Here is a 57,671-nt window from a genome sequence, read left to right on the forward strand (position 1 = left end):
CATATGATTACGCCTCAAAAAGATATAAGTCAGACGCAAATTAAATTTCAACTGCCCAATACTTCGGCATTCGAATTGCTGGTAGCTGCTCACGCATTTGGTTTTAAACCTGCGGATCCAGCCTCCGGTCGTCAGTTGCAGTCAGAGTTTGCCCATTCCGGTGAAACAGGCTTTCAATGGGTTTATTCTGTTCAGGATCCGCTATCACTGTTCGAAAAAGAGGGCACCATTGTTGGTGGTCGTACACTGGCAATACCTAATGGTGAAGAGGTTGATTACTATAAGTTCCATCGGGTCGGAGAGTGCATGTCTACTTTGGCAGAAGAAGGCATTATGCATAAATTTATTGCCAAAAGTGACCGCTTTAAAAGCCAGAAACCCCGTTTTGGCCAGTATCTTGCTGTACTGGAAAAGGATCTCCCTGAGAAGACACGAGGTTTCACTGACCGCTTGCAAGTCATCAATGTTGATGGTGAAAGAGCCGTACTGGTCTATCACTTCAAAGCGACAAACGACTATGGTGTATACGCTTACACTCCTGATGAAAAAAACACTCCTTATGTGACTGCTGAGCGAGGTCTATTGAATGGCATTCATGATATTGGCTTACTGAATGGCCAGTTTGGCATTATGCCTTCGTCAACGATACCCTCATTTCACGATACCGGACGTCGTTGGGTGTTTCTGAGTCCGTTGTTGGGGAACTCGAAATATTTTGCCCTCCCATTACCCGGAAAATTTGAAAGCTGGATCGAAGCTATTGAACGTCCTGATTTTGGCTGGGCTGGTCTGCGGGATTGGGGTGATGTGGAGTTTTATGGCTCTATGAAAAGTGGCCTGGCCGCCGCAGACTCTAAATCGGCGGGTTATACTCCAGAAGTTATGCAACGATTAAGCTTCGCCAATGCCCTGTGCGAAAACCTGCTGGCGGCTGTGTTATTAAGATCACGCTTGCGTCGGAACTCCCCGGATTATCATTATCAAAAACAATCGGCATTGAAAGAGACAGAAAACTTTATTGAACAGCTACTGAACGAATACCTGTCGGGCCTGTTTGCAAAAGAAAAAGAATTACAGCCCAAGGCAAGATTGCAAGAGTTCATGCAGTTAAACGATACCAAATACCGTTCATGGCTGACTCGGACAGCTCAGGAGATCCTGTACTGGACGGCCCTGCAACCTCATGAGGTCAAAGACCCCTGTGCATTTCACAATTCTGATGAGTGTTACTCGGAACACTTAAAGAAAAATGGACATCTTGATGAAATGTTGTACTCGAAATTGCATCCTGTGGACGCGCAGAAAAAATTCCCCGGAGACTTTTACAAAGCTGATGGTCAGCCCAATCTCGGAGCCGTTAACGGTGTTTTTCCTCTGGTCAGTCTGACCAAGGGGCTCACGCTGTTGGCCGCCAATATTTTTGCATTCTCAGATCAATACTCCGAGGATGATAATTTGGCCTAGTGCAGCCAAGCCTTGATATCCATACAGCCCACTCGTTCCGATACTCTGTGGTCGTCATTCCCGCGAAGGCGGGAATCCAGCGCCAACAGCGGGTCTCTGCCTTCACGCGGATGAAAAGGCCAGGGGGGCACCGGGCAGTATGGTTCTGGTGATGAGTCTGTGTGGATTCCCGCCTTCGCGGGAATGACGGGAGTGAGGCCGGAAATGACGGGAGGTGAACCAGGGTTTTGCGACACCCTTTGTTGCGTGGGAACGAGGGGTGTATGGATATCAGAGCTTAGCTGCACTAGTCTAAGTTGTAGATAAGCAAATGGTGATTTACCAGGACCTTTCTACAGCAGTCCAGACAAAGAAATACGACTGGATACCCTGAAGAATGTTTCCCGTGCCGAGCAACTGATTGATGATTTCAAAGAGGGTGATCAGTCCACCAATGATAAGCTAACCATAGCGATCACGGTGGATATGCTGGATACCGGAATTGATGTACCGGAAATAGTGAACCCGGTCTTTGCCAAACCCATCAAATCCAAAGTGAAATTCTGGCAGATGATTGGGCGGGGAACCCGGCTCTGTGAAAACCTGTATGGTCAGGGCAAGCATAAAGAAAAGTTCCGGATCTTCGACCACTGGGGCAACTTTGAATACTTTGAAGAAGACCCCGGGGAAGGCGAAGTCAGCCAAAGCAAATCATTGGCCCAAAAACGTCTTGAAGCCTGGATTGAACTGGGCAAAGCCGCTCAGAAAAAGTTTGAACAGGGCAGCCTGAAAACCATCGCCAGGCAATTAGTTCGCACCACAAACCCGGCAGCAACTTCAGGATGAAACAGGCCCTCTAATGCAATGGCTGGATATCCGGGGGCAGGGCATCATTCGAAACAAGGCTCAGTATTACTCACGATTACAAGCATTGAGAGAGCAAAAGGAGACTGGGAAAGCTGGTTACTGTTCATACTTGAAGCAGTGTTAGAAACGTCGCAAGAAGCCACAGCCCTGATGGGTGAAATAAAAGTCCAGATGCAGGTTATACTAGCCGAATTTCCAGCTTTTTACCCAGGGCAGCAGCAAAGCGCTCAAGTGTGGAGAGTTTTACATCCTCAGAATTGTTTTCGATACGGGATATCGCGCTTTTATGGGTTTGAAGCTTTTGTGCCAGCTGGAGCTGGGTCAACCCTGCTTCTTTTCTGGCCTCCTTGAGCAATACTCCAAACTTGAACGACTCATAGTCCTCATCATAACCGTCGGAAAATTCCGGGTCTCGGGCTTTCCTATCTTGAATGTATTGATCCAGATCACTCATGGTATCCTCCTGTTCAGATAATCCCTGCGACGCTTTTCTGCCAGCCTGATGGCTTTTGACGGTGTCTTCTGTGTCTTTTTTTGAAAAGCGTGATTTAATACGATCAGGCTGCTTCCGTCAAAGAAACCCAGCAGACGAAATATATCACTTCCAGATTGAACCCTAACCTCCCAGATTTCCTCAGTGCTAACCAAATTTTTAAAATAACTGCTTGGTACTTTCTCCTGCTCCTGAACCAGCTTCAGAACCCAGGTAACTTTTCGAGCCTGCTGGCTGCTCAGGGTATTCAGAAAATCAGCAACAGGCGTTTTGCCGTCTTCCGTTGTATAGAAACTGATTACACGAATGGTCACAGGTTAACACAGGTGTAAACTTTTTCCAGCAGGGTTCTGGTAGAAAATTCGGGTTCTGCCAGCCAGTAAAGGATATAATCAGCGATATTTTTTTGACTCGTTCCCACGGTCCAGTGGGTGTCGCAAAACTCTCTCCGGCGTGGGAACGCGTTGACTCCCGTCATTGCCGGCTTCATTCTCGTCATTCCCGGCTTCATTCTCGTCATTCCCGCGAAGGCGGGAATCCACACTGACTCTCCACCAGAACCATACTGCCCGGTGTCCCTCTGGCCTTGTCATCCCCGAGAAGGCAGAGATCCACCGTTGGCGCTGGATTCCCGCCTTCGCGGGAATGACGACTTCAGAGCGTGAGAACGAGCTGTTGAAGTTTTGCGACACCCTCTCCACCGTGGGAATGCACACCTCCCCAACATGTCAGGCACAGTAACTGAAAAGAGCCCATGGGTTCCAACGCAGGAACATGGGAACCAGACTGATGCTGAATCCAGAGCTCGTGCCCAAAGTGCATCCTTTGAAACTGATGCTCTGTTCAATGCCCTCAGCCAAAAGCCTTCGCCGTAGAACTGTTAACCGAACTGAATATTCATCCGATGGTGGCATGGTAACCGTGCCACCATGCAATCTATCATCGCTTCTTTCAAAGACAAGGCTACAGCAGATATTTTTAACGGTAAGGCTTCCCGCCTGGCCCGCAAAGTCTGTCCACAGTCGTTTTGGCAAATCGCCGCAAGAAAGCTGGATCAGCTGGATTCTGTGCTAATCCTGGATGAACCACCGGGTAACTGTCGTGAAGCCTTGACCCGAGACCGGAAAGGGCGTGAAATTCGTATGATTTTTTGCCGGAATCAAAAATATTGACTAGGCTCTTGCACTGATAGCGGTCACCATGAGTTGTTGATGCCTGTTTCAATGGTAAAAACAATAAAGACCATTATTTGTTTTCGTGCGTTCATCAATGATTGGATTTAAACAATCTCATGAGAAGATACGCATTATTTTTTATTTTTACCCTGCAGTTGTCCTGGGCAAGCATCAGCAATTCAGATACGGATAATCACGGTTATCGTGAAGCTGAAAGCGGGTTAAATGCACTTTCACCTTTTGATTTTGAGTTTCACAGTGTGTCGCCATTGGGCTTCTTTTTCCGTCTTGGAGATGATTTTACTTATCGACGTTATGGCGATTATTTATCACTGAACGGTTTGCGCACACTGCCCACGCTGGCGTTTAACGCCATGATTTACTGGATGGTGAGTAAAACTACAGCCTCCGTACTGAGCCGCTGGACAGAAAACCCTTTGATGCTGCACACCGCTCAAGTCTTGTCCATGGCCATTTTGCCCGGTGTAAAAAGTGCCTTGTACACTTGGTATACCGGGACTCGTTTGGGATCAGAACAAATTCAGGTGGACCCTCCTCACATTCGCAAGCGATTTTACCTGGAGCTGATTTACCAGCAGCAAAGTCACCAGCAGACTTTGCGAATAACGCCATTCCCGTTGAACCCATCCATCAGCCCCTGGTTGGCCGAGACTCCATTAGCTGAGGGTTACTCCCCCTGGCTGGAGCTGTACGAGGCCAGTTCGCAACACGGTGTCGTTCATATTGATCTCTCATGGGTTTCACCCATGGCGGCAAATGCCATTCGCATTGATATTGACTATTCAGACAAAAGCAGGGAGTCAACTTTAGTCACACTGACCAACACTGGTAACTCAGAAAGTTTACCGGTGAGTATTGAGTCGTTGTTGCATAATGAGGCGAAAGATTTTGCCAATGGTTTTTCCATTGCCAGCCTGCTAAGCGATGCGGTCATTAAAAACACCATAGCTTTGATCCAAAATCCGGATTCGGCCTCAACCAACCTCCCTGTGTCACAGGTCGCTGGCAACGTTGAATTTGAGGCGGATGGTCATAGCGGTCAGCTCTCACTTTGTGGCGAGCAGCAACCCGAATGCAACAGCCATCTGCAATTGACCTATAAACTGTTTCCATACCCGCATTTTGGTATGACTTTGCAGGGGCAGCAGGACATCAAAACCAGCGTTGACGCGACCATTAAACAGCTGGCGAATGCCAACCGCGCTGAGCTGATTCTGCAACTGCTGGAAAAGGCGGTTCTACACTTTTTCATAGCCTCTTTTCAGCAAAACAATCAGGAGCCAGAGAATGCTGGCAAGCCTTATTTTCAGGCCTCCTCTCAACATAACGAAAGAAGCCTTAAAACGATCATAACCCCCCCTCACGATAAGCTTGCTAAAGCGTTGCAGCCAGTGGTTAAAACGTTGATGCCGGAAGGTGGTATCTGGAAATCAGGAAAGCTCTCCGACGTTCCACCGGTGCTGTGGGTACTGCATCCTGCGTTATTTAGAAGTTTTATGGTAAAGCCCGAAGTCTCATCATCCGGACCTTTAAAAAGGTTTAAGGTTAGTCCGGGTGTGAACACCGCTCTTCTTACCGGGAAACAAGTCGAGTTGATTCAAAAGGTCCTTGATGGCAAAGCCAGTGAAATCACAGAAGATGAGTTCGTGAACGTTATCGACTATTTTTCAATAATAAATTCCAGGCAATATGTGCCTGATGCTTATCTAGAATCACCCAGCCTTATGAAAGACTTTGTGAGGAATGGTGTTTTATGCGCTGACGAAATACCAGTAGATAAACTAACTAAAGATATACTTTTAGCTCAGAGCGATGGTATTCGTACCCTTACCCGCTATGATAAATTACCTGATGAATTGAAAAAAGATCTTGATTTTCTTATTGAATTTTCAGGGCGTTATGGCATTCCCTACAGCACACCAGCAAAATTGGCAATTTTTATTTATTGTCACTTGGACACCGTGGAAAAAATAGGGTCCTTGCATCGTCTTCCAGCCAGTTTTAAAAGTGACTACTTATACGACGAGCTCATTCGTTCAGGAATGATCGAGCTTGATTACCTTCCAGAACGCATTAAAAATAAAAACAAAGCCTTCTGCCTTTCACAATTGGCAAATGGCTTTTGTGAATTATCAGACGTTCCGATTCATTTTATGACAAAAGAATCCATCCTGAGTTCGATTAATAATGGTAAACATTTGCTTCGTAATTTTCGTAGAATTTGTTCCGATGAATACAAAATGTTCACCAGTGATCCTGTTTTTTATGAAGAACTACTGGTCAAGTTCGTCACAGTCGAATTGGGGATGTTGGATAAGTTCGATTCTGTATTATACTCTGATTTAAACGATTCCTGCTTGTGTGAGGTGCATAATTCTGCATTAAAAAGATATGAGGCAGATGGGGAAAAATTTGGTTTATTATTAAAAAAACTGACAAAAGCAAATCCTTTTATTTTGCTTTACACTGTAAATCTGGATGCTGCCTTGCTTCAGGAATTAATCGGCATAGCAAAGGAGTCATTATTAGACATATTAAGCAGGAGACCTAAAGTAAGTCATGGCTTATACCCTGGACTAATTGATGGTTTCTTTGACAAAGTGAATGCAGATGAAAGTTTTAAAGTCCGTGTCCTGAATATTGTTTCTCCTTATGTTCTTGCTCATATTGGGGAGTCTTTCAAACCCCGTATTCGTTTTCCAGAGCAAATCCTCAAGGAGCAAGATAAAATGGTGCTCAAATCCAGGCCCTTTCACAAGGGAAAAGAGCATCTTCTGTTCAGAAAGTTACGGCCTGTCGATCGTAGCATTGTAGTAGAATACATTGAACGACACAGGGAGTTTGTGTACTTTTTTAAAGACAAAGAATATCTCGAAAGTTGCTGCACTGACCCGATACTCCGGCAAAGACTCATATATACATTTGCACAAAGGCTTGTTGCCAATAAACATGATTTATTGCATGATTATAAGGATAATCTGCCCCGACAATTGCTGGATGATACTCTTGATTTTCTCAAAGATCCGGCACTTTTTTTCAAACTGGATTCTTCTGAAAAACTCACAGAACCCGTTAATCCTCTGGAATTTCAACTGCCCAATACTTCGGCATTCGAATTACTGGTGGCTCTTCACGCATTTGGTGTTCATTTTGCGGATCAAGATTCCACTCGACAATTAAAGTCAGAGTTCGTTCGTGCCGCTGAAACAGAGTTTCAACCGGTTTATCCTGGTCAACATCCGATAACACTGTTTGAGAAAGAAGGTACCATCGTTGGTGGACGTACACTGGCAATAGCCAATGGTGAAGAGGTTGATTACTATAAATTCCATCGGGTCGGAGAGTTGAAGACGGCCCTGGCGAAAGAAGGCATTATGCATCAATTTGCTGCCAAAAGTGACCGCTTTAAAAGTCAGAAACCCCGTTTTGGACAGTACCTTCTGGTGCTGGAAAAGGATCTTCCCAAGGGTACCCAAGGTTTCACTGATTGCTTACAAGCGAGCGATTTTGATGGTAAAAGAGCCAGTCTGGTTTATCACTTCAAGGCGACAAACAACTTTGCTAAATACGCTCACACTCCTGATGTAACCGGAACCCCTTATGCGACAGCTGAGCAGGGTCTACTGAAGGGCATTCATGATATTGGCGTACTTAATGGCCAGTTTGGCATTATGCCTAAGTCCAGGTTACCGTCCTATCACGCTAGCCAACGTCCCTGGGTGTTCCTGAGTCCGTTGTTGGACGAGTCACTTTATTCTGTCTTCCCCTTACCCAGAGAGTTTACGGGCTGGATCGAAGCTATTGAACGTCCTGAATTCGGCTGGAATGGTTTAAGGGATTGGGGCAATATGGAGTCTTATGGCGCTGTGAAAAGTGGCCTGACTAAGAGAGACTTAAAAACTACGGATTATTCTCCGGAGGTTTTGCAACGGCTAAGCTTTGCCAATGCTATTTGCGAAAAATTGCTGTCAGCCGTGTTGTTGAGATCGCGCCTGCGTCGCAACTCCCCGGATTATCATTATCAAAATCTACAGGCAGTGAAAGAGACAGAAAACTTTATTGAACAGCTACTGAACGAATACCTTTCGGGTTTGTTTGCAAAAGAAAAAGAATTACAGCCCAAGTCAAGATTGCAGAAATTGATGCGACTTGACGATGCTAAATATCGTTCATGGTTGACTCGTACAGCCCAGGAGATTCTATACTGGACTGCCCTGCAACCTGATGAGGTCACAGACCCTTGTGCTTTTACCCCTTCTGGCGAGTGCTATTCAGAACATCTGAAACGCAGTGGACGCCTGGATAAAACACTGTACCCGAAACATTTACACCCCCTGGATGAGCATAAAAAATTTCCCAGAGATTTCCGCCTGGCTACTGGTCAGTCCATTCTTGGGGCCAGGCGCTCTGTTTTTCCCCTGATCAGTCTGGTTAAGGGGCTTACCCTGTTTGTCAGTAATATTTTTGCCTACGAAGACCAATATACCGAGGGTGCTGATTGGGAATAGCGTGGATATCCGCCATTGCATCCTGCATCCAGGGTTATTTAGATTATTTTGTGCCGTCCTGGCCCGGGCTGGGGTCTTTTTCCGACTCTGTGTTTTTTTGGAACTTCTGACAGAGCTAAAGCCGATGTTCCAGAAAATGCTAGAGAAAATCAGGGCAATATCTCCGGCAGAGTCGTCAGACCTGTCAGCGATGGAACGTTGGGCTTCAATCGAGAAGATTTCGAATCAGAACCCACAAAAGATCAAAAAGAGACCGGAATGTCCTCCAGAGTGGTTGTTTTAGATATAGATACCTGTGAAGCCAGTGTACGCAAAACAAAGCTGAACTTTAACGATGCTGTAGATATTGGTCTTTCGATAAAGTCCGAAGCATCAACACCCGGAACTTTAAAAAAGCTTAAAGCGAGCCCGGGCACGAGCAATGCTATCTTTACGGAAGAACAAGTCGAGCTGATTCAAAAGCTTATTGATGGTCGAGGCCATGAACTCACAGAAGGTCAATTCACTAAAATTATCAGCTTTATAAGACGACAAGACCTTAGCCGATTTTTGCCTCGAGCTTATCATCAATCGCCAATTCTTATGAAAGAGTTTGTAAGACATGGTATTTTTGCGATTCAAGAACTACCAAAAAATAAGCTAACCAAGGGTATACTATTGGCCCAGCCTATGTATATACCTTTCCGATGTGGCCTCGATGATCTAACCGATGAATTGAAATGTGATATTAATTTTCTTATTGAGTATTCGAATCTGTATGGTATTCCCCAAGATACACCATTCAGTCTGGCCGTTTTTATTTATAGCCACTTGAATACCACAGCGAAAATGAAATCGCTGGAAAATCTTCCAGTCAGTTTCAAAGATGATGATTTTTATGATGAACTTATTCGCTCAGGAATGATAAGGCTTAAAGACCTTCCAGAATATATTAAAAGTAAAAACGAAGCTTATTGTCTGTCACAACTATCAAAGGGTTTGTGTGATTTGCCAGAGGTTCCGGCTCAGTTTTTGACAAAAGAAGTTATTTTGGATTCGCTCAGTAGCTGTAATTGGTATCATAATTTTGAGAGTATTTACTACCAGAAATGCAACCTGTTCACCAAGGATTCTGTCTTTTTTGAAGAAATCATGCTCAAGGTGGTAACTGCTGAATTGGAAACAAATAATCTTGTCGATGATGCCTATCGAAGGTCCCTGTTCAGGGTATATTCTCTTGCTTCGAAACTGTATGAAAATGACAAAAAAAAATTTGGTCTTTTATTAAAAAAACTGGTGAAAGTTAATCCTTTTGTATTGAATTCTATTGGGGGTTTTAAGGGTGAGCAGTTTCAGGAGTTAATCGATATAGCAAAGTATTCATTATTGGACATATTAAGTAGTAGGCCTGAAGTAAGCCAAGGTTTTAGTATTTTGGCTCTTTATGGTTTCTTTGAAATAGTTAATGCAGACAGCGCTTTTAAAACCCATGTTTTGAATGTTGTTTATCCTTATTTTCCTGATCATGGGATCGAGTATCTTCCAGATGAAATTCAGAATGAGCTGGATCGAATAGTGCTCAAATCTGAAGCCTTTGATATGGGATGTCATCACATTCTGAACAGAAAGTTATTGCCCGCTGACCCTCGCACTGTAATTGACTATATTGAACGGAATCGGGAATTTTTGAGGCTTTTTAACAATAAAGAATATTTGGAGAAGTCTTGCAATGATCCAATAGTCCGGAAAAGGCTCATTCCAATACTTGCAGAAAGGTTAGTTACTAATAAAGAAGATGTATTGTATGTTTGGCAATTTTGTCTCCCCCGACAATTATTGGATGATACTCTGGATTTTCTCAAAGACCCGGCACTTTTCTCGAAACTGGATGCTTCTGACAAATTGTCAGAACCCGTTAATCCTCTTAACTTTCAGCTGCGCAATACTTCGGCACTCGAATTAATAGACGATTCCAAATACCGTTCATGGTTGACTCGCACAGCTCAGGAGATCCTTTACTGGACTGCCTTGCAACCCTGTGAGGTGACGGACCCTTGTGCCTCTCCCCTCTCTGGTGAGTGTTACTCGGAACACTTAAAGCAGAAGGGCTGTCTTGATGAAACATTGTACCCGAAACCTCTGCATCCCCTGGAAATACAGAAAAAATTTCCCAGAGACTTCTGCAGAGCGAATGGTCAGCTCAACCTTGGAGCCATTAACGCTGTTTTTCCACTGGTCGCTCTGACCAGGGGGCTTACGCGGTTGGTCAGCAATATTTTTGCCTACGCAGGTCAATACGCTGAAGATGAAAGTATGGAATGACCTGGATATCCACAGTTCATCCTGTACCTCAGGCTATTCACATTGTTTTTTGCGACACTGGCCCGGCCAGAGGTCTTTTTTCAGCTCTATGATCTTTCTTTTTTTGGAACTTTTGTTAAATAAACGGGTCTAGAATACGTATGCATTCTTTAGATGGGCTCTCCCTCGACAAGATTAAAGACAATTAAAGTAAGGAATAAAACAATGGATCGATTACTACAACCCTCATTTGATTATGGGGTAACTCCCTCTGCTTCTACTGTTGGAACAGATGATAAAGTAGAAAATGCTCCAGCGAATCAGGGCAAACTCTCCGGCAGAACCGTCAGCCCTGTCAGCAGTGAGCCAGTGGGAGCCAATTGCCCCGATTTGACAGCAGATCACATAACCGGACCAAAAGATCAAAAAGAGATCGGAATTTCCTCCAGAGTCGTAGCTTTGACTGTAGACACTGTCGCTACAAACAAACCAGAATTTGATCCTGCCAGGCCTACAGAACCCGCACACCCTAAATTCGTTGCACCTTTGCAGCCAGTGGATGAAACATTGATGCCAGTAACCCGGCTTCCTGTTTCCCGGGAGCATCCGGAGCAATCGCCGGATGAGCATCAAATGACTGCGCCAGTACCCGGTGTTGTAAAAACAGGTGCTGAAAAATCACCGGCAAAGTTTCAGGAAAATGACATAATACTGCTCTACCCACAAAATTCTGTCAGCCCCTCCGGTTTTGATTTGCATGTCAATCCGGGAAAACTTAAAGATGCTCTTACATCGCATGTCCATAATAGATTGGTTTTTCTTTATGATCATAACCGTAGAGACGATTGGCCTGCCAAGGATGAAGTGAAGTCACTGGCAGATTCAATATTAACGAGGTTGCCGACAGCGTTATATGAGTTTCTGAATAAAGACTGGTCTGGTAGAGACAGTTTTGCCCCCGAGGAGTATCAAGCTTTGGTGAAGTTCCACGGTGCATTTATTTTTTTTGGTAAATACGATTATTTGAAAGGGGTTTTTTATGAAGAAAAAGGTACGGAATACCCGACGTTCAATCCGGACGAAAAGTACAGTGAATTAAAAAAACTCTTGCTCAAGGACTGCCTACCTCTGCGTAATGGCTGGAGTGAGGACGAACGGGTGATTATTGAAGAGTGGTTGAACATCGAACTGACAAATTGCCAAGACTATCCTGACTGGGAGGAAATCGTTACCTATATAGATTATTGTCATTATGGCCCGTTAAAAGCCGATTGTGTTTCTGTTTGCAATGACCCATGTTACTGCGTGCTTGAAAATCGGGCTGCATATAATCGCATTAAAAATCTTGAGAGCCAATTGGAAGAATTGCAATAACACAACCACTCTTTCAGGCGGATTAATATTTGAATTTTATATGCTTTTATATGGCACAGGCTTGGTCAGTGGCTCTTTTTTCAACTACTGCGATTCTTATTTATTGCAACCGCAGTAGGACAGTCTTAAGTCCGACAGGCTGCTAGGCATTCTTTGGGAAGTCTCATCCTCGTCAAGATTAAGGACAATTAAAGGCAGGGAAAAAAACGATGGAACGATTATTTCAACTCCCACATAATGAAGGACCAGCTACTTCTACTTACATTGCTGCAGCCGATGTTCCGAAAAAGAATAAAGCAAATGATGGCAATGCTTTCGGCAGAAGCGTCAGCCCTGTCAGCGTTGAGCTGGTGGGAATCAAACACGCAGATTTCACGGCAGTAACAGGACAAAAAGATCAAAAAGAGATCGGAATTTATTCCAGAGCCGTTGCTTTAGATGGAGATAACCGTGAAGCCACTAAACGCACATCAAAAATGGACTTTACCGATGCCAGAGATATAAAGTCCGAAGCACAATTACCCGGACCTTCAGAAAAGCCTAAAGTCATTCAGGATGCAAACACTGCTCTCATAAGCGACCAACAAATCAAGCTGATTAAAAGTCTCATGAATGGTGAAGAAGGTAGATTTACAGTCGATGAATTTATAGCTGTTATCGACTTTCTTGATTTTTGTCCTGAAAAAAAATTACCTGAAGATTATTACAAATCACCCACTCTTTTGTCAGGGATAATAAGAAGTCATCTTTGGGATGTTTTCAAACTGGACAGAAGTGATAAAATGAGGGAAGTATTACAATCAACACCCGAAAGGAAAAAACAGATATTATTGACTGATGTCAGGAAAACGGGGTTAAGGTTTCGCTACATAAGCCTTCCTGAAGAACTAAAAAACGATATGGACTTTCTGACTGAATACTCAAGTTTGCAGGGTATTCCTCCTGATACACCGCCGAAACTGGCTGTGTCGATCTATGAGCACCTGGACATAGGAGCTAAAATAAATTCTATCAATGTTCTGCCGCCCAGTTTTACAGATGAAGGCTTTTATGATGAGCTTATCCGTTCAGGAAGAATCGAACTTAAATATCTGCCATTCTACATCAGAGACAAAAACAAAGAGTACTGCCTTTTGCAATTATCAAAAGGTCTCTGCAGGTTATCAGAGGTTCCGGATCAGTTTATAACAAAGAAGGCTATTTTGGATTCGATCAATAGTGACAGTTTGCATGTTGATTTTATCAATATTTTTAAAGATGACACCAGGTATAAGATGCTGAGCAATGATTCTGACTTCTTTGAAGAAGTCGTTCTCAAGTTTGCTTTAACAGCGTTGGAAAGAGAAATGAAATTCGAAGATTCAAGAGCCTATCCATTGTCTTCTGTTTATCAATGTTGTACAGATAGGTTCAGGGATGACAGGGGGAAACTTGCTTTATTGTTAAGAAAACTGGTAAAGGCTAATCCTTTTTTTGTTATAAACGTTGAAAGTCAGGATGACAGGTTGCTAGAGGGATTGATTAAAATAGGAAAAGAATCACTGTTAGAGATGTTAAGCATTAGACCTGTAATAAGTCAGGATTTTGATACGGAAGTTCTATCTTTGTTCTTTAAGAAAGTTAAAGCAGACGATAATTTTAAAAGCGATGTTATGAATATTGTTTTTCCGTATTTTCCTGAAGATTATTCCCGTAGTTTTCCGGAAGATATATTACTAAAGCAAGATGCTATGGTTCTGGCTTCTGAACCTTTTGATGCTGGAAAAACGCATATTTTAGATAGACGTATAAAACCTGATAAAGCCGAACTCATAATAGATTACATTGAGTATTATCAATCTTTTTTACGTCGTTTTAATAGCAAAAAATATTTGGAGAAGTGTTGTACGGATGCAACAATCCGGCAAAAACTTATTCATGTTCTGGCTAACAGAATCATTGCAGACAAGCAGCTGTTCATGTCGGAGTGGAGAGGTTGTGTACCCCGAAAATTAATTGACGATACTCTGGCTTATCTCAATAATCCTGCCCTTTTCTCAGAACTGGATGTCTCAGGCACATTAACAGAGCCGGTGAATCCACTCAAATTTCAACAACCCAATACGTCGGCATTTAAGCTGCTGGTGTCTCTCCACGCATATAGCTTTGAGTTTGACGAAAAAGACGCCAGTCGTCAGTTGCAATCAGAATTTGACCGTGCAGATCGCACTTATTTTGAACCGGTTTATTGCAGTCTGCATCCATTGTATTTTCCGATGAAAAGGCTTGGGCTGTGGGTTGATAGTATTGAACATCCATTATCACTATTTGAAGGCGAGGGAGCCATCGTGGGTGGTCGTACACTGGCAGTAGAGAATGGTGAGGACGTTGATTACTATAAATTCCAGAGACTTGGAGAGTCCGTAGCCACCCTGGCACAAGAAGGTATTATGCATCAATTTATTGCCAGGGTGACCAATAACCGCTTTAAAAGCCAGCTACCCCGTTTTGGTCAGTACCTTATCGTAATGGAAAAGGATCTCCCCAAGAGTATTCGAGGTTTCAGTGACCGTTTACAGGTGATCAATATTAATGGGAGAAGAGCCTTCCGGGTCTACCACTTCAAAGCGACAAAAAACTACGCTAAATACGCTCATACTCCCGATACAACCAGCAGCCCATACGCAAACGCCGAGCGAGGCCTGTTTGCCGCCATTCACGACATTGGCGTACTTAATGGCAAGTTCGGCGTTATGCCTACTTCAACGATCCCGGCATTTCATGATACCGGACGACGTTGGGTGTTCCTTACTCCATTGTTGGGTAACTCCATTTGTTTTGCCTTGCCATTACCCGGAACCTTTGGAGGCTGGGTTAAAGCCATTGAACGCCCTGACTTTGGTTGGGATGGTTTACGGGACTGGGGCGATGTTGAGTTTTTTGGCTCCATGAGCAGCGGCCTCTCTGCCAGAGACTCAAAAACTTCGGGATATACTCCCGAGGTTCTGCAGCGGTTAAGTTTTGTCAATTCCCTCTGTGAAAACCTGCTGGCAGCCGTGTTGTTAAGAGCACGCCTGCGCCGCGATTCGCCGGATTATCATTATCAAAATCAACTGGCAGTGGAAGAGACAGAAAACTTTATTGAGCAACTACTGGACGAATACCTGTCAGGCTTGTTGGCAAAAGAAAAAGAGTGTCCGCCCAAGCCAAGACTGCAAGAATTTATTGGTCTTGACAATAACACATACCGTTCATGGCTGAAGCGGACAGCCGAGGAAATCCTGTACTGGACGGCAAAGCAGCCCAGTGAGGCCAAAGACCGTAGTCCACTTGATCCTTCTGTCGAGTGTTTCTCAAAACATATAAAGGCTACTGGAAATCTGGATGCCACATTGTACCCAGAAGGTTTGCGTCCCTTCGATAAGCATTTAAAATTCCCCAAAGACTTCCATAATGTGAATGACGAACTCAACCTGGGAGCCAATAACGCCGTCTTTCCTCTGGTCAGTCTGGTCAAGGGGCTTACGTTGTTAGTCGGCAATATTTTTGCGTTCGCCAATCAGTACACTGAAGATGAAAATAGGGAATGACATGGGTATTCCCCCGCTGACTCCGATATCTCAGGCTATTTAGAGGTTTGGCACTGGCTGAGCCAGCGGCCTTTTCTTCAATTCTGCGATCATTCTTTTTTGGAACTTTCGTCTAATTTAAGAGTCAAAATATATAAGTACTCCTTGATCGGGCTGAATTCCGTCAAGATTAAGGACAATCAGAGAAAGGATAAAAATGATGGATCAATTAAATCAACCCTCATGTAATTCAAGGCTAAACCCTTCTACCTGCATTGCTACAGCTGATGATAAAAAAAATGCAGCCAGGGTCTTCGGCAGATCCGTCAGCCTTGCCGGTGATGATCTATTTGGTGTCAATCCCACAGATTTCAGGCCAGATCCCATTACAAGAAAAAAACGAAAAGACGTGGGGATTGCCTCCAGAGTCGCTGCTTTAGAGATAGATAGTCTTGTAGCCGCTAAAAAAAAACCAAAATTTAAAAAGTTTAAAGCTATTCCGGGGACATCTACTGCTATCATCAGCGACAAACAATTCCAGCTGATACAAAGACTCCTGGATGAAGAAAAAGGTAGATTCACAATAGAAGAGTTTATAGAGGTTATCGACTTTCTTGATTATTACGCTGAAGAAAAATTGCCTGAAGATTTTTTCAAATCACCCACCCTTGTGTCAGGGATTATAAGAAATCAGCTTTGGAAGCGTTTCGCAATGGAGGGGAGTGATGAATTTTGGGAGGTATTAGCATCAACACCTGAAAGGGAAAAAGAGTTGTGTTTGACCCGTATCAGGAAAGAAGGCATCAGGCCTGACTACAGCAGCTTTCCTGAAGAATTAAAAAAGGATATAGATTTTCTGACTGAATGCTCAAGTTTTCACGGTATTCCCTGTTTTACACCGCCGCAACTGGCTGTGCAGATTTATGAGCGACTGGATATCGCAGCCAAAATAAAGTCTATAAATATTCTGCCTGAAAGCTTTAAAGATGATGATTTTTATGATGAGCTTATCCGTTCAGGAAGAATAGAGATAAGTAAGCTGCCATTCAAAATCCGGGACAAAAACAGAGAGTACTGCCTTTTGCAGTTATCAAAAGGTCTGTGCCGGTTATCACAGGTTCCGGCTCAGTTTATAACAAAAAAGGTTGTTCTGGATTCGCTTAATAGTGACAGTTTGCATGCTGATTTTATCAATATCCTCAGAAGTGATAGTGAATTTGAGACGCTGAAGAATGATCCTGACTTCTTTGAAGAATTCCTGCTAAAAATGACTTCATCGGTGTTGGAAGCAAGATATAATTTCTACACTGCACAAATCAATACCTTGTCCAAGGTTTATCAATGTTGTATTGAAAAATACAGTGATGATAGAGAAAAACTTGCTTTGTTGCTGAAAAGATTGATAAGAACTAATCCTTTTTTTATTTTACTTGTTAAAGATGTCGGTGATCAGCTGTTTCAGGAGTTGATTGAGGAAGCAAAAGAATCATTGTTGGAAATATTGGATAGTATGCCTGAAGTAAGTCACCTTTTTTTTATGCCTATGATTACTCGTTTCTTCAATAAAGTTAATGCAAGTAATGATTTTAAAAACCAAGTTATAAATGTTGTTTATCCGTATTTTCCTGTCACTTGCTCAGAACCTTTTTCAGAAGACATAAAGCGTAAGCAAGACGCTCTGGTTCTGGGTTCTGAGCCCTTTAAAGCTGGAGCGATTCACATTATCTCCAGAAAATTACGGCCCGCCAAAGCCGACATCATAATAGACTACATTGAATCCTATCCACTTTTTTTGAGCCACTTCAATGACAAAGGATATTTTGAGGAGCGTTGCGCCGACCCGGCAATCCGGCAAAGGCTTATTCATGTCCTGGCTAACAAGGTCATTGCCAACAAGCAGCAGTTAGTGACGGAGTGGCCACGTTATCTCCCCCGGCATTTGATTGATGGTACTCTGGCTTATCTCAATAATCCTGCCCTTTTATCCGAACTGGATGTCTCCAGAGCATTAACAAAACCGGTGAATCCTCTCAAACTCCAACAACCCAACACTTTGGCACTCAGGCAGGTGGCGTCTCTTAAGGGAAATAGCCTTCAGATTGCCGATAAAGACGCAAGTTGTCAGTTGCAATCAGAATTTGACCGTGCGGATCACACAAACTTTAAACTGGTTTATCCTGGTCAACATCAACATTCATTGTCGCTATTTGAAAGAGAGGGAACCATCGTCGGTGGCCGTACATTGGCAGTACAGAATGGTGAGCAAGTTGATTTCTATAAATTCCAGCGAATTGGAGAGTCCGAAGCCACTCTGGCACAGGAAGGCATTATGCATCAATTTATTGCCAAAAGTGGCCGCTTTAAAAGCCAGAAACCCCGTTTTGGAGAGTACATCATGGTACTGGAAAAGGATCTTCCCGAAAGTATCCCGGGTTTCACTGATCGTTTACAAGTGAGCGAAATTAATGGTGAAAGAGCCTTCCGGGTCTACCATTTCAAAGCGACAGAAAATTACGCTAAATACGCCCATACTCCGGATGCAACCGACAACCCTTACGCGATCGCCGAGCGAGGCTTGTTGAATGGCATTCACGACATTGGCGTACTTAATGGCAGCGTTGGCGTTATGCCCACGTCAACGATCCCGGCGTTTCATGCTACCGGCCGTCGTTGGGTGTTCCTTAGCGCATTGTTGGGTAACTCTGATTTTTATGCTTGGCCATTACCGGGAACCTTTGGGGGCTGGGTTAAAGCCATTGAACGCCCTGATTTTGGTTGGGATGGTTTGCGGGATTGGGGCGATGTTGAGTTTTATGGCTCTATGAAAAGCGGCCTCACTGCCAGAGACTCAAAAACGTCGGGTTATACTCCCGAGCTTCTTCAGCGATTAAGTTTTGTCAACTCCCTCTGCGAAAACCTGCTGGCAGCAGTGTTGTTAAGAGCTCGCCTGCGCCGGGACTCTTCGGATTATCACTATCAAAATCAACAGGCAGTGGAAGAGACAGAAAACTTTATTGAGCAACTACTGGATGAATACCTGTCTGGCCTGTTGGCAAAAGAAAAAGAATCGCCGCCCAGACCAAGACTGCAAGAATTGATGGGGCTTGACGATACCACATACCGCTCCTGGCTGAAGCGAACAGCCGAGGAAATTTTGTACTGGACAGCCAAACAACCCTATGAGGCGAAAGGTGACAGTGCACTTGATCCTTCTATTGAGTGTTTCTCAAAACATATAAAGGAAACAGGAAACCTGGATGCCACATTGTACCCGGAAGGTTTGCAAACCTTCGACATGCATAAAAAATTCCCCAAAGACTTCCATAATGTCAATGATGAGCTCAATCTGGGAGCCAATAACGCCGTCTTTCCCCTGGTCGCCCTGGTCAAGGGGCTTACGTTGTTAGCTGGCAATATTTTTGCGTACGCAGGCCAATACACCGAGGAAGAAAATAAGGAATGAGGTTCGTATTCCCCCAGCGCAGCCAGTATTTAAGACTATTTACATTGTTTGGTGTGGCACTGGCTTGGCCATTGGCCTTTTTTGCAGCTCTACGATCCTTCTTTATTGCCTCTGCACAGGCTCTTTTTTGGTGAGTGAAGGCATGTTTTATAATTGTCAAGAGGTCACGGATTGTAACGGTTCACTGGTAATGGTCATTGTTCATTGGTACATACTGCATTGTTTCACAAGGGGTTTAACAATGAGTGATTTATACGATACCGACTTCTACAGTTGGTCTTTTCATCAAGCCGAGCTGATTAGGCAAGGTCGTTATAGCGAGCTGGATTTGGACAACCTGATCGAGGAAGTTGAGGACATGGGCAAAGCTCGTTATCGTACAGTAAAAAGTTGTCTAAAAGGGCTTTTTTTACATGCGCTTAAATGGCAGATGCAGTCTAAAAAAGATGATATGCACGACTTTAAAGAATGGCACACAAGCTGGTTGATCAGTATTGGAAAACAGAGGGACGCTGTACAAGAAGAATTGGAAGAAAACCCTTCTCTCAACAATAAATTGGACGAGATTTTACCAAAAGCTTATCAATCAGCTCGAAATCAAGTAGCTAGAGAAATGATGTGTAAACCCAGTGATTTCCCCAGGGAATGCCCATGGACATATGAGGAAGTGATGACTGAAGGTTGGCTGCCGGATGTTGAGTAAAAGCCCGTCCCCACCCGATTTTGGAACTTTTCTTTATTTCATGGGTCAAAATTTTTAATCATTTTTTGGCTTGACCCTCGTCAAGATTAAGGACAGTTAAAGGCAGAAATAAACAATGGATCGATTATCTCAACAATCATTTAATCCCTCTACCTGCGGTGCAACAGCGGATATTAAAGAGACAGCGAATCATGGCAAGGTCTCCGGCAGAACCTTCAGCTCTGTTAGCGGTGAGCCATTTGGAGTCAATCGCACAGTTTTCATACCAGATCCCGCAACAGGGCAACAAGATCAGAAAGAGATCGGAATTTCCTCCAGAGCTGTTGCTTTAGAGGTAGATACTCGTGAAGCCACTATAAGCAAACGAAAACTGGACTTTACTGATGACAGAGTTGTGAAGCCCGAAGCATTATCACCCAGACCTTTAAGAAAGCTTAAAGCCATTCAGAGTGCGAATAGTGCGATCATCAGCGACAGACAAGTCGAGCTTATTCAAGGACTCATTGATGGTAGAAGCGATCGGCTCACAAAAGATGAGTTTATCGATGTTGCCGACTTTCTTCCTTATGCGCCTGAAAAATATTTGCCTGAAGATTATTTCAAATCGGAAACCCTTCTTGAAGAGATAGTAAGGAACCGTCTTTGGTGTGCTTTTTCAATGACGGAAGGTGATAAAATCAGAGATGTATTGTTATCAACAGCTGATCGAACAAAAAAAATATTTTTAAATGATATCAGGAACCTGGCCCTAACCGCTCACTACAAAGACTTTTCTGAAGAATTAAAATCTGATATTGATTTTTTGATAGAGTACTCAAACGTGAATGGTCTTCCGAAGGGAACACCACCGAAACAGGCACAACTGATTTATGGTTATCTGGACATCGCAGCAAAAATAAGATCTCTGAGCGTTCTTCCACACAGCTTTAAAGATGATGAATTGTATGATGAGCTTATCAATTCAGGAAGGATAGAACTTAAAGATCTGCCACAACACATTATTAACAGAAAAAAAGACTACTGCCTTTTACAATTATCGAAGGGACGGTGTCAATTATCAGAGGTTCCGGATCGGTTCATAACAAAAAAGTCGATTTTGGACTCCCTTGACGGTGAAAATTTGTGTGATAATTTTAGCGAAATTTTCAACGGCAATCATGAATATAAGGTGCTGATAAATGATGATGATTTCTTTGAAGAAGTCCTTTTCAAAACTGCTTCAGCCATTCTGGGTAACAGAGATTTCGCTCGTTCGTATACCACGCCCTTACCTGATATTTATCATCTTTGTATAGAAAGATATAAGACTGATCGAGATAAACTTGCTTTGTTGTTAAATAAGCTGGTAATTGCCAATCCTTTTATTGTTGTATCAATTAAAAATACAGATGATAGGTTGCTTCAGGGATTAATCGAAAAAGCAAAATGGTCTTTATTGAAAATATTAATCAACAGACCTGAGAAAAGTGAAAATTTTTCCCTTAGTCTTCTTGATGAGTTTTTTGAAAAAATTAATGCAGATGATGATTATAAAAACCAGGTGATGGGTACTGTCTGTCAGTATTTCCCTATAAAATATTTCGATTCGTTTTCCGATGAATTACTGACGAAACAAGACGATATCGTTTTAAACTCTGAACCCTTTTGGTCTGGAGCGACTCATATTATTAAGAGAGGTTTACGGCCCGACAAAGGCGACCTTATAGTAAGCTACATTGAACTCCATCTGGATTTTTTGCATAAGTTTAATGATGCAGGGTATCTGGAGCAGTGTTGCAATGACCCGGCACTCCAGCAAAGGCTTGTTCATGTTCTGGCTGCCAGGATCCTTGCTAACAAACCGCTGTTGTTGAGGTTCTGGAAGGATCGCTTACCCAGAAAGTTACTGGATGATACTCTGGCTTATCTCAATGATCCTGGGCTTTTCTCCAGACTGGACTCCTCTGTTGCATTAACAGAGCCGGTTAACCCGCTCAAATTTCAACAGCCAAATACTGTGGCATTCAAGTTGCTGGCGTCTCTCCACGCATATAGTTTTGAGTTTGCGAATAAAGACGCCAGTCGTCAGTTACAGTCAGAATTTGCTCGTGCTGGTGAAACAGAATTTCCATCGGTTTATCCTGGTCAGCACCGGCTGTCACTGTTTGAAAAAGAAGGAACCATTGTTGGTGGCCGTACACTGGCAATAACCAACGGTGAAGAGGTTGATTACTATAAGTTCCAGCGGGTCGGGGAGCCCGTGACTACCCTGGCGCAAGAAGGCGTTATGCATCAACTTATAGCCAAAAGTGACCGCTTCAAAAGCCAGAAACCCCTTTTTGGCCAATACCTTACGGTGCTGGAAAAGGATCTTCCCGAGAGTACCCGAGGTTTCACTGATCGCTTACAAGTGATTAATGTTGATGGTGAAAGAGCTGTCAGGGTCTACTTCTTCAAGGCCACAAAACACTATGGTCAATACGCTCACACTCCTGATCTAACCAATGCCCCCTTCGCGGTCGCCGAGAGAGGTCTATTGAAAGGCATCCATGATATTGGAGTACTTAATGGCAACTTTGGTGTTATGCCCACGTCAACTATCCCGGCGTTTCACGATACCGGACGTCGCTGGGTGTTCCTCACCCCTTTGTTGGGATCCATGCTTTATGCCTTGCCATTACCCGGAACATTTGGAGGTTGGATCAAAGCCATTGAACGCCCTGATTTTGGCTGGGATGGTCTACGGGATTGGGGCGATGTTGAGTTCTATGGCAGCATGAAAAGCGGCCTCACTGCCAGAGACTCAAAAACTTCGGGCTATACGCCAGAAGTTATGCAGCGGTTAAGTTTTGCCAATGCCCTCTGCGAAAACCTGCTGGCAGCCGTGTTGTTGAGATCACGTCTGCGCCGCGACTCGCCGGATTATCATTATCAAAATCAACAGGCAGTGGAAGACACAGAAAACTTTATTGAGCAACTACTGAACGAATACCTGTCAGGCCTGTTAGCAAAAGAAAAAGAGTCGCCGTCCAAGTCAAGACTGCAAGAACTTATGGGGCTAGTCGAAGACACATACCGTTCATGGCTGAATCGAACAGCCCGTGAAATTATTTACTGGACGGCCAGGCAACCTGATGAGGCCACATTTGATCGTTATGTTGAGTGTTTCTCGAAACATATAAAGGAGACTGGAAATCTGGATAGCACACTGTATCCAGAAGGTTTGAGTATCTTCGACATGCAAAAAAAATTCCCCAGAGATTTCCATAATGTCAATGACGAACTCAATCTGGGAGCCAACAACGCTGTCTTTCCTCTGGTCAGTCTGGTCAAGGGACTTACACTGCTTGTCGGCAATATTTTTGCGTTCGCACACCAAGTACACGGATGATGATGTGTAATGAACAAGTGCAAGGCTATTTACATTGTTTTGTGTTGCACTGACCCGGCCAGCGTCCCTCTTTTTTCAGGCGGACTTTGGTCATCCAGTCGTAGGTCCATTTCAGGAACTGTTTCAGACCGGGCAGACTCATGAGCCAACCCAGCCAGGCCCAACCGGGTAGCTGATTGAGCAAGAGAGCGTAGCTGTCAATACTGGTATAAACCTGTCCATCATTGGTCATGGTGTGCAATTCAAGCAGAGCCTTACCGGGATCAACCCCCCAGGTTTCCAGTACTTTTTCCTGACCGGTGATATCAAACCACTCTACTTCACAGCGAAAACGGGCATTTTGCCAGCGTGCGACCTCTTTCGTACAAAGAGGACAGAGACCATCATACAAAACTCTTATTTGCATCGCCTTCATCTCTTTTAAGGACATCAGCAACCCAGTTAAGTGTTCTCAGGGCTTGCTCTTTGTCTATTGTCCGATCAGTAAACCAGGGATGCTGCAAAGCTTTCTCTGGCGTTAATCTCTCCAGGGGCTCCGGGTGCAGCAAACTGTTAATCATGTCAGTCAGCTGACTTTTACTTTTCTTCATCTCTTCTGCAGACTCTATCAGTTTTCCCAGATCGGCTACCGTCTCTCTTTCAGGTGTCGTTAACTTGCCGTAGAGCAGTCGTTTGATGGCCTGGATATCATCCAATGAAAGTGGTCCATCCAGCAGTGCCTGAGCGGTATCACTGTCTCGGGCATTCAATTTTCCATGCAGCATTTTTTTGATTTTTTCTATGTCTCTGGCGTTCAACTCTCCATCCAGCATCTTTGTGATGACACCAATTTCACTACTGGAGGTCAGCAAGCTGTCCAGATTAAATTCTTGCAGCTTCATACGCTCAGACTCAGCTTCCAGATCATCCGCTGTTAATTCAGGACTTACTGGCTTCATTGCCTTTTTGTAACTGCCATCAGGATTGGGCTTCTGATACTCAAGAAATGCCTTGAGCACCTCATAAGCTGCTTCAGATCGTTGGTCGGGGGTATATTTACCCCATGGCTCTGCGCCATTGGTAAAAGAGCGAATATGGAGCTGACCCGGACTGTTCAAAAAACGATACAGATGTTGCCCCTGAGCAAAAGCATCCGTCGCATAACTGGCTCTGACCAACCCATTTTCATACTCGGATTGGTATAGTTCCGGAGAAGCGTAGTCTTCATGACTATAACTGGCTCTGCTGCCTTCTTCTCTGGCACAACCAAAGTCAATCAGTTTCAAGCGGCCGCTTTTAAGATCAATCATGATGTTATTGGGTTTCAGATCATTATGGACAACGCCTTTTTTATGCAGGTGATCAAGCGCCTTGAACTTCTCGTACTCCATAAACGCCAGAACATTGAAAAACGCCGGACTGCTGATCCTGCCATTGCCGTAGAGCTCAATCAGATGCATCATTACGCTATCCTGGGAGGGGCCTTCAATCAACTCCGTCAGGAGCCCCCTGACACCGTCGACTTCGGCCATTCCATAACTTCTGACAATATTTGGGTGCTCTCCCAACTTCTTTAATAACCTGGCTTCCCGTTCTCCCTTGTCACCCAAATGAGTATGTTTTAATGCAAAATGTTCTTTAACGCCTTTACTTTTTTCCTGGATAACACGATGTACCGATGCAAAGCGTCCTCTACCCAATTGCTTCTTAGCCAGGTGGGCCGATTCATTCAATGGTGAGGAATGCGTGAAAACATCATCTTCAGGAAATACTTCGCTATCACTGACGACTCCGGGGCTTGACGGGTAAGAAGAAATCGAAGAAGTGGAGATACCACTGAAATCAGAGCCTGAGCCCGAAGAGTGTTGCTCTAAATTTTTCACCGGCGCTTCGAGCTGAACTTTCTTACTCTGCCATTTCCCCTGCTTCTCCGGTTCCGGCTGCGCCTGCTCAGCGGGGAGCGATGCAGCATTGGCTGGCCCTGACTTCTTTCCTGGAATATCCACAGATTTTTCCCGGTTACTTTATCTATTAATGAGTGCATCGGCAGGAATGAGAGGCAATTAACGGGAGTCTATTATCCGGGACAAGAGATTGAGGGGTTTTAAAGGCGCTCCGAGGTGGGCTCAGACACTCACACAAAACGCTTATCTGCAGCACCTTCATCTCCTCTCAGGGCATCAGCAGCCATTTGAAGTGTTCTTAAAGCCTGCTCTTTGTCTATCGTACGCTCAGTAAACCAGGGGTGCTGCAAAGCTTGCTCTGGTGTCATTCTTTGCTCGGGCAAGGGGTGCAGCAGGTGGTTAATCATATTTATCAGCTGACTTTTACTTCTCTTCATCTCTTCCGCAGAGGCTATCAGGTGTCCGAGATCGGCCACCGTCTCTCTTTCAGGCGTCGTTAACTTGCTATAGAGCAATCGTTTGATTGCCTGGATATCATGAAATAAGAGCGGCCCATCCAGCAGTGTTTGCGCTGTTTCACTGTCTTTGGCGTTTAATTTTCCATGCAGCATTTTTTTGATTCTTTCTACGTCACTGGCGCTCAAATCCCCATCCAGCAACTTTATAATGCTGCTAATTTCATCACTGGAGGTCAGCAGACTATCCAGATTAAATTCTTGCAGCTTCATACGCTTAGACTCAGTCTCCAGATCGTCCTCTGTTAATTCAGGACTTATTGGCTTCATTGCCTGTTTGTAACTGCCATCAAAATTGGGCTTCTGATACTCAAGAAATGCCTTAAGTACCTCAAAAGCCGCTTCAGATCGTTGATTGGGCGTGTACTTGCCCCATGGATCTGCGCCATTGGTAAAGGAATGAATATGGGGTTGATCCGGACTGTTCAAAAAACGGTAGAGATGTTGCCCCTGAGCAAAGGCATCCGTCGCATAGCTGGCTTTAACTTCTTCTTTCTTGATTAACTCCGATCTGTACAATTCCGGAGAAGCGTAGTCTTCATGACTATAACTGGCTTTTTGACCCTCTTCTTTGGCACCACCAAAATCAATCAGTTTCAAGCGGCCGCTTTTAAGATCAATCATGACGTTATTGGGTTTCAGATCGTTGTGGACGACGCCTTTCTTGTGCAGGTGATCAAGTGCCCGGAACTTCTCGTACTCCATAAACGCCAGAACATTGAAAAACGCCTCGCTGCTGAGCCTGCCATTTCCATAAAGCTCAACAAGAAGCATCATCACGCTATCCTGAGAGGGGCCTTCAATCAACTCTGTCAGGAGTCCTCTGACCCCGTCGACTTCGACCAGACCATAACTGCTGACAATATTTGGATGCTCTCCCAACTTCTTTAATATCCTGTCTTCACCTGCTCCCTGGTCACCCAAATGCGTCTGTTTTAATGCAAAATGTTCTTGCTTGCCTCCGCTTTTTTCCTGAATAACCCGGTGTACCGTTGCAAAGCGCCCTCTACCCAACTGTTTTTTTGCCAGATGGGCCGTTTCATTCAAAGGAGAGGGATAAGTAAAAACATCATCTTCAGGAAAGAGTTCAGTTTCACTGAATTCTCCCGGGCTTGGGGGGTGGGAAGAAACCGAAAAGTCAGACAAGTCAGATATTTCAGCAAAAGCTGAGTCTGAGCCTGAGCTTGAAGAGCTGTGCCTCAGATCGTCGACCGGCACATCATTTGACTGAACTTTCTTACCCTGCCAATTACCCTGTTCCTTCTGTTCTGGCTGCGCCTGCTCAGGGACATTAGAGACATTAATGGCAGGCCCTCGCTTCTTTCCTGGAATATCCACGGATTTTTCCCTGGCTACTTTGACTATTAAGGAGTGCATCGGCAGGGAAAAATAATAGGACACCCTTATATTTGACAAACAAGCCAGCTCGTCTAATTTTTCCCTGTTGCTGATATTTAGTTCCGGCAGGAGAGATTATGACCCGTGCACGAAGTTCTCTGATCGACCCAGGCTCCACGCCATATTATCACTGTATAGCTCGATGCGTACGCAGAGCATATTTGTGTGGAGAGGATCATTTAACGGGCAAAAACTACGAGCACCGTCGGCAGTGGATTGTTGACAAGCTCAGGGAAATGGTTTCAATCTTTTCTATAGAGGTCTGCGCCTATGCTGTCATGTCGAATCACTATCATGTGGTTTTGCATATTAATCAAAAACCTGCCAGAGAGTGGACAAGAGACGAAGTTTTGAGTCGATGGACAAGGCTTTTCACAGGGCCGCTTCTGGTTCAGAAGTATCTTGCTGCTGACCGGCTGAGTCATTCGGAACTGGCTCGCGTGGACGAATTTGTTGAAGAGTATCGAAATCGTCTAACGAGTATCAGCTGGTTCATGCGTTGCCTCAACGAATATCTTGCCCGTGAGGCTAACCAGGAAGATGGCTGCAAAGGTCGCTTCTGGGAAGGGCGGTTTAAAAGTCAGGCGTTGTTGGATGAGGCAGCGTTGTTGACCTGCATGGCCTATGTTGACCTGAATCCGCTCCGTGCCGAAATGGCGGAAACTCCAGAAGGATCAGACTACACGTCGATCCAGGAACGAATTGAAAATTTGGCAGGTTCTGATACCCGAAAGCAGCCAGCCACCCTTATGCCTTTTCGATCACAGGGGCAAAATCCGGATAAGGCGTTGCCTTATATTCTTCATGATTATCTTGAGTTGGTTGACTGGAGTGGGCGTACAGTGCGATCTGATAAGAAAGGTTCAAACCCTTCAGATATTCCACCCATTCTGACCCGACTGGAAATTGATTCAAATGAATGGCTCAAAACCATGAGATGGAATAACCGCTTCTATCGTGCAGTGGGCAAGCTGGAAGCCATGAAAACTTTTGCTCGGGAAGTGGGACAGCATTGGGTGAAGGGATTGTTTATCTGTAGTCGTTTATTTCATGGCTTAAGCTGATTGCCCGACTTTTTCGTTGTTATTTGTTGCTCCTGTCATATGGGGCGTCAAGCTATTTCTGACTTTTTCCTTTTTTGAGTGATCCGCTTGTCGTTTGTTATGATAAGCGATGATTTTGAGTGGCTGTCAGGGTTTGATGGGTTGTCAGGCTCCCAGTTTGTGGGCTGTATTTTATATTTGATGTGGATATCTTGTTTTTTCTTTAATTTTTTTCTTTTAATTGGATGTCTTTTTTTTCCTGCTTTAATTGGATGTCCTTTTTTTTCGTTCCCTTTTTTTCCGTTCCTTAATTGGATGCCTTTTTTTCCGGATGTCCTTTTTTTCCTTTCTTTTTTCCCTTTCTTTTTTTCCTCTTACCGCCGTTACTTGAAAGACGCCTAGGTGACTTATCTCAGACATGAGCTTGAGAGCCTTGCCAGTGCATCTGATGAGTTTGTCACAGCGGTTGTGAATGCTGTTGGCTATCAAAACACAGAGGCTGGATATCAGGCTGAGGATCAGTTGGTGCGCATACTCAAAGCCCGCTATCAGGGTTGTTTCAGTGAAGCCTGAGCAGTGGGCTGAAAGCGAAAGAGCTGCAGGATGAGTCTGGTTGTTGGCATGGTGCCAGTGAGGGTGAAAAGCGAAATGGTTTGAACGACCTACCGGTTTTCGAGCAGCTTGCGTTTCCTGCTTCAGCTGCTATCAATTGAGTCACAGGCCTGCAACGGTGCCCATTCTAATATGTAGCGAGTGGCCAGGGTTGCAGGTTCTTTGTATTCAGAGGGTTCGAATATACACATCGGGACTGATGGCTATGTCAGGATATGTTTTCAGCAGCTTTTTATCGTAAGTCACCAGGGGGATACTCTGGCCTTTCGCCACAGCAATGAAAAGGGTGTCATAAGCAGGGTGCTTGTCTTCACAGGCCAGAATCAAGGCCTCCCGCCAGTAATGTTCGGTCGGATGAACACGGCTGAACAGGGTGCTGGCATCCTGAAGCACATCCAGGCCGGTTTGCACGGAAATGCTTTTTTGGGTAATCCACTGCCATAGCACATTGGTCAGCTCGGCCCTGATGGAGTCGGGTACGTGAATAGTTTCTGTACGAGCGATGGTTGTGAGTGAATCTTCTGCAAAGTCCGTTTCGTTAAGAAGGCCATAGGCAAATACCATGGTATCGATGACAGCTGCTTTTATGCCCTTATTTGCCATCATGGACGCCCTTCGTTGCGCCACTCGTCCATTTCTTCATGATGGGTTTCCGGGAGCTGGTTCCAGCGGCTTCTGATACGGTCAATTGTATCCTGCTTCCTGGGGTAGCTGGCTTCCAGCAGTTCCCGCAACTCCTGCTCCATGGAACGATTGGCTGCTTTGGCTTTCAGTTTAAGGCGCTCAACCAGTTCATCAGGTAGATTTCTAATGGTCAGTGTTGCCATAGGGGGCCTCCATTTTGCTAAGTCATTGCGCTACCATTTTATATGCTAGCATATTGAAAGCATGCTGGCGTTAATGGCGTGTAAGCAATATGATCAGCTATTAATTATGTATCAGGCACTCTTGTGATTCAGCGTTATTCATCCCGCCAGCAGCCGCCGGGTCAATCGTTTATCTGTAGTGGTCAAGTAAAAACGGACACCTGATTAAGCTGCTTTTTTCAATTTTTGCTTCTCGAAGTCTACTGGACTCACATAGTCCAGATAGGAATGTAATCTGTTATTGTTGTAGAACAAAATGTAATCAATAACATGTGCCTCTACTTCTGCCCGAGTATCATAAATATAATGATCCGTTCTTTCCCTTTTCAGGCTGTCAAAGAACCGCTCCATCACAGAGTTATCCCAGCAATTACCCTTGCGGCTCATACTACAGACCATCCCATACTCCCTGAGTTGATTCTGATACTCCAGAGACGCGTACTGGCTGCCACGATCTGAATGGTGCATCACACCATCTCCAGGCTTTCTGCCCCAGTAAGCCATTCTCAAAGCTTCCAGGGGCAGCTCTGTCGTCATACGGTTACTCATCGACCAACCGACGACTTTCCGCGAAAACAGATCAACGACAGCCGCCAGATAAACCCAGCCTTCACGAGTCCAGAGGTAGCTGATATCAGCTACGTATACTCTGTCGGGTGCTGAAACTGAAAACTCACGATTCAAAAGGTTTGCCGCCACTGGCAGTTTGTGTTTGCTGTTGGTTGTCACCTTGAATTTTTTGACCACCCGAACCCGCAGGCCAAGCCGTTGCATCAGGGTTTTGGCCTGATAACGCCCTATGCTGTAACCTTTTGAACGCAGGGCTTTCGCCATTCGACGACTTCCATAAGAGTCACCTGATTGAGCAAAAATCTCTCGGGCATCTGCCTCCAGGCGAAACATCTCCGGGTCAATCTGTTGATTTTTTGCCTGTTGTTTATTCCATTAGTAGAAGCTGCTGCGACTAACTTTTAGTGCTTTGCATAGCGTTACGACAGGATAGGCCTTCCTCTCCCGCTGTATGAAGGCGTATCTTACAGCTGGTCTTTCGCAAAGAAGGCCATGGCTTTTTTTAAGATTTCCTGTTCCATTTTCAGCTGTTTGTTTTCAGCTTCAAGCTCTTTGATTCTCTGCTGTTCAGTCGTCAGGGCCTGATGGCCTTTGCCGGGGAAAGCCAGCTCTTTCTTCTCTTCACTGAGTCGAACCCAACGACGGAGGTTAGTCGCACAAATTCCTAGACTTCTGGCGACTGCTGTAGGCGACTGAGCTTGTTCAGTAACCAGTTTTACAGCTTTGAGTTTGAATTCCTGAGAATAATGTTTTCGCGTTGCCATTATGAACCTCGTTACTGGTTGCACTATTGTGCTTAACGAGGTGTCCGGTGTCATTAGACCACTTCATTTATATTCTTTAAAGGCATAAAGAAAAACACCGTCTGACATTTATATGCCAGACAGTGAAGGTCAAAAATTAAGCCTGTTTGCTAACTTAAATGTTAGAATTTCCAACAAATTGTGCTGATTTCCAACTTAATTGTGTATCTATCAAATCAGAATCTTAACCATCGTAATTAGCCGCAGCAAAGTCCCAGTTAACCAGTGCCCAGAAATGTTTCAGATACTCTGGACGCACATTGCGATAGTCGATGTAGTAGGCATGCTCCCACAGGTCGCAGGTCAACAGTGGTTTCTGATTGGTCGTCAAAGGAGTGCCTGCATTGCTGGTGTTTACGATTTCTACAGAACCATCGCTGTTTTTAACCAGCCAGGTCCAGGAAGAGCCAAAGTTGTTAACCGCTTTGTCGTTGAATGCAGCAACGAAATCGTCAAAAGAACCGAAAGCATTATTGATAGCTTCAGCCAGTTCACCGGCAGGAGCACCACCACCATTAGGGCTCAGGCAGTTCCAGTAGAACGTGTGGTTCCAGATTTGAGCAGCGTTGTTGAAGATGCCGCCTTCAGAAGTCTTGATGATTTCTTCCAGGCTCTTGCTCTCCAGCTCGGTACCCGCAACCAGACCGTTCAGTTTGTCAACGTAGGTCTTGTGATGCTTGCCGTAGTGGTAATCCAGAGTTTCTTCAGAAATGTGAGGAGCCAGTGCATCGCGTGCGTAGGGCAGTGCAGGAAGTTCAAAAGCCATGTTGTCGTTCTCCACTTGGGGGGTTGATCTTGTTTGACCTGAATTCGTCTCGCGCGACGATATTAACATCGGTTTGATTACGAATCTATGTGGTGGATAGTTTGGGGGCGCGCGATATCTCTTCAACCCCCGGGTGACAGAAAAAACCTGAAACAGTGTCATGAACCGGATATTTCCAGACTGTGATAGGCAATTCCGCTGATTTTCTCTGTTACAGCGGTGATCATAAAGTCTGTTGCCCTTATTCCAGTCTCTATTTCATAGTAGTATTGCCCCTCAACTGCCCATGGCGGAACAGATGCCCGTAGCGGATTAAGAGACAGATGAGAAACCCATGAGAGAAGAGAAAAAGGCGATCAATGATATACCGGATTTCTCAATTGCAGCGGACGAGCGTCCGGGGCGCAGGAAAGCTGTGGCTTCCGGAGGAACGCCTCCTCTCAAGAAAGGGGGCTCGGGGCGGACTGCTTCGGCTAAAGGTGGAAATGGCCTGACCTGGCTCATACTGGTCATGATTGTTGTGCTTGGGGCGGGTGGCGTCTGGCAATTCAAATTGATACAAAAGGAGTTGGCTGATACCCGCCAGGCCTTGAAGGTCACCCAGGAAAAGCTGAGTACCGTGACCGGAGAGATCACTGCTACTGGTGAAAACCTTGATCAGAGCGGCTCAGCGCTGCGATCTGAGCTGGAGGTAGTGAATTCTGAAATTCGCAAGCTCTGGGATGTTTCGAACAAGCGAAACCGTCAGTGGATCCTGATCAATAAGGATAATGTTGCCAAAGCTCTCAAGGAAGCAGATAAAGCAGGCAAAACAGTGGACAAAGCATCTGGCCAGCTGAGTGCTTTGCAGAAGCGTATTCGTGAAATGGATCAGTTGATGAAGGCCATTAGCACTGAGCAGGTGGCTGCCCAGGGTATGATGACGGAGAGCCTTGCGAAGTTTGACAAACAGGTTGCTGAAATGAAAAAGCTGGTGGCTGATCAGAAAAAACTTCAGGCTGAGCTCACCAGGAAAGTGGAAGATCAGCAGCAGGCAGTTAAAGCGGTTGATTCATTCCGGGTGCAGGTTAACCGCAAACTTCAGCAACTGGAAGATACTGTCAGGGAACTGACGCAACCCCCCAGGGAAGGTCTGGGGCTGGAATAATCCAATCCCCATAGCGTAATTGGTTTCAGGCGCTGCCGGGTGCTAAACAAGATCTCGACAGCTTCTGAAAACCACCTTTCATTTAATGAAAAGCGAGATTCCGTTTTAAACTGGCTACATTTAAATTAATAACTTTTTCCGGAGATGTGGGTCGATGATGGGCTTTTTTCCCATAACAGTGCGCATATGTCTGGTGGTTGCGATGGCAGTCATGACTTCTTCCTGCTCGCTATTTGACTGGTTTGAGACTAAAGCAGACACTTCCCAATCCGCAAATACAGTTCTAAAAAAGCCATCAGGCTGGACTTTCAATCATCAATGGCAGGTCAAGAATACTCATCCCTCCCTTGAATCTCTGGTACCTGACGAATACATGACCCTGACAGGACAGTGCTCATTTTCTGCAGATATGCTGACTCTGCTGGAATCAAAACCAAAAGGTTTGTTGGTACCTGTTATCAAGGTGGCCAGTGATCTGACATTGTCGCCAGATTTTGAAAACAGCGTGAGACTTTACCAGATACTCAGATCTCAATTCCCGTTGGCTGGGGTAGGTGACAGCCTGGAATTTTATCAGACCCTGTTATCCAGCGTTGAACATACCTGTCCTGCCAACATGACCCGGGAGATCGACAGCTGCCAGTTTAAAAAATGGATGTCTTTTACCGGATTAGGGGAAGAAAACACTGTTTATGATGAAGATCGTCTCAAGCGCTGGTACCAATCTCATTCGTCTGTTAAATACCTGATCATGGGCTCCAGTGAACTGTTTAATTCTGACGCTCTCCTGAGTGCTCGTTATTCTGCCAATTCCAGATTGATTTCCGAACAGCCCATTTCTGTGAGAGAAAAAAGCATCAGACCCTACCTTGGCAAGGTACGTTTTGACTGGGCCGTTCCGGGTAATGGCGAGCAAAGACCTTTTATTAGCCTGGGTTCCTGCACATTGAACTGGCAAGAGCTTGAGAAACAGAGAGGTTTACATGGCCCGGGCTGGATAGAAACGACGTCACTGGTTGAGGTCAATCAGGTTCTGCTTCCCTATTTTATTGAGTTTATGAGCGACGCGACCAAAGCCATCTCAAGGCCGTCCAGATGAGTACTCTGGCGTTTTGACGAGCTGTGCTTTCAAGCCACCGGAATGCAAAACTCCTCGGCAACCCACTGCTAATCTTAAATTGTGAATTCATCCGACAGGTATGAATTTAGCGTCTTAGGTGCCGGAATGTAAGCTGTTTCTTGGCAGTTGTGTAGTTTTTCAACGGATGTTGTAGACCGCATGGACCATAGAAGCAGTGGCATTGGCATACCCCATAGCCAACACCTGAACAGTACATCAGTGAATGGTTCCCAGACTTCTGAGGAACAGACAAGTCATGGTGTGGGTTCAGTTCAACTGCCAAATAAGCTTCTACAAGGCGATCGTCCAATTACAACCCCCATTGGAGACAGGGATATCTCCCATGTCGATGTGGGCACGCCCTCAATTCCAAAACCTCACAATATGATTTGCAGGGCTTATGCCCGTCCTGTCAGTCAGGTTGCTGATCATACTCTTTTCAGACTCAGAGAAAGCATAAGGTCTGAGACAGTAAAAACTGCTGACAGGAAAACCAGACTACAGATGGCTGAACGGCTGGGCAGGGTCCATGATGTGTTGGGCTGGCGCTTTAAAATGCCAGCTAACCGCCAACAGCTGGAAACTGGCCTCAATGGCAACAACGGGCCTTTGATGACATTGGCCATGGCCCAATCCATGCTTCATCAGATAGAGGTTCTGCAGACCGGTGTTGCTGATGCAATCACAGCCAGTGGTCAATCGAAGGAAGCATGGGCATGGGGACTGCTGAAACGGTATGAGCTGGATAAAATGAATCGCGAGGTTCTGGCGCTCGCTGAGTTCTATTGTCGGCATTCCCCCGAGCTAACAAACCCTGAAGAGATTTCCAGCCCTTCAGAGAATGATCCGTTTCTTGGTCACATCTTTGCAGAGAATAGTCTCGGCACGCCACCGTTGGTGCCTACACTTGCAACTCCCAGACCGCCTGATGGTCCTGTTCTTTCCACCCGGAGTTTTGAACTATCCAGGGCGCAACAGGAACTGAGATGTCTCAGAGAAGAGAAAGAAGAATTAGGCAACGAGCTGCAACAGACCCGCAATCAGTTGACTGAACTGAAGGAAGCAGTAGAAGTCCTCAAGCAGAAAGAAAAGAGAGTGCCTGAAGGTTTTTCAGAAAGGCTGAGTGAGCTTGAGAAAGAACAATCCGAACTAAAAGACGAACTCAGCGAGAGGGATCGTCAGTTACGTGAGGAGCAGTATCGGATAGTCAGTACCCATGGATCTCCCATTGGCAGCAGCGAATTATTGAGTGCAGAAACCTTCGATTCTGACGACAGGCTGGATGAGCTGGAAGCATTGAACAGTCAGCTTCAAGCTCGAATGAAAGAGCAAACCCGAATGCTGGCTGACAATGGCGTTACTCTGTCAGAACTCCAGAAACAGGTGGTTGACTCTGGTCAAAAAATAGACGCGCTGCAAAGTCAACTTCAGGCAGCCCATCTGAACCATCAGCAGATGGGTCAGGAGGCTGTTTCAGCTCTGGAACAAAAGGATCAGCTGGTACTGCGACTGCGGCAGGAGTACCTGGAGAGCTATCAATCCGTTGAAAATGAGCTGAATCAGGAAAGAGCCAGGCTGGCAGAGCTTCAGCAGAGTTATCAAAATGCTCAAGAGCGAGTGGCTGATTTATTCAGGCAAAATGGGTTACTGCAGCTTGATATCAAGGCACTCAATAAGGACCTTGAAGCACAAAAGCAAGCGGATTCTGCAGGAGTGGCGCAGCTTGAATCCCAGGTGAAAGAGCTTACCAAGTATCGTGATCGTTGGGTTCTGGACCATGTCGATATCACTGGCAAGAAAAGGCAAGTTGAAGAAAAGGCGAAGCAACTGGAAGAGCAGCTGAATCTTATTGAAGAAAACCATAAGCAAAAGCTGGATCAGCTGCAAAGAAAATTTGAAGAAGCAGACAGCAGGGCTCATTCAGCAGAGCAATCACTTTTTGTCCTTGAAGGTGATCATAAAGGGGTGCTTGCCCGTGAAGAAGATCTCAAAAAAGCATTAACGGATACCAAAAGAGAACTGCGAGAAAAGGTCGAAGAACTCGAGCAGCAGCAGTCTGAGTTTGAGGAAAAAGCCCGATCATTAAAAGAGATTCATCTGGAACGACAGAAATACGACGATGAAATCAAAGACCTGCAACAAACCCTTGTTGAGCATAAGGATCAGGCTCAGGAAGAAAAAGCGAAGCTTGAAGCGTCGCTATTGACTAAACAGGCCGAACTGGAAGACTTGCAAGTCAAATATGAGCAGGACTTAAAAGGTCTGGAAGCGCTGAATGAGCAGCTGGATATAGCCAGAGCTGAGATCACCTCCCTGAAAGAGCAGCTGCAGAGTCTCCGGCTTGAACAGAGTAACGGTTCGCAGGAGAGTCAATCTCACGAGGCTGAGATGGCTCAGATTGCAGAGCAGTTAAGAGTTGCTGAACAAAAGCATCAAAAAGAAAAAGCTGATTTAGAGTCAGAGGTCGAAAGCGCCAGAATATCTGAACAGCAGGTACAGATTCAGCTCACAGACAAAGAGAGAGAGCTGAATGAGTTGCAGTCAAGGTTGCAGAGCACTGAGCGTGAACTCAGGGAAAAAATAGTCAGTCTTGAGAATGATCTTCGCTCAAAAGAGGAGGATCTTTCACAGAGAGATCAGGCGTTAGTGATTGAGAGGAGAAAAGTTCAGGAGCTAACGGTTAAGAGCGATGGGCTTGAGGAAGAGAAAGATAAACTCGAGTCATCGCTGGCAGCCCTTCGCGGAGAACTTGAGACGGCTCAAAGGGCTACCCGGTCCTCGAAAGAGGAGGTCACCGAATATATAAGACAGCTTCAAGCTGCTGAAAACAAAGCAGAAAAGCTGCAAAGCAAACTTGATGAAGCAAAAAGCAAGGAAAGAGAGGCGAGAGAGCGCTCTGCAATAGCTGACGAGTCTATCCCTAAATTGCAGGAGACGTCAGAGCGTTATCACAGAGAGCTTCAGTTAAGCCAGCAGGAAGTGAATCGACTAAAAGATCTGCTAACCGGCAAAGAAGATGAACTTGCCGAAGCCAAAATCAGGGAAAACTCGCTGTCATCTTCGATCCTGGCAAAGGACGACAGGATTCGGGAACTTGAAGAAGCTGAGGTTGAATTCAGGAGCGAGATTGAAAAAGCCAATCAAAGAACGCAGGAAAAGCAACAGAAAGTGGTTGCGCTTAGCCAGAATGTCGATGATCAAGTTCGTGCTATTGAAAAGCTCACGCACAGAGTTCAACAACTGCTCCCTGAGAAAGAATTGAGTGACAATAAAGTCATTGAGTTGGAAGAGAGAGTTCAGTTAATTGCCCGGGAGCGAGATGAAGCAAAGCAAATGCTTCTGAAAGCTGAGAAAAATTTACGAAGCGGTAGTGATGCCGCAGAGATTGAGAAAGCTCAATGGGAAAACCAGCTCAGGGATTCAAGATCCAGAGTGTCTGATCTGGAAAGTCGTCTTAAAGAGACCGAAAAGAAAAGAGACCACTTTCAATCAGAGTCAGATGCTCTTGCTCATGATAGAGATCAGGTGAAGAAGCAGCTTCAGGAGCTTCAGCTCAATGCAGAAAGTCTGAAAAGTCAGCATTCCCTTGAGATGGAAAGGCTCATCCGGGAGCGAGATGAGTTTAAGCTAAAGGTCGAGGCGCTGGAGCAAAAGGCAGAAGTTGCTTCAGCTGACTGGGATAAAGAAAAAGTCAGAATTGAGGAGGCCAGGAAAAAACTGTTTGCTGATTTGAAAAACCAGCATGACCAGCTGGTTGAAACAAAAAAACGACTTGATCAGCAACTTCTTGCGTCTCAGGAGGAGGTCAGGAAGACAAAGCTTGAGCTATCCCATAAAGACGCCACTCTCGAACAGAAAGAACAAAGCATTGAGCGTGTAAATAACCAGTTGATTACGTTGAAAAACAGTCTTGAGGAAAGTCAAACCAGGGTGTTGTCTCTGGAGGGTGAGGCTACCGAACTGGGCACACAATATGGAAGGTTGGAGCTGGAAGTAAAAAGATTGACGCAAGAGAGGGATCAGGCTCATAGCGCTTCCTTAAAGCAGAATGAGGAGCTGTGCCTTCTGCGAGGCAGTCTTGAAGAGGCAGAAACCACCCTGGAGTCTCTGAAAAAGCAGCTTAACGATGAGCAAAGTGAGAAGTCACTGGAGTTTGCTGATCTTAAAAGAGAGATTCGTCTGGCTAAAGAAAACAGGGACCACTTTAAATCGCTTTCCGAGACAGCGGAAGAACAAAGAAAAATAAAGGATACAAGGGTTAGCGAACTGGAAGCCCTGTTGAGGGATAGCCAAAAAGAGGCTCACAGCTTAAAGGGTATGGTTGATGATCTGGGTGTCAAACAGGAAAGGGCGTTGAAAGAGGCTCAAGTTTACAGCAGTCAGCTTGAAAAAGATCTGGCTTTTCAGGAAAGCAGGCATAAGCATGAAGCTTCGGGTTGGGAAGAAGAAAGGCAGCGTCTTACCAGCTCGCACAAAGAGATCGTCGTTGATCTTAAAGAGCAGTTGCAAAAACTCCAGCATCTGAAAAATGATGTTGATAACCGGGTTTCAAAGCTTGAACTGGAAGGTAAGACGAAAGATCTTGAGTTGCAGCAAAAATCTCTGGGCCTTGAGGAGAGAAAAGAAGAAGTCAGTCGTCTTCAGAGCGAGGCTGAAAGCCTGAAAACTGAATTAAGGAGCCTGAGTGGTCAATCCAGAGAAGCAGCGTCAAATCATACGCTTGCATTGAAAGAGAAAGAACTTGCTCATCAAAAATTAGCCGAGAGTCTTGAGCAGGAAAAGCGCCAGCGAGATCAGGAAAAGATAAAGCTGGAAAAGGCTGTCAGTGACCTGGAGCAGGAGCGAAAGGGTTTGCAATCGAAACTGACTGAGTTTCAGGCTGTGGGTATTGAAAACCAGACGCTTGCCACTGAAGTTATTCATTTAAAAGACCAACTGCATATAACTCAGGAAGAGTTGAACAAGATTAGAGAGAAAAAGAGAGAAGTCGAGCAGCAATCAGAAGAAGCTCTTAAGGCCAAGGCCTCTCTACAAAGCCAGTTAGAAGATGAGCGGGAACGGGTTGAAACACTCTCTGAAACGAAAAGTAATCTGGAAGCTCAAGTTCTTGAGAAAGAGAGCGCCCTGATATTAAAAAACCAAGAATTAGTTGAAGCTAAGGAAAGCCTTGAGCGCGAATCTGAGCGGTTCAATCAATTAACGCTTCAGGCTGACAGTCATCAGGTTGACAGTCATCAGGTTGACTCCGGTTATGAGTCAGATTCTCTTTCCGAGGACGGCTTTTCCGAGGCGGAGTCTTATACTTCAAAGGCTTCTTCTGATCCGTTACCTGATCGGTTCGATTCATCTGCTGATGAAGGTTTGGATCTCACTCAGGAATCTCCATTGCCCCAGTGGACAGATTTGGGGACAGTCGTTTCAGAGATCAAAAGCAAAGAGTTTGCTTCTCTTGGCCCAGGAACTTTTGTTATTTCGGGCCTGATTCAAAAAATGAGTTCAGCCTGGTCTGAGCTGGCTTCCAGACTGGAAGTGATAGAAAAAGAACGGGAAATTTATCATTTCACCGATCCGGATGATTTTCCGGGTAGGAGCGGCTCCCGAAAACAAGTGATGTCGCTCCATGAGCAATTCCTGATGGAGCTGGAGTCTATCCATCAGACCTATCAAAAAGCCCTGAGTGCGAACCCGGATCGCCCTTCAGTAGATGAGTTTACCCGTCAGATTGACCGGACTGTATCCCTGACCCGGGGCAATATACAAGTAATGGCCAGGGAGCAGGATGATTTTCAGACTCAGCTCGACAGATTCGAAGCGACTCTTGAAGCCTTAAAGCCTGATGCTCTGGCTGGCCCGGAAGATCCTGAAGCCATAGTCGATTTGGAACTGACCAATATGAGTACACTGTTGGCAAAAAGTTCGGGGGATCGGGACAGGGAGTTCTATACACATGCCTTGTGCGCCCTTGCCAGATCAGCTTCAAAGCGTCTGAATGAATCCTGGAAGAAAAAAATTGCAACGATTGAGGGGCCAGACGAAGGGCATCGGCTTTTAAAACAGTATGAATACTCGCTTCAGCGATTGGCTTCAGAGCATCTGCCACCCCGGTTGAGACGCAGTGTGCCCGAACATGGACGGGTATTTTTATCGAAGCTGGTTGAATATCAAAAGGCGGAGTTTGAAGCCAGACTGGATCAACAGCTGGGAGTCGCTCTCAAGCCGCAGGCGGGCCATTCTCTGGAAGAGCAAATGGTCAGGGATCCGCAGATCTGTGACAGACTCTTAACTCTGCTGTCCAGTTTACAGGAGCAGCATGAAGGGATTGTTAAACAACCCGGGTCCGCAAATTTAGCAGCAGGGGCAACGCAATGGGTTGACTTCAGCTATGCCGATGCCTCCTTGGTGGGGCTCAGTCAGATCAGGGATGAATTTGGATTACCCGCGACTCCGACCATGACAAAGGTGCTCAGAACCCTTCAAAAGGAGCTGAAAAGACCCGGCTCACTGGTTCTCACCATGGCTGTCAGGCAGCACAAAGAGAATTACGAAACCAAAAAAGAGCGAGAGACGCGCAGGCTCAAGTTGGAAAGGCAGTGCACAGAGTTGCTGGCTCAGGAAACCAGACTCGAGCCGGAGCAGAAGTTCAGGGGCCTTACTCATGATGATGACTTTACCCAAGCTGTTGAACATCCTCATCAAGCCGAAATTGCCTGCTTTCAGCCAGATTCACCGGTACCTCTGGCAGAAGCTTCAGGTCATGTTCAGAATCAGGCCGGTTTCAGGGTCAGTGCTCTTACCCAGAACCCTGACTGTCTGATAAACAGTTTCATGAATGGTTTTAATAAGATTGCTCTCCATAAAACCAGCCTTGTTACCGGTGACCGATACATTGAATTGTCTGAAGGTGCCCAATGCCGACCTTCACTGGTGTTTCACTCCAAAGAGGGTCAGCACTGGCAGATTCAGCTGGATGGACGAACCTGGTCTCTGGATCCTGCTTTTCTTCATGAGCATCCCAATTTCGAAGTTCCCTTTCAGGTCAGCAAGGAAGGAAGAGAAAAAAAGCGGGACTGGATTCCCCTGAAAAGTGCTTCGGGACAAACCGTCCTGCTGGTTGCTCAGAAAACACCTTCAGATCAGCAGTGCTTTATGTATGAACTGGGTTCCAATGATCAACTGATCCCGGTGCCAATCCGGGGGGAAAACCCCAGAAGCGAGCTGATTAAAGCGAACTTACTGAGTAAAGCTTGCTTACTGAAGCCAGACAGTACTTCACCATCAAGATCACGCAAAGATTATCCGCCTGAAGTCCTTGAGCTTGAATCGCTGAAAAATACCTGGCTACCGAGTGCTTCCCTCAAGCAAATTGATGAATGTTATAAGAAAGTTGTTAAGGAAGTGGATCATCAATTACTGAAACCGCCTTTTACCTGCACACCTTGTGATGGACGTGTCAGAAGCCTGCCTGTTGAGCTTCCGGTGGTGAGAAAAGTGGCTCAGGAAAAATCAAGGAAGCCGGAAACCGGTGCCCATCAGGAAACGTTTCATCCAGAACAGTTTTCGCCCTTTACCGTCAATGCCAGTTTCGGCCATGTCAGTGAAGCGTTTCTGAAAGCCAGGAGGGAGTTGCTGGTTGATAGTGCTCATAGTGTCACTAAAAGTGTCACTGAAAGTGTTATTAAAACGCTTGAAGGAGAACAAAAAGCGTTTCAGGAACAGGTATTTAAAAACCTGTCAGTCTACTCTGGTTGCGAGTTGCAAACCCAGGGACCCCGTGGGATACCTGATCCGAAAACGCTAAAAACCAACAGGCAGTCGGTTTTGAGCCATTTTGAAAAGGTCATCGTCAACAACAGAAAGCACTGTGTTCGTACACTTCAGTTAAAAAAAGCTCTGGAAAAAGGTCTGGTCAGCTACATTCGTAATGCTTCTGAAAATGATGTGCAGGGTTTTTCTGATGGCGAGCTTCTGGATCATGCCATTCGTAACTTTGAGAAGGGACTGGCTCCGGGTGGTAATGATGTTGACGGGTTTATCAAACGCATGTCGCAGCTGATGCTGGTGGATATTGACCTTGAGCAGAGCAGCCTGATAGGTCAGCGCCTTGAGGCGCTTAAAAGTGAGCTGGTGGATCTGGACTTTGCCGCCTTTGAGCAGGTGAGTGAGCCCCACGAATACATCAGGCGTTGTCAGGAATGGAATCTGGATATGGCTCTGCTGGCATCCAGACAGAGCAATCTGAATAACCGAATCAGCAGTTACGAGAATACCTTGCTGGATACTAAAAACCTGGCCCTTTTGTCGTTTGAAAGAAGGCATCACATTGTCTTGTCACCCGATCAGGCCGACGAACTGGCTGTTACACTGGACGGTGTCAGCCAATGGGCCAATGGCCATGAAGTTGCCATGATGTCTCATAAAGGCACTGGCTACGGTAAAAGTACACTGCTGCTGGCGCTGACGGATCACGCTTCGGCCCAGTTAGGTGCTGATACGGACCGTTCGATTATTGTCATGGCTCCAAAGACCAATCAGGCAGAACTGGATAAAGGCTTGCGTGAGTACTACGCCCGCAAGGGGCAGGACTATCGCCGATTGGATCTTGAAACCTGCTTTGCACCTCCCTGTGAGTTATCCGTCGCCCGGTTGGTAGAAGTTGAGAATACCCTGCTGGGGTTACCTGCCGGAACTTCGATTAATGACAGAGAATCCCTGCTGGCTCAGGGGCGAGTGCCCGTGGGCGCCTCAATCACAGATGTGCAGATTCTGATGCATCTGAAGCAGGCCTTGCTGGACGCTGAAGGTTTCATTCAGGACAAGCAGGCGATACTGGCAAAATTGGATGACTGTCTGGACTTGCTCAAAAACTCTATGGTGTTTGCCGACGAGTTTGACAGTGAGATGGTGCCTCATACCGAAGCTGAGTCGATATCAGTGGCTCAGACTGTGCAAGCGGTGATCAGAGGGCTTGGCTATGCCTTTGAAGTAGGGCCCCGAAGTATCAATCTGAAACATTCTGAATTTCTGTTTGGATGTAAAGCCCGGCATTTACTCTCAGCAACTCTGGGCACCTTGTACTGTGCAGCTTTGGCCAGTGCTTCAGGCAGTGCTGAAGAAGTGCGTCACAAAGCAAGAACAGACCCGGTGACCACCAATCAGCGTTTCTGGCACTTTATTTCTCTGGCAGAACCGGTGTTTTTCAGCTCTTCCGACCCGCAGGGCAGGAACAAGATGCTGACGGATGTTTTGCACAGGGTAGGCCCGGAGCCCCAGATTATTTTCTTTGATGGCGCTGAGTCGGGTGATGAATGTACGACAAAAGCGCACCAGATGAGTCGGACTTTGAATCAGGAACGACTGGCCATGGGGGGCGTTCAGAAGTCTGTTATTTACTATGACCATGACAAGAATCTGCAGATGCAGTATCAGGATGATCCGGTCTATGGACAGGGGGCTTCAGCTTCCCGGGAAACCATTACCCAGCTCAGCCGTTTGGGTGGACAGAGTACCGATGGTTACTTGAGTAAAGCCCAGTCTGTGGGTACTGACATGCCCCAGGGGAATGATAGTGTAGGTATTTTTCATGGGCTGGTGGGTCAGGCCGGTGGTGAAGCCAATGAGAACTATCTGGTTCAGCAACTTGGCCGTCTTACCCGTGACAGCAAGGACTTGCACAAGGCTCAAAGGGTGTTCATGGCGGTGGATCTGGATGCGGTTAAAGACATCAAAGGTGCCGACGTACAGAAAGAGGCATTTATTCAGGCTTTGAACGCGTTGGATGAGTCCATGCAGGCTGAAGAAAATCTGTTTCCTGAGGGCATTGATAACGCCTCTCCCGCATTGAAAAAAGTGGTTGAGCAAACAGTTACCCTCCCTGTTCAAAAAACAGAAGAAGGCGAGAGTGGTTATTTGCAGAACCTTCCACAAATAAGAGCCCAACTGGCTGAGATGGCTAAAAAAGAGTGGGCAGAGCTGGGTCTTTCTGAGGCAGCATTTCAGGAGCTGATTGAACTGAAAGTCCGCCAGTGGGTCTGTAAGAATGCATGGCTTGAACTTGTGGCTGTGGATATTGCCAGTCGTGAGAAAAGTCATCATACCCTGAGCTGTGAGAAAGAGTTGATGCAGGCCAGAACCAACAGTCATCTGGATAAGGTGTTTGCCAGAGAGCATCACTGGCTGAATGATGAAGGTGTCAGCCTGGTGGATGGTCTGGACTTGAAAGCAGCAGGAATTCCCACAGAAGCGGTGCCTGTCGTGACCCGTACCCTCAAGTCAGAAGTCACGCGCTTTCTCAAGTCGACTGAGAGGCGATTTGTTCTGCCAGGAACCTATCAGGAGGATCTGCTTGAAACAGCGGATGCAAAACCCATGCGTGAGCGCCTTAGTGGTTACTTCAAGGAGTTAAAGAGCGAAGGCATTAAGCTTGATGGCAAAGATATGGTGAGTGAGACCAATAAAAAATTGATCCGTGAGAGCGATGTCGCTTTAGAAGAGGCTCTTACAAGAGTCACTGAACTTCACAATGTAGTGAAGAGTTTCAATGACAAAGCTCTGGGCGCTAAGCTTTTCGAGGACATTATGGCTTCCCTTCAGGCCAGCAGGCGAAAGCTGAGTGGTGCAGGGGGGGCGCGGGAGGCGATGCAAACGGAGGCCACCATTCGGAGAGCGTACAGCGATATGATGAAGGCTGTCATGAAAGTCATAGTTTATCAAATTAAACCAGCAGATCTTGAAGCATTAGAAAAGCGGATGATGGACGTGATCACTCAATGTGTTGATCTTGATCACAACCTGCGGCTGTCTCTGTACAGGAATCCCATTGGTCCTGACGTAATCAAAGCGATGGGTTTCGGTCGACTTAAAGAGTTCGCTGCCAACCCTCAAAAGTTCAGGTGGCGGAGGAAGGGGCCGCAAGGTCAGTGGACGCTGATTGGGAATAGCAGTCAGAACGTTATGGATTGCGATAAGGCCGAAGGTCATTTCGAGATTAAAGACGGTTATATCTCCAACAAAGCTCAGTTGAACCGCTTGCAGACCCAGGCTGCTTCCCTTAGTGAGCGGCAGGCTGAGCTGGATCGTGCCGTCAAGTTGTGCCAGCACCCGGTCAAAAACGAGTTCAGGGGCTGTGTGGATGAAGTGGAAAGAGCATTAATGCAGCAGTTTGATGCTTTTACCAGGGAACAGAAAAAGATCACAGAGCGAGAGCAGGAGTTAATGCTGAAACAGAGTGAGTTAAGGCAGAGCAAGTTGTACAAGGTTCTGGTTTAAATTTTTACAGGTTGGGCAGTAAAGGAATACAGATTATGTCTATGGTCCCACGCGGCAAGGAGCGTCGCAGCATCAAGCGTCACCAGTTGAATGATTATTTGACCATTTACAACAGGAACACGCTCAAGGAAATGGGAAGTATTGGCAATATCAGCAGCAATGGTCTGATGCTCATCAGTACGGTACCGGTTCTCATTGGTGCGGTTTACAGCATGAGAATTAAGCTGCCTGGTCCGGATGAAGAGAAAAATTATATTGACTTTGATGCCCGGTGTCACTGGTGCAAGCCCGACGTGGGTCCGGAGTTTTTTGATTCTGGCTACAGTATTGTCAGTGCAGGGCATGATATTATTGATCTGGTTGAAGTGCTCAAGGAGTACTTTTCTTTCACTGAGTGCCCATAGATTTAGCGGAAAATAAGGTCAACGATCACTGGGTTGATTGTTATCTGCTTTGTCTTGTGCATTCACATCGCCCTGACTGCAACAAGAGAATTGAATGTCCAGCCAGCCCTCCGGCCGCTATCGGGTGCCAGACCTCTTACCCGAAACCTCTTTTGAGCGGGAAACGGAAGTCAAGCGAAGCCGTTTTATTACTTTCCTGTCCAGAGTGGCCTCAAGAGCCGAAGCACTCTCCTTCCAGCAATCTCTGAGAAAACAGTTTCCTGACGCCTCCCATCATTGTCTGGCTTTTATAGCGGGCCCTCCCGAGGGGAATACCGTCATGGGATTTGATGATGACGGTGAGCCCGGTGGCACGGCTGGCAAGCCCATGCTAAATGTTTTGCAGCATCGTCAAATCGGAGAAGTCGCTGCCGTCGTGGTACGCTACTTTGGTGGTACCAGGTTGGGAGCCGGAGGATTGGTTCGGGCTTATGGCTCATCAGTTCAGGCCGCCGTCGAACAGTTACCTGTGGTTGAATGCGTTCCCATGGTTCGGGGAACCGCAGTGCTGGATTATGCCAGCGAACAGGCTTTTCGACACTGGCTCGAATCTTTGTCAGGACAGATCATTGATTGTGACTATACCGACCAGGTTGTTATCCAGGTTGAATTGCCTGAAGCGAACCGGATGGACTTTGCTTCCAGAATTACTGAATCCCTGAAGGGGAAGATTGCATTAAATTGGCAGGAGTGAACATGCTGAGAAGTTTCTACTGGCACGATTACGAAACCTTTGGCACCGATCCCGCGACGGATTGGCCTTGCCAGTTCGCGGGTATCAGAACTGATGCCGAGTTGAATGAAATCGGGGAGCCTCTCAATATCTTCTGCAAGCTACCCCCAGATCATCTGGCTCATCCCATGGCCTGTCTGGTCACCGGTTTGACACCTCAGGTTGTCAACGAAAGAGGGGTGGCTGAGCCGGAGTTTATTCGTCGGATTCATGCCGAGCTGGTGGAGCCCGGAACCTGTGCCGCAGGTTACAACTCGATTCGCTTTGATGATGAAGTGACTCGTAACAGCCTTTATCGAAACTTTTATGATCCCTATGCCAGGGAGTGGCAGAACGGAAACAGTCGCTGGGATCTCATTGATCTGGTGAGGCTGACCGCTGCTCTGAGGCCCGAAGGTATTGTCTGGCCCAAAAGAGAAGATGGTTTTAACAGTTACAGGCTGGAAGAACTGACCCAGGCAAACGGGATTGATCATGGCGATGCTCATGATGCTTTGTCTGATGTGAGAGCCACCATAGCGATGGCACGTCTGATACGTGACCGACAACCCCGAGTCTTCAACTTTATCTTGAACCTTCGCAATAAGAGAGACGTTTCCCGGCAGTTGAATCTGATGAAAAAAGAGGCTGTTGTCCATGTCTCAGGTATGTTTGGTGCTCAGAGGCACTGTCTTGCTATCGTGATGCCTGTTGCCATACATCCCGTTAATCGCAATGGGGTGGTCGTTTACGACTTGTCTGTTGACCCTGAAGTTCTGATGGACCTGTCGGTGGAAGAGTTACAGGCGCGATTATTCTCACCTGCCAGAGAAGGGCAGGAAAGGATTGCTCTGAAAGTGGTGCATATCAATAAATGCCCGGTGGTAGCTCCTTTGAAGGTACTCAGGCCAGAGGACCAGCAGCGACTGGGGATAGATCTGAATGCGTGCTCAAGGAACAGGGAATGGCTGCTGCAACATCCACAAGTGATGCAGAAAGTTCAGCAGGTATTTGACTCTGCGCCAGAAAACACTTCCAGCGATCCGGATCAGATGCTCTATACCGGTGGTTTTTTCTCTGATGAAGATAAAGAGCGAATGCAGGTGATCAGATCTTCAGAGCCCTATTCTCTGGCCAGACTGGGCTTTTCTTTCGATGATGCGCGATTGGATGATATGTTGTTTCGTTACCGGGCACGACATTATCCAGAGACACTGGATGTCGAGGAGTTGGAAACCTGGGAATCTTATCGAAAGCTGAGACTGTCTGAGGGTGACGACCGGATTCTCGGCTTTGGCTCATTCTGGCAGGCTATGGATGAAGCACAGGGGATGGCTTCCGTCGCACAGCAGGCTCTGCTTGATGAGCTGGCCGGTTACGTCAGGGGGCTGGAATCATCTGTGAGTTGAAATGAATCAAACCGCAGCAGCACCCCCTCCGCCGATCACCTGGTTAAAGTGTTCAGCCAGTCGGCCATAAATAACGGGCTTTTCGATGTAGTCGACTGCGCCTGCCTTAATGGCCGCGACGGCAGTGTGGACATCGTTATGGTGTCCAAGAACGATCACAGGAATATCATATTCAGCTTCGTTCAGGGTCTCCAACAGCTGTATAGCTTCTTTACTTTCTTTTTCATTCTCAGCAATGATGCAGTCAGGCTTTATGGCCTGCATCGCCATCAACAGTTCACTGCTGTTGCTGAAACATTCGAGTAGCATAGACTTCTCATCACACAGGCTGCGGATGGTGTCGGTAACATTTGTATCCTGTTCCAGAAGATACACAGTAGCTTTTGTTGCCAAGCTCATAGGGGCAGCCTTGATGGTCAATTCAATAACAATACTTGTGTCTTTTGCCGAGCCGCCAGCCTCTGCAGGGTAATCGGGTATCCTGCCAGAAAATGGAAACTCTGTTGTACTCATGCTCTGAAAGAATGACCTGCTCTCTTAACACAGGGCATCTACATCCAGCAGAGCGTTATCTGCAATGAAAGAAAAACTTTAGTTGCAATAAAGTAGATGATTTTTCTGAAATGATCGATTTTTTTATTAATAAAGTATTCAGTTACCGCTTGGTAGCCAAAAATAGTCCCAAAAATAGTCTCGTTCATTTAAGAAAAATCGACTTCTGCCCTCAGCTCTCTCATAGCGTATTAGGAGTTTAGGATTAGTCTCAGAATTGCTGAATGGAGGGATGTACTAGACGTTGTACGGGGACTACTTAAAAGGTGGCGCAAGGCTTCGCAGGGAATCCAGAGATAATTGTGAGGAGCAGGGCTGGCGTGTTATGGACTGACAAGACTGTGTGCTGACCACTACCAGGGAGAGATTAATGAACCGGGGCGTCATTCATAAAGGCGCCCCGGATAGAGATCAGACCTTGAAGTAAAATTCACCTTCCAGGTGCTCTTTAACCTGCATAACCTGGCGAACCAGATGGGCCAGGGATTTGGTGCCCATTTTTTCCATCACACGAGAGCGATGGATTTCTACCGTTCTCTGGCTCAGATTGATGTCAGCAGCGATCACCTTGTTCGCCTTACCTTCAACGACATGGTGTAGAACTTCACGCTCACGGTCAGTCAGCGTAGAAAGACGACGAAGGATTTCTTTGTGCTCGAGCAGCTCACGACGTTGTTGCGCATCAAGTTTCAAGGCGTCATTAATCAGGTCCAGAAGCTCCTGATCGCGGAACGGTTTCTGGATAAAGTTCATTGCACCATCCTTGATAGCCTGAACGGCCATAGGTACATCGCCGTGTCCGGTAATAAAAATGATAGGCAGAATGCAGTGCATTTCGTTGAGTTTGCTCTGTAGCTCAAGCCCACTCATTCCCGGCATACGAATGTCCAGTACGATACATCCCGGACGGTTTTCATCGTAGACTTCCAGAAATTCGGCTGGGGAAAAGAAAGCTTCTACTGTCTGTCCAACAGATTTCATCAGCATTTTCAGCGAATCACGAACAGCCTCGTCATCGTCGATGATGAAAACGGTGGGCTCCTGCTTCATATCCTGTTGCTGCATAACGACTCCACTGTAACTGTATAAAAGTTGCCGTAAACGGATTTAATAATCAAACGCCGTCAGGCCGGAGAAAATTTGCGAAGGTAGAACCACGTCATTCATTTTTTTACATGCTTAACGGCTGTGGAATTCGATCTCAGTGTAGCAGAGGTTTGTAACAATGCACTGAAGTAACAACACCTCGAAGTAGCTATGCTCCGCGCAGGCTGTTTCTTGTAACGCCTGTTGTCTCTTTTACAACTTACACTGAGTGGGCTGTTCTGCCTGGATTTTGCTGGACAGCTTTTTGCAAACTACAACCCAGTATACTGAGCTTGGTTATTCGATGTCCGATATTTCCAAGTCGTAATTACGTTTGAATGGTCCAGATAATTTCGCTTTCTACTGGTCGCCTAACGGAATGCGCAATGTTAATGAAAAAATTATACATTCCAAGTGGTATAACTACTGTAAATGTTTATTAAATGTGGGTAAGTAAGCAGAAGGGCAGGTTTTGGGCGGTAAAATCCTTGTTGGTCTTGATTTTTCAACGGATTCCGGGGACAAAGGGCTGATAAAGGAACCGCACCTGCAATAGCGCGGTTCTTCATACACCGGATGTCACTATATACGACTGATTTTAACGATCAGTGTACCTTATTGCTCAGGTCCAGTGGCGCGATCATGTTTTCTGGCTTGAGAATTTCCGCCAGTTGCTCGTCCGTCAGCAAGCCTTCTTCCTTAACCAGATCTACTACACGACGACCGGTCTTCAAGGCAGTTTTGGCAATGCGGCTGGAATTTTCGTAACCCAGGTATGGGTTCAGAGCGGTTACCAGGCCAACAGAGTTGTAGACATAATCCATACAGACGTCCCTGTTAGCTGTAATGCCTTTAACGCAGCGATCAGACAGCATGAACATACCGTTGGTGAGCTGCTGGATGGATTCCAGAATCTTGTAAACCAGTACCGGCTCAGCGTAGTTAAGCTGCAGCTGGGCTGCTTCTGAAGCCATGGTAACGACCAGATCGTTTCCGATAACGTGGAAAGCGATCTGGCTCATGGCCTCAGGAATAACCGGGTTAACTTTGCCCGGCATGATGGAGGAACCTGGCTGCATTTCAGGCAGATTGATGTCATTAAAGCCACACAGAGGACCGGAAGAGAGCAGACGCAGGTCATTACTCATCTTGGACAGCTTGACGGCCATTCGTTTCAGGGCGCTGGAGAAGATAACAAAAGCGCCCATGTCGGAGGTGGCTTCCACCAGGTCACCCGCCAGGATCATATTCTGGCCGGAAATTTCAGACAGGTATTTAACCGCCAGGGGTGCGTAACGGCTGTCTGCAGTGATACCCGTTCCGATGGCAGTACCGCCCAGGTTGACTTCGCACAGTAGCTTGGCCATATCCTTGATACGGTCAATGTCTTCACCGATAGTAGTTGAGAAAGCACGGAATTCCTGACCCAGAGTCATAGGTACAGCATCCTGCAGCTGGGTACGACCCATTTTCAGTACGTCTTTGAACTCTTCAGCTTTAACATCACAGGCATTCTTCAGGCTCTTGGCGGCTACAACCAGTTCGTTGTGTTTCAACACCATGGACAGACGCATAGCCGTTGGATAAACGTCATTGGTAGACTGTGCCATGTTCACGTGGGTGTTTGGGTGCAGGTGCTCATATTGACCACGACGGTAACCCATCAGCTCCAGCGCGCGATTGGCAATCACCTCGTTGGCATTCATATTGGTGGAGGTTCCGGCACCACCCTGAATCATGTCAACGGTGAACTGGTCATGCAGTTTTCCGGCAATAATTTCGTCACAGGCGTCTGCAATGGCATCGGCCTTGGCTGTATCCAGCATTCCCAGATCGCGGTTAGCCAGTGCACAGGCTTTCTTGACCATGGCCAGGGCTTTCGGAATGTTTGAGAAGTGGTTCAGTGTGACACCGGAAATGTTGAAGTTTTCCAGGGCTCGCTGAGTCTGGATGCCATAGTAAGCCTCTTGGGGTACAGGGGCTTCACCCAGCAGATCATGCTCGATGCGGTATTCGTTCAGATCAGTATTATCCAGTGCCATTGATGTATCACCACTAATAAGGAATATCGGCAACAAGAGATGGGGAGTCTGGTTAAGTGCCACCTCAAAATATCAGGGTTAGTCTGTTCCTGCTTAGAGCTTCCGGCAATATGAAATTCTACCTATCAAACTATTACAAATGTCATCATTCAGGGTGTGAATAGCTACCGATGACAGGTTACAGGTTCTGCCTTTGGCTATTCTTCTAATAGGATGTCAAAGGCTTATTGTTAATGCTACTAAATCAAATTCCAGGTCTGTTCTCTAACCCCAGACATGAATGGACACAGATTCGCTCCCGATATGATCAGACAACCCCTGTGGCGGTGCTCAGGGATTTACTGATTCTTTCTTCACTTCCCGGAATTTATCACTGACTGAGGAATCATAGCTATGGATGGCAGCAAACTTCCAGCGGGCTTCCAGCCCACATCGGTTAGCCCTCAAGCGGCAACTCCGGATATCGGGGAAATGCAGGAGGCGAGGCACAGCAGCCGCCAGAACAGGTTCATCAAAGCCATTAAGAATGTTCTGAAAAAGTTGCCGGGACGAGGTAACCGTGCACTTCGCAATATCCCCATAAAGCAGAGACAAATCACTGCATTCAGTCAGCCTGTGCCGAAGATGATGTCTGGCAATATTCGATCTCAGGCTCAGGCAAACGATATTTTCAGAGAGGTTGAAGATGTCTTTGCCAAGGTAAAAATGGGGCAGGGTGACAGTCCTGAAGTTCAGAAGGCCTATCAGCAGGCCAGAAACCAATTCGAAAATGCAGCTATTTCCGTAGCCAAAGATGTTCTCATTGAAGCCAGGCTTCAGTCTGATGGTGGTGAGCTTATTCTGGCAATGAAAGAGTTCATCGAGCAGCATGAGAAAAAGATTCATCAGGACTATGAACCCGTGACAGAAGAGATGGTAGAAGATCTGCGGGGACTTCCAGGTAAGCTCCTCAATGAATTATCTCTGAGGAATGTAGACAGGGAGGTTGCCAGAGAAGTGTTAGAGGTGCATCTGAATGAAAGCAGGGAGTCCCAGACCGTCTCAGATCACAACCAGATACCTCTATCAGATGCTGAAGTGGTCGTTCCCGGAAGTACTCACGATCACAAAGAGTTGTTCAAGTTACAGAAGCTGCAGTTTGATTCAGCCAGAGAAGTTCTGAAGAATGAATCACATTCGGCTCAGAGAGAGGGACGTACAGAGGATGTTGAACGTCTGACCAAGCTCGATCTTCAGCTATTGAATGAGTTGAGAAGACTCCAGCAAACCGTTCAGCTTAAGGGCGATGAACCTGTCAACAGGGAAGAGATGCGCAAGGCCAAAGAATCATATCCGAAAATTCTGCAGGACGCCCTGGTTTCGGCTGGCGTCGATAAGCAAACTGTGGCCAGAGATTTCGAAGAGGCTTTTATCGATCAGTTAAATTTTCGTCCCTGGAAAACGATAGAAAAATCTTTCTCTCAGGCTGGAGTTGAGTTTGCTTCCAGACAGCAACCTGCGGCTGAAATCAAAGTGCCAGAGTCCTTAAGGGGAGAGGTTTCCCGTCTCTATGAAACTGACTATGCAGGGTATGGAGTCAGCGGTATCGATTCGACCAACACGTATCATGCTACTAACCTGAGTCGCAGTGATTTTTCTATTAATAACAGTAATGTCTACACAGGCATAAGACATGGCATTGCCGATCCTTATGGTGTTGACTGGGATCCCGATCTAAAGGCTGAAGGTGGAAAAGTCAAGGCCAGAGAAATCTTACTTTCGGCTCTGGCAACCCGGCCTGATATTTTTGAGCAAGCTCTGATAGCGTCACAGGGAGGGCCAGTCCCAACACTTGCTATGACATCCACTTCCATGGTCACGACAGGCCTGGGTTCCGGAAAAGAGAGAAAAATGCAGAAAGCTCAGAATGAAGCTTTCAAATACTTTACTGACCCTGCTAAACAGCCTGTCACGATGGAACTTCCGGGAGCTGAAGGACAGACCCGGACCATCAAACTTAATTTCAAACAGGCACGCTTTAATATTCCTGTGAACTGGGGAGGGGTTGGAAGCGCCTCTCTGGTAACAGGTGGAAGATCTTTCCAGAAAAAAATGAACGATCCGGCTATGGAAATGCTGGTAGGCAAGCTGGGCAAGGCCGACATCCCCGGCGGTATGGCTGCTGAATTTCTCAATGGCACTTCAAAGAAATGTGAGGAAATCAGGGCGCAGATCAGGGACGCCGAAGAAGTAGGCAACGGGGAAAAAGTGTCTGAACTGAATGCCCGGCTGGACCAGTTAAACAGGGATGATCGATCAGTAAAGGATCTTACCACTCAGATTAAAGCAATCTATGAAAAAGGTAGCCATTATCACCATCATCATGATGCCTATAAGCTGGCTACCAGAGTGGCCCTGTTGACTCACATGGTGGGTGCTGTGCCATTATCCAATTGCAATAGCGGCAAAGACAGAACCGGAATGCTGGATGCCGAAATCAAGTTTCTGGCGGCCAGGATCAACCCGGAAACCGGAGAGGTACCCGAACCGGGACCTATTGTGGATCCTGCTGACAGAGCCTTATTCCAGAAGATTCTTCAGGAGAGCGGAAATCTGGAAGTCCAGGAGCAGAACGTGGGTGTTCGCGGTTATAAAACAGAATGGGTCGATTCGATCAACGAGAGAGTGGGTGATCTTGCCATTCGCGAAGAAATCAGAGGGCTTTCCAAATCAGTGGATTAGTGGGGAATTTTGTCGCCGTAGCACAGTCTAAACTGGACAGGAAACTGGAATTAAACCTAACAGGAGGCATATTTATGAACAATAGGATCAAACAGGCAGGGACCGTCTTGCTGCTTTCTCTCTCTGTGGTTGGCTGTACGACCGATCAGACAGGGACTACTTATTCTGCTTCTGAAGCTCGTCAAATGCAGACAGTCCGGTTTGGCACCGTTGCTGAATCCAGGCTGGTCAAACTCGAAGGCAGCCAGGGTGAGGTCGGCACTCTGGCAGGGGCAGCGGTGGGTGGTATCGCAGCTTCCAGTATTGGTGGTCAGCGCGAAAGTGCTATTGCAGCAGTGGCTGGAGCTGTTGCCGGTGGCGTTTTGGGCAATATGGCCGAGAAGAAAATTACCTCCAAGCAGGGTGTTGAACTAACAGTCAGACTGGATGACGGCTCTTATGTTTCTGTTGTTCAACAGGCTGATCCGGCCGTTAGCTTTGCTGCGGGCGATAAAGTAAAAATCCTTACCCAGGGCACTGCCAGCCGGGTTGTCAAGGTTCAGTGAGAAAAAGGCGGATCGGCTTAATCAATGCCCTCCGCCAGATTACCTGGGGTCATTTGCGGTCTTAAGAGGTAATACTCCACAAACAGTTTAGGCTTATTATCCACCTTCACTTTAGTCACGGGCTCGAATTCAAAGAGCCCTAGAAATTCAGCCTGAGGATAGTTCTTTTCAAGCCTTTGTCTGACTTCCTTTGAATATCGCTTGCCATCCGTCATGACAATGATTCCGCCTTTTTTGCGGAAATCTTCTTCTTTCATCCAGAGGCTTTCTGTCGGATTAAGACCAAAAAATGGAATGGTTTTGTGATTCTGGCTATACGCCAGCAGCTCAGCAACGTGGTAGTGAAGCCCGCCCAGATAAGGGATATAACCTTCGTTTTCAGGGCGATCTTCCTGGTGAAATGCCCACAACTCTTCAGCTTTTAGCATTTGGGCCCTGAGAGGCACGAACTCCACTGAATCCGAGTAATCTTCATCAAAGACAGGTTTGAACAGCAAGTAGCTGCATCTCAATAAAACAAACAATACCCCGGTGAATAAACACCAGAACACCACTTTCTTGAAACGCGGGTAATCGATCAATGGACGAGTCCAGACCAGCACCAGCAGCGGCAGCCAGACAAAGTAGGGGGTAGCCCAGCGGGGTACGAGCTTCTCGCCGGTTACCAGTCCAAACAAGAGTGTACAGGCAAATGGACCTGTCGCTATGGCGATTAGAAAAACTTTTTTGAAACGATCATAAAGGATAGGGAGCCTGGGAGCTCTGAAAAGGGGGATCATCAAAAGAAAGAATACCAGGACATTGCCCAGATTATTCTTGATAAAGTTCAGAGGAAATATCAGATGATCCCAGTGTGTACCGGTTCCATAACGCTCACTTTCAACGTAGTTTTCTCCCAGATAGCTCACTGCTGCAAAGTTGTTGTCCCATAGCCAGTAAAGATGGGGGGAGGCGATAGCCAGTGCGAGAAGCCCACCCAACCATGGGCCAACGGAGGAAAGTGCGAGTCTGCCTTCGTGGGTAATTAAAAGAACAATAAACAGGGGCGCAAACAAAACGGCCACCTGATATTTAGTCAGAATGGCCAGCCCTGACATGACTCCGGTCAGCAGCCAATAAGCCAGGGATTGACGAGTCACTGCAAAATAAAAAGTCAGGGCAAGTAAGGCCCAAATTGGATGCTGAAGCGTGTCCGGTGTCAGTCTTTCTACCCGGTTACTGTAGAAGAGAATGCCTTGTAACAAAAAGACTGCCAGCAGGGCACCAGCCTCGGTCAAATATTCTCTGGCCAGACGCCAGACAGCAACAAAAGCAATCACCACAGTAACCTGGGCAAAGAGATAGACAGGCCAGTCGCTGGTATCACTTAAGTTTGAAAAAAAAGCGGCAGTCCAGGCTGCCAGAGGTGGGTGTTTTTCATACCCCCACTGCCAGAGATTACCCCAGGCGATGCCTTCAAGTGTGTCAGAGTGCAGCGTGTTCCTGACCAACCAGGGGCCCAGGGTCCAGAAAAACAGCTGAAAAAGGCAGATCAGACCGAGCCAGCGAAAAGGGTGCTTAATGACCATGGAAGAGGGTGAAGACTCGGCAATCATTGCTTCATTCTGCACAGATCAACTCCTGTTTGTTGACAGTCGGCTAGAAATTGTTGGCTCGATAAATAATCAAACTCTAACTGTCTGGCTTGAGGGTGATCCAGATTGATGTGGTCGGCAGTTTTACCCGGGTGACACATAATCAGCCCTTTGTCGTATGAATCAGAGAGCCATGCTTTCATCAGGGTGGAATAGTTTTCTTGCGGTTTCAGTGAATAGACGCCAGCAAAGGAAGTATTGGTATTGATACTCTGGTTGAGCAATTCGCAGTTCAGGCTCTTACTGCCAGAACCTTCAATAATGTAGCTTTTCAGGCCACCACCATGACGGATGATGGGTGTAACGCTTCTCACCCAGAAAGAAGGTTCGGGCCTAAAGGTGCGTATTACCGATAACAGGGTTTCACGTACCATGGGCAGGTGGTGTACGTGCTGATGGCCATCAACAAAGTCGGGGGCTCTGCCGGTAGCGTCGATAAAATACTGATATTGTGCCGTGACTTCTTCCAGCAGGGCGGTCCGGTCCAATAAGTGAAGATGGCTCTTGATTAAAACCTCATTCAGGCTGGGGAGCCCGTCTACATAGGCGGAACTGAGGCCATTGCCTTCAGTTAAATTAAGATGCAGGCCAATATCAACCTTTTCCTGAATGGTCGTCAGGTGGCTTGCCTGCTTTATCCAGTCCGGACCAGTGACCAGACAACTGGTGGCCTGAATTCTGCCGAGAATGGCCAGCTCCAGAATAGCTTCCGATACCCCTGGGTGAATCCCGTAATCATCTGCGCACAGTGTTATTCTTTTCATTTAAAGGCCCAGTATTTGCTCAGGGTATAAGTGACCAGGGGAATCGTTGCCAGGACGATAAAGCTGGCCATTAGATAATTCAAACCGGTGTAGGTTAACAGCAGGGTATAAAGCCCCTGATTGAGCACAAAACTGCAGAGCAATTGAACCAACAGGAATTTCAGCAGAGTATTGCGAAGTACATGTTGCTTGTGATTAAAAGTCCACAATGAATGACCCAGGTAACTGACGACAAAGGCCAGAATAAAAGCGGCAGGGTTTGCCAGTAGCGGGTTTACTTGAGTCAGGTCTACCAGAAGCCAGAGTACAAAAAGGTGAACAGCTGCAGCAGTACTGCCAGTTATAATAAACTTAATCGGCTGCATTGCTATCCTTCTGATTCTTGAATCCCAGTTGTCGCTGTATCAAGTATCTGGGGCGTTTTTTTACTTCACAGAAAATACCGGCAACATACTCCCCCAGTAACCAGAGCGACAAAAGCTGAATGCCGCCAATAAAGGTGATGGCGACAATGACCGTGGGCCAGCCCG

General features: G+C 46.3%; 38 protein-coding genes and 1 pseudogene (2 of these 39 cut by a window edge). 22 read left to right on the plus strand and 17 right to left on the minus strand.

What is annotated here, in order from left to right; translation table 11 throughout:
- Together ACOJUN_RS15655 and ACOJUN_RS15660 are read left to right on the plus strand one after the other, a co-directional pair.
- A protein-coding gene (locus tag ACOJUN_RS15655; protein ID WP_422132871.1) for a hypothetical protein crosses the window boundary here: on the plus strand, positions 1-44 show its 3' portion. Its footprint begins 1,186 nt before the window's first position; 44 of the gene's 1,230 nt are visible here — the last part of the coding sequence; the start codon falls outside the window, past its left edge; its stop codon occupies positions 42-44.
- Positions 4-1,464, plus strand: coding sequence for a hypothetical protein (locus ACOJUN_RS15660; protein ID WP_422132872.1), 1,461 nt, complete (start codon positions 4-6; stop codon positions 1,462-1,464). Before ACOJUN_RS15655 ends, ACOJUN_RS15660 begins: the two co-directional genes overlap by 41 nt.
- On the opposite strand, the gene ACOJUN_RS15665 is transcribed toward ACOJUN_RS15660, so the two are convergent.
- The gene (locus tag ACOJUN_RS15665; RefSeq protein WP_422132873.1) at positions 1,461-1,700 is read right to left on the minus strand and encodes a hypothetical protein; all 240 of its coding nucleotides are present in this window, start codon (positions 1,698-1,700) and stop codon (positions 1,461-1,463) included. The genes ACOJUN_RS15660 and ACOJUN_RS15665 overlap by 4 nt on opposite strands.
- 223 nt (positions 1,701-1,923) lie before the next feature.
- Between ACOJUN_RS15665 and ACOJUN_RS15670 the strand changes: the two genes are divergently transcribed.
- The gene (locus tag ACOJUN_RS15670) at positions 1,924-2,289 is read left to right on the plus strand and encodes a hypothetical protein (RefSeq protein WP_422132874.1); all 366 of its coding nucleotides are present in this window, start codon (positions 1,924-1,926) and stop codon (positions 2,287-2,289) included.
- 199 nt (positions 2,290-2,488) lie between these two features.
- Here ACOJUN_RS15670 and ACOJUN_RS15675 read toward each other — a convergent pair whose 3' ends face one another.
- Both ACOJUN_RS15675 and ACOJUN_RS15680 read right to left on the minus strand, forming a co-directional pair.
- A complete protein-coding gene (locus ACOJUN_RS15675) occupies positions 2,489-2,764 on the minus strand; it encodes a helix-turn-helix domain-containing protein (RefSeq protein ID WP_422132875.1) in 276 nt (91 codons plus the stop codon).
- Entirely contained in the window at positions 2,761-3,117 is a 357-nt protein-coding gene (locus ACOJUN_RS15680) for a type II toxin-antitoxin system RelE/ParE family toxin (RefSeq protein ID WP_422132876.1), read from the minus strand. The genes ACOJUN_RS15675 and ACOJUN_RS15680 overlap by 4 nt, the downstream gene beginning before the upstream one ends.
- 150 nt (positions 3,118-3,267) lie before the next feature.
- Between ACOJUN_RS15680 and ACOJUN_RS15685 the strand changes: the two genes are divergently transcribed.
- The 9 genes from ACOJUN_RS15685 (at position 3,268) to ACOJUN_RS15725 (ending at position 23,245) form a co-directional block, all read left to right on the plus strand.
- Positions 3,268-3,468 carry a hypothetical protein gene (locus ACOJUN_RS15685; protein ID WP_422132877.1) on the plus strand — a complete coding sequence of 67 codons (201 nt, stop codon included), beginning with the start codon at positions 3,268-3,270 and terminating at the stop codon, positions 3,466-3,468.
- A gap of 264 nt (positions 3,469-3,732) precedes the next feature.
- Positions 3,733-3,975 (plus strand): hypothetical protein, encoded by a 243-nt coding sequence (locus ACOJUN_RS15690; protein ID WP_422132878.1) that lies wholly within the window; start codon positions 3,733-3,735, stop codon positions 3,973-3,975.
- Positions 3,976-4,094: 119 nt separating this feature from the next.
- The gene (locus ACOJUN_RS15695) at positions 4,095-8,507 is read left to right on the plus strand and encodes a hypothetical protein (RefSeq protein WP_422132879.1); all 4,413 of its coding nucleotides are present in this window, start codon (positions 4,095-4,097) and stop codon (positions 8,505-8,507) included.
- A 48-nt stretch (positions 8,508-8,555) separates the two neighbouring features.
- Entirely contained in the window at positions 8,556-10,808 is a 2,253-nt protein-coding gene (locus ACOJUN_RS15700) for a hypothetical protein (protein WP_422132880.1), read from the plus strand.
- A 204-nt stretch (positions 10,809-11,012) separates the two neighbouring features.
- Positions 11,013-12,161 carry a hypothetical protein gene (locus ACOJUN_RS15705; RefSeq protein WP_422132881.1) on the plus strand — a complete coding sequence of 383 codons (1,149 nt, stop codon included), beginning with the start codon at positions 11,013-11,015 and terminating at the stop codon, positions 12,159-12,161.
- A 209-nt stretch (positions 12,162-12,370) separates the two neighbouring features.
- Positions 12,371-15,730: a hypothetical protein gene (locus ACOJUN_RS15710; RefSeq protein WP_422132882.1), complete on the plus strand. Its 3,360-nt coding sequence runs from the start codon at positions 12,371-12,373 to the stop codon at positions 15,728-15,730.
- A gap of 196 nt (positions 15,731-15,926) precedes the next feature.
- Positions 15,927-19,172: a hypothetical protein gene (locus ACOJUN_RS15715; RefSeq protein WP_422132883.1), complete on the plus strand. Its 3,246-nt coding sequence runs from the start codon at positions 15,927-15,929 to the stop codon at positions 19,170-19,172.
- 241 nt (positions 19,173-19,413) lie between these two features.
- The gene (locus ACOJUN_RS15720) at positions 19,414-19,875 is read left to right on the plus strand and encodes a DUF29 domain-containing protein (RefSeq protein WP_422132884.1); all 462 of its coding nucleotides are present in this window, start codon (positions 19,414-19,416) and stop codon (positions 19,873-19,875) included.
- A 115-nt stretch (positions 19,876-19,990) separates the two neighbouring features.
- Entirely contained in the window at positions 19,991-23,245 is a 3,255-nt protein-coding gene (locus ACOJUN_RS15725) for a hypothetical protein (protein ID WP_422132885.1), read from the plus strand.
- 25 nt (positions 23,246-23,270) lie between these two features.
- Here the strand turns inward: ACOJUN_RS15725 and ACOJUN_RS15730 are convergent, their stop codons facing one another.
- The 3 genes from ACOJUN_RS15730 to ACOJUN_RS15740 form a co-directional block, all read right to left on the minus strand.
- Positions 23,271-23,651 carry a thiol-disulfide oxidoreductase DCC family protein gene (locus ACOJUN_RS15730; RefSeq protein ID WP_422132886.1) on the minus strand — a complete coding sequence of 127 codons (381 nt, stop codon included), beginning with the start codon at positions 23,649-23,651 and terminating at the stop codon, positions 23,271-23,273.
- The gene (locus ACOJUN_RS15735) at positions 23,629-25,230 is read right to left on the minus strand and encodes a serine/threonine-protein kinase (protein ID WP_422132887.1); all 1,602 of its coding nucleotides are present in this window, start codon (positions 25,228-25,230) and stop codon (positions 23,629-23,631) included. Before ACOJUN_RS15735 ends, ACOJUN_RS15730 begins: the two co-directional genes overlap by 23 nt.
- A 128-nt stretch (positions 25,231-25,358) precedes the next feature.
- Complete coding sequence (locus tag ACOJUN_RS15740) at positions 25,359-26,981, minus strand: serine/threonine-protein kinase (RefSeq protein WP_422132888.1); 1,623 nt, start codon at positions 26,979-26,981, stop codon at positions 25,359-25,361.
- 137 nt (positions 26,982-27,118) lie between these two features.
- Between ACOJUN_RS15740 and ACOJUN_RS15745 the strand changes: the two genes are divergently transcribed.
- Both ACOJUN_RS15745 and ACOJUN_RS15750 read left to right on the plus strand, forming a co-directional pair.
- The gene (locus tag ACOJUN_RS15745) at positions 27,119-28,105 is read left to right on the plus strand and encodes a transposase (protein WP_422132889.1); all 987 of its coding nucleotides are present in this window, start codon (positions 27,119-27,121) and stop codon (positions 28,103-28,105) included.
- 381 nt (positions 28,106-28,486) lie between these two features.
- Positions 28,487-28,657 carry a hypothetical protein gene (locus ACOJUN_RS15750; RefSeq protein ID WP_422132890.1) on the plus strand — a complete coding sequence of 57 codons (171 nt, stop codon included), beginning with the start codon at positions 28,487-28,489 and terminating at the stop codon, positions 28,655-28,657.
- Between the two features lie 207 nt (positions 28,658-28,864).
- Here the strand turns inward: ACOJUN_RS15750 and ACOJUN_RS15755 are convergent, their stop codons facing one another.
- The 4 genes and pseudogenes from ACOJUN_RS15755 to sodB all read right to left on the minus strand — a co-directional run bounded on the left by ACOJUN_RS15755 (position 28,865) and on the right by sodB (position 31,701).
- Positions 28,865-29,302 (minus strand): type II toxin-antitoxin system VapC family toxin, encoded by a 438-nt coding sequence (locus ACOJUN_RS15755; RefSeq protein ID WP_422132891.1) that lies wholly within the window; start codon positions 29,300-29,302, stop codon positions 28,865-28,867.
- Positions 29,299-29,523 carry a FitA-like ribbon-helix-helix domain-containing protein gene (locus ACOJUN_RS15760; RefSeq protein WP_422132892.1) on the minus strand — a complete coding sequence of 75 codons (225 nt, stop codon included), beginning with the start codon at positions 29,521-29,523 and terminating at the stop codon, positions 29,299-29,301. Before ACOJUN_RS15760 ends, ACOJUN_RS15755 begins: the two co-directional genes overlap by 4 nt.
- Positions 29,524-29,727: 204 nt before the next feature.
- Positions 29,728-30,896, minus strand: a pseudogene (locus tag ACOJUN_RS15765) (IS3 family transposase).
- 223 nt (positions 30,897-31,119) lie between these two features.
- Positions 31,120-31,701, minus strand: coding sequence for a superoxide dismutase [Fe] (gene sodB / locus ACOJUN_RS15770; RefSeq protein WP_422132893.1), 582 nt, complete (start codon positions 31,699-31,701; stop codon positions 31,120-31,122).
- Between the two features lie 334 nt (positions 31,702-32,035).
- Here sodB and ACOJUN_RS15775 point away from each other — a divergent pair, with 334 nt between their 5' ends.
- From ACOJUN_RS15775 to sbcB, 6 genes are all read left to right on the plus strand, one after another.
- A complete protein-coding gene (locus ACOJUN_RS15775; protein WP_422132894.1) occupies positions 32,036-32,848 on the plus strand; it encodes a hypothetical protein in 813 nt (270 codons plus the stop codon).
- 202 nt (positions 32,849-33,050) lie between these two features.
- Entirely contained in the window at positions 33,051-33,947 is an 897-nt protein-coding gene (locus tag ACOJUN_RS15780; RefSeq protein ID WP_422132895.1) for a hypothetical protein, read from the plus strand.
- Between the two features lie 180 nt (positions 33,948-34,127).
- Positions 34,128-45,233: a hypothetical protein gene (locus ACOJUN_RS15785; RefSeq protein ID WP_422132896.1), complete on the plus strand. Its 11,106-nt coding sequence runs from the start codon at positions 34,128-34,130 to the stop codon at positions 45,231-45,233.
- Between the two features lie 35 nt (positions 45,234-45,268).
- A complete protein-coding gene (locus tag ACOJUN_RS15790; RefSeq protein WP_422132897.1) occupies positions 45,269-45,637 on the plus strand; it encodes a PilZ domain-containing protein in 369 nt (122 codons plus the stop codon).
- Between the two features lie 94 nt (positions 45,638-45,731).
- Positions 45,732-46,370: a YigZ family protein gene (locus ACOJUN_RS15795; protein WP_422132898.1), complete on the plus strand. Its 639-nt coding sequence runs from the start codon at positions 45,732-45,734 to the stop codon at positions 46,368-46,370.
- Positions 46,371-46,372: 2 nt separating this feature from the next.
- Positions 46,373-47,797: an exodeoxyribonuclease I gene (gene sbcB / locus ACOJUN_RS15800; RefSeq protein WP_422132899.1), complete on the plus strand. Its 1,425-nt coding sequence runs from the start codon at positions 46,373-46,375 to the stop codon at positions 47,795-47,797.
- 6 nt (positions 47,798-47,803) lie between these two features.
- Here the strand turns inward: sbcB and ACOJUN_RS15805 are convergent, their stop codons facing one another.
- From ACOJUN_RS15805 to aspA, 3 genes are all read right to left on the minus strand, one after another.
- Positions 47,804-48,310: a response regulator gene (locus ACOJUN_RS15805; protein ID WP_422132900.1), complete on the minus strand. Its 507-nt coding sequence runs from the start codon at positions 48,308-48,310 to the stop codon at positions 47,804-47,806.
- 450 nt (positions 48,311-48,760) lie between these two features.
- Entirely contained in the window at positions 48,761-49,414 is a 654-nt protein-coding gene (locus ACOJUN_RS15810; protein ID WP_317142683.1) for a response regulator transcription factor, read from the minus strand.
- Between the two features lie 626 nt (positions 49,415-50,040).
- Positions 50,041-51,477, minus strand: coding sequence for an aspartate ammonia-lyase (gene aspA / locus ACOJUN_RS15815; protein ID WP_422132901.1), 1,437 nt, complete (start codon positions 51,475-51,477; stop codon positions 50,041-50,043).
- Between the two features lie 393 nt (positions 51,478-51,870).
- Here aspA and ACOJUN_RS15820 point away from each other — a divergent pair, with 393 nt between their 5' ends.
- Together ACOJUN_RS15820 and ACOJUN_RS15825 are read left to right on the plus strand one after the other, a co-directional pair.
- Positions 51,871-54,198 carry an inositol phosphate phosphatase SopB gene (locus ACOJUN_RS15820; protein ID WP_422132902.1) on the plus strand — a complete coding sequence of 776 codons (2,328 nt, stop codon included), beginning with the start codon at positions 51,871-51,873 and terminating at the stop codon, positions 54,196-54,198.
- Positions 54,199-54,272: 74 nt separating this feature from the next.
- Positions 54,273-54,743 carry a glycine zipper 2TM domain-containing protein gene (locus ACOJUN_RS15825; RefSeq protein WP_422132903.1) on the plus strand — a complete coding sequence of 157 codons (471 nt, stop codon included), beginning with the start codon at positions 54,273-54,275 and terminating at the stop codon, positions 54,741-54,743.
- Between the two features lie 17 nt (positions 54,744-54,760).
- Here ACOJUN_RS15825 and ACOJUN_RS15830 read toward each other — a convergent pair whose 3' ends face one another.
- The 4 genes in view from ACOJUN_RS15830 to ACOJUN_RS15845 are tightly spaced (each overlapping or abutting the next) and all read right to left on the minus strand, a layout consistent with a single transcriptional unit that may run on beyond the window.
- Positions 54,761-56,353, minus strand: coding sequence for a glycosyltransferase family 39 protein (locus ACOJUN_RS15830; protein ID WP_422132904.1), 1,593 nt, complete (start codon positions 56,351-56,353; stop codon positions 54,761-54,763).
- Entirely contained in the window at positions 56,335-57,141 is an 807-nt protein-coding gene (locus tag ACOJUN_RS15835) for a ChbG/HpnK family deacetylase (RefSeq protein ID WP_422132905.1), read from the minus strand. Before ACOJUN_RS15835 ends, ACOJUN_RS15830 begins: the two co-directional genes overlap by 19 nt.
- Positions 57,138-57,506 carry a GtrA family protein gene (locus ACOJUN_RS15840; RefSeq protein ID WP_422132906.1) on the minus strand — a complete coding sequence of 123 codons (369 nt, stop codon included), beginning with the start codon at positions 57,504-57,506 and terminating at the stop codon, positions 57,138-57,140. Before ACOJUN_RS15840 ends, ACOJUN_RS15835 begins: the two co-directional genes overlap by 4 nt.
- Positions 57,493-57,671 carry the final stretch of a glycosyltransferase family 2 protein gene (locus ACOJUN_RS15845; RefSeq protein WP_422132907.1) on the minus strand. The gene runs 787 nt beyond the window's last position, so the window shows 179 of its 966 coding nt (coding positions 788-966); its start codon lies beyond the right edge, outside the window; it ends in the stop codon at positions 57,493-57,495. Before ACOJUN_RS15845 ends, ACOJUN_RS15840 begins: the two co-directional genes overlap by 14 nt.

It is taken from the genome of Endozoicomonas sp. ALD040, assembly GCF_049275945.1.
GTDB lineage: Bacteria > Pseudomonadota > Gammaproteobacteria > Pseudomonadales > Endozoicomonadaceae > Endozoicomonas_A.

What these genes read in the sequence shown, in the direction of transcription:
- ACOJUN_RS15660 (WP_422132872.1), top strand. Translation starts at nt 4, where the DNA reads ATGATTACGCCTCAAAAAGATATAAGTCAGACGCAAATTAAATTTCAA.
- ACOJUN_RS15675 (WP_422132875.1), bottom strand. Translation starts at nt 2,764, where the DNA reads ATGAGTGATCTGGATCAATACATTCAAGATAGGAAAGCCCGAGACCCG.
- ACOJUN_RS15690 (WP_422132878.1), top strand. Translation starts at nt 3,733, where the DNA reads ATGCAATCTATCATCGCTTCTTTCAAAGACAAGGCTACAGCAGATATT.
- ACOJUN_RS15695 (WP_422132879.1), top strand. Translation starts at nt 4,095, where the DNA reads ATGAGAAGATACGCATTATTTTTTATTTTTACCCTGCAGTTGTCCTGG.
- ACOJUN_RS15705 (WP_422132881.1), top strand. Translation starts at nt 11,013, where the DNA reads ATGGATCGATTACTACAACCCTCATTTGATTATGGGGTAACTCCCTCT.
- ACOJUN_RS15710 (WP_422132882.1), top strand. Translation starts at nt 12,371, where the DNA reads ATGGAACGATTATTTCAACTCCCACATAATGAAGGACCAGCTACTTCT.
- ACOJUN_RS15715 (WP_422132883.1), top strand. Translation starts at nt 15,927, where the DNA reads ATGATGGATCAATTAAATCAACCCTCATGTAATTCAAGGCTAAACCCT.
- ACOJUN_RS15720 (WP_422132884.1), top strand. Translation starts at nt 19,414, where the DNA reads ATGAGTGATTTATACGATACCGACTTCTACAGTTGGTCTTTTCATCAA.
- ACOJUN_RS15725 (WP_422132885.1), top strand. Translation starts at nt 19,991, where the DNA reads ATGGATCGATTATCTCAACAATCATTTAATCCCTCTACCTGCGGTGCA.
- ACOJUN_RS15730 (WP_422132886.1), bottom strand. Translation starts at nt 23,651, where the DNA reads ATGCAAATAAGAGTTTTGTATGATGGTCTCTGTCCTCTTTGTACGAAA.
- ACOJUN_RS15745 (WP_422132889.1), top strand. Translation starts at nt 27,119, where the DNA reads ATGACCCGTGCACGAAGTTCTCTGATCGACCCAGGCTCCACGCCATAT.
- ACOJUN_RS15755 (WP_422132891.1), bottom strand. Translation starts at nt 29,302, where the DNA reads ATGATGGCAAATAAGGGCATAAAAGCAGCTGTCATCGATACCATGGTA.
- ACOJUN_RS15760 (WP_422132892.1), bottom strand. Translation starts at nt 29,523, where the DNA reads ATGGCAACACTGACCATTAGAAATCTACCTGATGAACTGGTTGAGCGC.
- sodB (WP_422132893.1), bottom strand. Translation starts at nt 31,701, where the DNA reads ATGGCTTTTGAACTTCCTGCACTGCCCTACGCACGCGATGCACTGGCT.
- ACOJUN_RS15775 (WP_422132894.1), top strand. Translation starts at nt 32,036, where the DNA reads ATGAGAGAAGAGAAAAAGGCGATCAATGATATACCGGATTTCTCAATT.
- ACOJUN_RS15780 (WP_422132895.1), top strand. Translation starts at nt 33,051, where the DNA reads ATGGCAGTCATGACTTCTTCCTGCTCGCTATTTGACTGGTTTGAGACT.
- ACOJUN_RS15785 (WP_422132896.1), top strand. Translation starts at nt 34,128, where the DNA reads ATGGACCATAGAAGCAGTGGCATTGGCATACCCCATAGCCAACACCTG.
- ACOJUN_RS15790 (WP_422132897.1), top strand. Translation starts at nt 45,269, where the DNA reads ATGTCTATGGTCCCACGCGGCAAGGAGCGTCGCAGCATCAAGCGTCAC.
- ACOJUN_RS15795 (WP_422132898.1), top strand. Translation starts at nt 45,732, where the DNA reads ATGTCCAGCCAGCCCTCCGGCCGCTATCGGGTGCCAGACCTCTTACCC.
- sbcB (WP_422132899.1), top strand. Translation starts at nt 46,373, where the DNA reads ATGCTGAGAAGTTTCTACTGGCACGATTACGAAACCTTTGGCACCGAT.
- ACOJUN_RS15805 (WP_422132900.1), bottom strand. Translation starts at nt 48,310, where the DNA reads ATGAGTACAACAGAGTTTCCATTTTCTGGCAGGATACCCGATTACCCT.
- ACOJUN_RS15810 (WP_317142683.1), bottom strand. Translation starts at nt 49,414, where the DNA reads ATGCAGCAACAGGATATGAAGCAGGAGCCCACCGTTTTCATCATCGAC.
- aspA (WP_422132901.1), bottom strand. Translation starts at nt 51,477, where the DNA reads ATGGCACTGGATAATACTGATCTGAACGAATACCGCATCGAGCATGAT.
- ACOJUN_RS15820 (WP_422132902.1), top strand. Translation starts at nt 51,871, where the DNA reads ATGGATGGCAGCAAACTTCCAGCGGGCTTCCAGCCCACATCGGTTAGC.
- ACOJUN_RS15825 (WP_422132903.1), top strand. Translation starts at nt 54,273, where the DNA reads ATGAACAATAGGATCAAACAGGCAGGGACCGTCTTGCTGCTTTCTCTC.
- ACOJUN_RS15835 (WP_422132905.1), bottom strand. Translation starts at nt 57,141, where the DNA reads ATGAAAAGAATAACACTGTGCGCAGATGATTACGGGATTCACCCAGGG.
- ACOJUN_RS15840 (WP_422132906.1), bottom strand. Translation starts at nt 57,506, where the DNA reads ATGCAGCCGATTAAGTTTATTATAACTGGCAGTACTGCTGCAGCTGTT.